The organism is Arhodomonas sp. KWT2 (genome assembly GCF_041949875.1).
GTDB lineage: Bacteria > Pseudomonadota > Gammaproteobacteria > Nitrococcales > Nitrococcaceae > Arhodomonas > Arhodomonas aquaeolei.
The window spans coordinates 57,672-115,342 of record NZ_JBHFPQ010000051.1; the positions used below are offsets into that span (position 1 = coordinate 57,672).

Annotated in this window: 46 protein-coding genes (2 of these 46 cut by a window edge); 18 read left to right on the plus strand and 28 right to left on the minus strand. The window is 70.7% G+C overall.

The window, feature by feature from the left end:
• Nucleotides 1–1,051 carry the 5' portion of a SulP family inorganic anion transporter gene (locus tag ACEZHJ_RS15690; RefSeq protein ID WP_163142536.1) on the minus strand. It extends 668 nt beyond the left edge of the window, so only the first 1,051 of its 1,719 coding nucleotides appear in the window; its start codon is at nt 1,049–1,051; its stop codon lies off the left edge, out of view.
• 52 nt (nt 1,052–1,103) lie between these two features.
• Entirely contained in the window at nt 1,104–1,937 is an 834-nt protein-coding gene (locus ACEZHJ_RS15695) for an aldo/keto reductase (RefSeq protein ID WP_259202133.1), read from the minus strand.
• A 154-nt stretch (nt 1,938–2,091) separates the two neighbouring features.
• Here ACEZHJ_RS15695 and purU point away from each other — a divergent pair, with 154 nt between their 5' ends.
• A complete protein-coding gene (gene purU, locus ACEZHJ_RS15700; protein ID WP_163142751.1) occupies nt 2,092–2,961 on the plus strand; it encodes a formyltetrahydrofolate deformylase in 870 nt (289 codons plus the stop codon).
• Here the strand turns inward: purU and ACEZHJ_RS15705 are convergent.
• Together ACEZHJ_RS15705 and ACEZHJ_RS15710 are read right to left on the minus strand one after the other, a co-directional pair.
• Nucleotides 2,958–3,770, minus strand: coding sequence for a M48 family metallopeptidase (locus ACEZHJ_RS15705; RefSeq protein ID WP_018716363.1), 813 nt, complete (start codon nt 3,768–3,770; stop codon nt 2,958–2,960). The two genes, purU and ACEZHJ_RS15705, sit on opposite strands and share 4 nt — an antisense overlap.
• A gap of 50 nt (nt 3,771–3,820) precedes the next feature.
• Nucleotides 3,821–6,007 carry a heavy metal translocating P-type ATPase gene (locus ACEZHJ_RS15710; protein WP_375036685.1) on the minus strand — a complete coding sequence of 729 codons (2,187 nt, stop codon included), beginning with the start codon at nt 6,005–6,007 and terminating at the stop codon, nt 3,821–3,823.
• A gap of 108 nt (nt 6,008–6,115) precedes the next feature.
• On the opposite strand from ACEZHJ_RS15710, the gene ACEZHJ_RS15715 reads away from it, so the two are divergent.
• Nucleotides 6,116–6,784, plus strand: a complete 669-nt coding sequence (locus ACEZHJ_RS15715) for an HAD family hydrolase (protein WP_375036686.1) — start codon at nt 6,116–6,118, stop codon at nt 6,782–6,784.
• Nucleotides 6,785–6,787: 3 nt separating this feature from the next.
• On the opposite strand, the gene ACEZHJ_RS15720 is transcribed toward ACEZHJ_RS15715, so the two are convergent.
• The gene (locus ACEZHJ_RS15720) at nt 6,788–9,910 is read right to left on the minus strand and encodes an efflux RND transporter permease subunit (protein ID WP_018716366.1); all 3,123 of its coding nucleotides are present in this window, start codon (nt 9,908–9,910) and stop codon (nt 6,788–6,790) included.
• A gap of 3 nt (nt 9,911–9,913) precedes the next feature.
• A complete protein-coding gene (locus ACEZHJ_RS15725; protein WP_375036687.1) occupies nt 9,914–11,050 on the minus strand; it encodes an efflux RND transporter periplasmic adaptor subunit in 1,137 nt (378 codons plus the stop codon).
• Between the two features lie 153 nt (nt 11,051–11,203).
• On the opposite strand from ACEZHJ_RS15725, the gene ACEZHJ_RS15730 reads away from it, so the two are divergent.
• Nucleotides 11,204–11,977, plus strand: a complete 774-nt coding sequence (locus ACEZHJ_RS15730; protein WP_163140843.1) for an MBL fold metallo-hydrolase — start codon at nt 11,204–11,206, stop codon at nt 11,975–11,977.
• A 63-nt stretch (nt 11,978–12,040) separates the two neighbouring features.
• Here ACEZHJ_RS15730 and ribA read toward each other — a convergent pair whose 3' ends face one another.
• From ribA to wrbA, 3 genes are read right to left on the minus strand one after another with little or no spacing between them, the layout of a single operon-like run.
• Complete coding sequence (gene ribA / locus ACEZHJ_RS15735; RefSeq protein WP_163140846.1) at nt 12,041–12,658, minus strand: GTP cyclohydrolase II; 618 nt, start codon at nt 12,656–12,658, stop codon at nt 12,041–12,043.
• Between the two features lie 35 nt (nt 12,659–12,693).
• The gene (locus ACEZHJ_RS15740; RefSeq protein WP_259202130.1) at nt 12,694–13,650 is read right to left on the minus strand and encodes a glutathione S-transferase family protein; all 957 of its coding nucleotides are present in this window, start codon (nt 13,648–13,650) and stop codon (nt 12,694–12,696) included.
• Nucleotides 13,651–13,705: 55 nt separating this feature from the next.
• Nucleotides 13,706–14,308 (minus strand): NAD(P)H:quinone oxidoreductase, encoded by a 603-nt coding sequence (gene wrbA / locus ACEZHJ_RS15745; protein ID WP_163140852.1) that lies wholly within the window; start codon nt 14,306–14,308, stop codon nt 13,706–13,708.
• Between the two features lie 129 nt (nt 14,309–14,437).
• Here wrbA and ACEZHJ_RS15750 point away from each other — a divergent pair, with 129 nt between their 5' ends.
• Complete coding sequence (locus tag ACEZHJ_RS15750) at nt 14,438–15,382, plus strand: LysR family transcriptional regulator (protein ID WP_163140855.1); 945 nt, start codon at nt 14,438–14,440, stop codon at nt 15,380–15,382.
• On the opposite strand, the gene ACEZHJ_RS15755 is transcribed toward ACEZHJ_RS15750, so the two are convergent.
• Nucleotides 15,313–19,014: an EAL domain-containing protein gene (locus ACEZHJ_RS15755; protein ID WP_375036688.1), complete on the minus strand. Its 3,702-nt coding sequence runs from the start codon at nt 19,012–19,014 to the stop codon at nt 15,313–15,315. The genes ACEZHJ_RS15750 and ACEZHJ_RS15755 overlap by 70 nt on opposite strands.
• 208 nt (nt 19,015–19,222) lie before the next feature.
• Here ACEZHJ_RS15755 and clpB point away from each other — a divergent pair, with 208 nt between their 5' ends.
• The 6 genes from clpB to ACEZHJ_RS15785 all read left to right on the plus strand — a co-directional run bounded on the left by clpB (nt 19,223) and on the right by ACEZHJ_RS15785 (nt 29,087).
• Nucleotides 19,223–21,811 (plus strand): ATP-dependent chaperone ClpB, encoded by a 2,589-nt coding sequence (gene clpB / locus ACEZHJ_RS15760; RefSeq protein WP_375036736.1) that lies wholly within the window; start codon nt 19,223–19,225, stop codon nt 21,809–21,811.
• A 101-nt stretch (nt 21,812–21,912) separates the two neighbouring features.
• Nucleotides 21,913–22,359, plus strand: coding sequence for a copper chaperone PCu(A)C (locus tag ACEZHJ_RS15765; protein WP_163143891.1), 447 nt, complete (start codon nt 21,913–21,915; stop codon nt 22,357–22,359).
• 132 nt (nt 22,360–22,491) lie between these two features.
• Nucleotides 22,492–23,460 carry a TRAP transporter substrate-binding protein gene (locus tag ACEZHJ_RS15770; RefSeq protein WP_375036689.1) on the plus strand — a complete coding sequence of 323 codons (969 nt, stop codon included), beginning with the start codon at nt 22,492–22,494 and terminating at the stop codon, nt 23,458–23,460.
• A 32-nt stretch (nt 23,461–23,492) separates the two neighbouring features.
• Nucleotides 23,493–23,987, plus strand: a complete 495-nt coding sequence (locus tag ACEZHJ_RS15775) for a TRAP transporter small permease (protein WP_163142946.1) — start codon at nt 23,493–23,495, stop codon at nt 23,985–23,987.
• Entirely contained in the window at nt 23,988–25,289 is a 1,302-nt protein-coding gene (locus tag ACEZHJ_RS15780) for a TRAP transporter large permease (RefSeq protein ID WP_375036690.1), read from the plus strand. It abuts the gene before it with no gap.
• 171 nt (nt 25,290–25,460) lie between these two features.
• Entirely contained in the window at nt 25,461–29,087 is a 3,627-nt protein-coding gene (locus ACEZHJ_RS15785; protein WP_375036691.1) for a hydantoinase B/oxoprolinase family protein, read from the plus strand.
• 13 nt (nt 29,088–29,100) lie between these two features.
• On the opposite strand, the gene ACEZHJ_RS15790 is transcribed toward ACEZHJ_RS15785, so the two are convergent.
• Nucleotides 29,101–29,511 carry a hypothetical protein gene (locus tag ACEZHJ_RS15790; RefSeq protein ID WP_163143479.1) on the minus strand — a complete coding sequence of 137 codons (411 nt, stop codon included), beginning with the start codon at nt 29,509–29,511 and terminating at the stop codon, nt 29,101–29,103.
• A 464-nt stretch (nt 29,512–29,975) separates the two neighbouring features.
• On the opposite strand from ACEZHJ_RS15790, the gene ACEZHJ_RS15795 reads away from it, so the two are divergent.
• Both ACEZHJ_RS15795 and ACEZHJ_RS15800 read left to right on the plus strand, forming a co-directional pair.
• A complete protein-coding gene (locus tag ACEZHJ_RS15795) occupies nt 29,976–30,593 on the plus strand; it encodes a DUF924 family protein (protein WP_163139819.1) in 618 nt (205 codons plus the stop codon).
• Entirely contained in the window at nt 30,590–33,418 is a 2,829-nt protein-coding gene (locus tag ACEZHJ_RS15800) for an EAL domain-containing protein (RefSeq protein WP_375036692.1), read from the plus strand. The genes ACEZHJ_RS15795 and ACEZHJ_RS15800 overlap by 4 nt, the downstream gene beginning before the upstream one ends.
• A gap of 44 nt (nt 33,419–33,462) precedes the next feature.
• Here ACEZHJ_RS15800 and ACEZHJ_RS15805 read toward each other — a convergent pair whose 3' ends face one another.
• Entirely contained in the window at nt 33,463–34,356 is an 894-nt protein-coding gene (locus ACEZHJ_RS15805) for an NAD-dependent protein deacetylase (RefSeq protein ID WP_018716383.1), read from the minus strand.
• 200 nt (nt 34,357–34,556) lie between these two features.
• Here ACEZHJ_RS15805 and ACEZHJ_RS15810 point away from each other — a divergent pair, with 200 nt between their 5' ends.
• Complete coding sequence (locus ACEZHJ_RS15810; protein ID WP_018716384.1) at nt 34,557–35,801, plus strand: Bcr/CflA family multidrug efflux MFS transporter; 1,245 nt, start codon at nt 34,557–34,559, stop codon at nt 35,799–35,801.
• A 118-nt stretch (nt 35,802–35,919) separates the two neighbouring features.
• Nucleotides 35,920–36,576 (plus strand): phospholipid-binding protein MlaC, encoded by a 657-nt coding sequence (locus tag ACEZHJ_RS15815; protein WP_018716385.1) that lies wholly within the window; start codon nt 35,920–35,922, stop codon nt 36,574–36,576.
• Nucleotides 36,577–36,588: 12 nt separating this feature from the next.
• On the opposite strand, the gene ACEZHJ_RS15820 is transcribed toward ACEZHJ_RS15815, so the two are convergent.
• The 10 genes from ACEZHJ_RS15820 to ACEZHJ_RS15865 form a co-directional block, all read right to left on the minus strand.
• The gene (locus tag ACEZHJ_RS15820) at nt 36,589–37,668 is read right to left on the minus strand and encodes a nitrilase-related carbon-nitrogen hydrolase (RefSeq protein ID WP_018716386.1); all 1,080 of its coding nucleotides are present in this window, start codon (nt 37,666–37,668) and stop codon (nt 36,589–36,591) included.
• A 76-nt stretch (nt 37,669–37,744) separates the two neighbouring features.
• Nucleotides 37,745–38,884, minus strand: a complete 1,140-nt coding sequence (locus ACEZHJ_RS15825) for a lipocalin-like domain-containing protein (protein ID WP_375036693.1) — start codon at nt 38,882–38,884, stop codon at nt 37,745–37,747.
• Between the two features lie 100 nt (nt 38,885–38,984).
• Nucleotides 38,985–41,030, minus strand: coding sequence for an FUSC family protein (locus tag ACEZHJ_RS15830; RefSeq protein WP_375036694.1), 2,046 nt, complete (start codon nt 41,028–41,030; stop codon nt 38,985–38,987).
• Nucleotides 41,031–41,036: 6 nt separating this feature from the next.
• Complete coding sequence (locus ACEZHJ_RS15835) at nt 41,037–41,900, minus strand: efflux RND transporter periplasmic adaptor subunit (RefSeq protein WP_375036695.1); 864 nt, start codon at nt 41,898–41,900, stop codon at nt 41,037–41,039.
• 1 nt (nt 41,901) lies between these two features.
• Nucleotides 41,902–42,120, minus strand: a complete 219-nt coding sequence (locus ACEZHJ_RS15840) for a DUF1656 domain-containing protein (protein ID WP_163139812.1) — start codon at nt 42,118–42,120, stop codon at nt 41,902–41,904.
• A 98-nt stretch (nt 42,121–42,218) separates the two neighbouring features.
• Nucleotides 42,219–44,675: an FtsX-like permease family protein gene (locus ACEZHJ_RS15845; RefSeq protein WP_375036696.1), complete on the minus strand. Its 2,457-nt coding sequence runs from the start codon at nt 44,673–44,675 to the stop codon at nt 42,219–42,221.
• Nucleotides 44,676–44,677: 2 nt separating this feature from the next.
• The gene (locus tag ACEZHJ_RS15850; protein WP_018716392.1) at nt 44,678–45,346 is read right to left on the minus strand and encodes an ABC transporter ATP-binding protein; all 669 of its coding nucleotides are present in this window, start codon (nt 45,344–45,346) and stop codon (nt 44,678–44,680) included.
• Between the two features lie 38 nt (nt 45,347–45,384).
• Entirely contained in the window at nt 45,385–46,521 is a 1,137-nt protein-coding gene (locus ACEZHJ_RS15855; RefSeq protein WP_018716393.1) for a diguanylate cyclase, read from the minus strand.
• On the minus strand, nt 46,518–47,033 hold the full coding sequence (locus tag ACEZHJ_RS15860; RefSeq protein WP_018716394.1) for a molybdopterin-dependent oxidoreductase: 516 nt from the start codon (nt 47,031–47,033) through the stop codon (nt 46,518–46,520). The genes ACEZHJ_RS15855 and ACEZHJ_RS15860 overlap by 4 nt, the downstream gene beginning before the upstream one ends.
• An 83-nt stretch (nt 47,034–47,116) precedes the next feature.
• Complete coding sequence (locus ACEZHJ_RS15865; protein WP_375036697.1) at nt 47,117–48,637, minus strand: fumarate hydratase; 1,521 nt, start codon at nt 48,635–48,637, stop codon at nt 47,117–47,119.
• Nucleotides 48,638–48,854: 217 nt separating this feature from the next.
• Between ACEZHJ_RS15865 and ACEZHJ_RS15870 the strand changes: the two genes are divergently transcribed.
• The 4 genes from ACEZHJ_RS15870 to msrA all read left to right on the plus strand — a co-directional run bounded on the left by ACEZHJ_RS15870 (nt 48,855) and on the right by msrA (nt 51,338).
• Nucleotides 48,855–49,532 (plus strand): OmpW family protein, encoded by a 678-nt coding sequence (locus ACEZHJ_RS15870; protein ID WP_259202119.1) that lies wholly within the window; start codon nt 48,855–48,857, stop codon nt 49,530–49,532.
• 81 nt (nt 49,533–49,613) lie between these two features.
• Nucleotides 49,614–50,177, plus strand: a complete 564-nt coding sequence (locus tag ACEZHJ_RS15875) for an NUDIX hydrolase (protein ID WP_259202118.1) — start codon at nt 49,614–49,616, stop codon at nt 50,175–50,177.
• A 148-nt stretch (nt 50,178–50,325) separates the two neighbouring features.
• Nucleotides 50,326–50,766 carry a PAS sensor domain-containing protein gene (locus ACEZHJ_RS15880; RefSeq protein ID WP_018716398.1) on the plus strand — a complete coding sequence of 147 codons (441 nt, stop codon included), beginning with the start codon at nt 50,326–50,328 and terminating at the stop codon, nt 50,764–50,766.
• 23 nt (nt 50,767–50,789) lie between these two features.
• The gene (gene msrA / locus ACEZHJ_RS15885; RefSeq protein ID WP_018716399.1) at nt 50,790–51,338 is read left to right on the plus strand and encodes a peptide-methionine (S)-S-oxide reductase MsrA; all 549 of its coding nucleotides are present in this window, start codon (nt 50,790–50,792) and stop codon (nt 51,336–51,338) included.
• Here msrA and ACEZHJ_RS15890 read toward each other — a convergent pair.
• The 6 genes from ACEZHJ_RS15890 to ACEZHJ_RS15915 all read right to left on the minus strand — a co-directional run.
• Nucleotides 51,316–52,458, minus strand: coding sequence for an MFS transporter (locus ACEZHJ_RS15890; RefSeq protein ID WP_259202117.1), 1,143 nt, complete (start codon nt 52,456–52,458; stop codon nt 51,316–51,318). The two genes, msrA and ACEZHJ_RS15890, sit on opposite strands and share 23 nt — an antisense overlap.
• Before the next feature lie 182 nt (nt 52,459–52,640).
• The gene (locus ACEZHJ_RS15895; RefSeq protein WP_018716401.1) at nt 52,641–52,955 is read right to left on the minus strand and encodes a DUF2288 domain-containing protein; all 315 of its coding nucleotides are present in this window, start codon (nt 52,953–52,955) and stop codon (nt 52,641–52,643) included.
• 35 nt (nt 52,956–52,990) lie between these two features.
• Nucleotides 52,991–53,437, minus strand: coding sequence for a universal stress protein (locus ACEZHJ_RS15900; RefSeq protein WP_163142122.1), 447 nt, complete (start codon nt 53,435–53,437; stop codon nt 52,991–52,993).
• A gap of 39 nt (nt 53,438–53,476) precedes the next feature.
• Complete coding sequence (locus ACEZHJ_RS15905; RefSeq protein ID WP_375036698.1) at nt 53,477–56,119, minus strand: TRAP transporter permease; 2,643 nt, start codon at nt 56,117–56,119, stop codon at nt 53,477–53,479.
• A gap of 61 nt (nt 56,120–56,180) precedes the next feature.
• Nucleotides 56,181–57,158 carry a TAXI family TRAP transporter solute-binding subunit gene (locus ACEZHJ_RS15910; protein WP_026320838.1) on the minus strand — a complete coding sequence of 326 codons (978 nt, stop codon included), beginning with the start codon at nt 57,156–57,158 and terminating at the stop codon, nt 56,181–56,183.
• Between the two features lie 123 nt (nt 57,159–57,281).
• Nucleotides 57,282–57,671, minus strand: partial view of a MurR/RpiR family transcriptional regulator gene (locus ACEZHJ_RS15915; RefSeq protein ID WP_375036699.1) — the end only. Its footprint extends 528 nt past the window's final position; 390 of the gene's 918 nt are visible here — the last part of the coding sequence; its start codon lies off the right edge, out of view — the gene reads right to left on this strand; the stop codon is at nt 57,282–57,284.

Below are 57,671 nucleotides of genomic sequence, written 5' to 3' on the forward strand. Positions count from 1 at the left end.
CGGGCACGTCCACCAGGCGGACCGCCACCACCAGGATCACCCCGGCCATCGCCGGCAGCGGCAGCCACTGCCCCAGGCCGGGCCAGGCCAGGGCCACCGCGGCCACGGTCACCGCCGAGACCAGTGCGGCGACGCTCGTGCGTGCGCCAGCCTCCTGATTGGCCGCCGAGCGCGTGAACGAGCCAGTCCCGGGCAGGCAGCCCAGGAACGAGCCGACCAGGTTGGACACCCCCTGCCCGGTGCACTCGCGATCGGCGTCGATGCGCTGGCCGCTGCGCCGGCCCAGGGCTCGGGCGATGGCAGCGGCCTCCAGCAGGCCCAGCAGCGCAATCGCCGCGGCCCCCGGCACCAGCTGCGGCAGCCGGCCCGGCGAGATCACCGGATGGATCGCGGGCAGCGAGGCGAGGCTGAGCGTGCCCACGCGGGCGACATCGCCGCCCCCGGCCAGCGCCACGCCGGCACTGCCGGCCACCAGGCCGCCGAGCAGCGCGCCCCCGCGCAGGCCGAGACGGCGCAGTACCAGGATCGCCAGGATCACCCCCGCACCGGTGGCGACAGAGGGCCAGGAGGCCTGCTGGAGCATCGCCCCGGGACTGTTCGTCGAGCCGGCACCGAGCAACTCCGGCACCTGACTCCAGGCAATGAGCACGGCGGCGCCGGCGGTGAAGCCGACGATCACCGTGTGCGAGACGAAGTTCACCAGCCGCCCCAGACGCAACAGGCCCACGGCGAGCTGCATCACGCCGGCCAGGGCCATCACCGTGACCACCAGCATCAGGTAGTCGCCGCTGCCGGGCTCGGCAAGAGGCGAGACCACGGCGAAGGTCAGCAGCGACAGCGCCGCCGCGGGGCCGGTGATCATCTCCCGGGAGCTGCCGGCAAGCGCGGCCACCGCCGTCACCACGACGGCGCTGCGCAGCCCCCACTCGGCGGGGACACCGGCGATCAGGGCGTAGGCGATGACCTGGGGTAGCGCGAGCAGCCCACCGATGCCGCCGGCGACGGCATCGGCTCGCAGGGCCGCGAGAGTGAATCGGGGCCGTCGGGCCACGCTGGCAGAGCTCCTTTATTAATCGGGCGCCGCCGGCGCGGGGCGACGCGGTTCAGCCGGCGTTATCCCACTCCGGGGCCAGGCCGGCAGGGTTGACGACACGACCGTCCGCCCGGGCGAGCCCGCTGATGCGGCGCATCTCCTCGTCGGACAGCGAGAAACCGAGGATATCGAAGTTGGCGCGCACATGCTCGGCCCGACGGCTGCGCGGGATCGCCACCACGCCCGGCTGCTGGTAATGCCAGCGCAGGATCACCTGGGCCGGTGTGCGGTCGTGATCGCGGGCGATCGCGGCGATGGTGCCGTCGTTCAGCACACCGCCCTGCCCCAGGGGGCAGTAGGCCGTCAGCGCCATGCCGCGCTCGCGCAGCGCCTCGAGCAGCGGCGCCTGGGAGAGGTAGGGGTGATACTCCACCTGGTCGGTGACCAGCGGCGCGCGGCTGAGCCCCTCGGCCTCGCGCACCAGCGCCACAGGGAAGTTGCTCACCCCGATATGGCGGGCCAACCCCTGCTCGCGGACATCGTTGAGCGCGCCGATGGTCTCCCCGAGCGGGACATCCCGGTTCGGCCAGTGGAGCAGCAGCAGATCGACGCTGTCCACGCCGAGACGCCCCAGGCTCTCGCGCACGGAGCGCTGCAGGTCGCCGTCGCGGAAACGGTCCACCCAGACCTTGGTGGTCAACCAGATGTCCTCCCGGGGCACGCCGGCATCGGCGATACCCCGGCCGACACCGGCCTCGTTGCCGTACATCTGCGCCGTGTCGATGTGGCGGTAGCCCGCCTCCAGGGCGGTACGGACCATCTCGCGGGCGTTGTCGTCATCGAGCTGGAAGGTGCCGAAGCCCAGCTTCGGGATGCGGGCACCGGCGGATTCAACGTACTCCATTGCCATGAGTCCCCCTTACGGAATCACCTCTGAGAGGATCGATATAGATAGCCTGCGAACGTTAAAGGGGATGACGACTCATCACGTCCCTTTCAACCCCGGCGCTGCGGTACACTACGCGATCCCGTGCATCAGCCAGTGAAGGCAACCCCCCATGAGCACCGGCCCGCAGCGCACCGCGATCCTCCTCGCCCACTGCCCGGACCAGCGCGGCCTGGTCGCGGCGGTGGGCGATTTCGTCGCCCGCCACGGCGGCAACATCGTCTACTTCGACCAGCACGTCGACGACAGCCAGGGCGTGTTCTTCATGCGCGTCGAGTGGGCGCTGGACGGATTCAGCATCGCCCCGGAGGCCATCGGCGGGACCTTCGCCGACGAGATCGCCGGGCACTACGGGATGACGTGGCGGCTGCACTTCTCCGACGAGCGCCCGAGGCTGGCACTGTTCGTCTCCCGGCTGCCGCACTGCCTCTACGACCTGCTCTCGCGCTGGCAGGGGGGCGAGTGGGCGGTGGACATTCCGCTGATCGTCTCCAATCACGAGGACCTGCGCCCGGTCGCGGAGCGCTTCGGCATCGACTATCACTGCCTGCCGATCACCCCGGAGAACAAGGCGGCGCAGGAGGCACGCGAGCTCGAGCTACTACGCGCCCACGAGATCGATCTGGTGGTGCTGGCGCGCTACATGCAGATCGTCGGCCCCGCGCTGATCGGGGCCTATCGCGAGCGGCTGATCAATATCCACCACTCGTTCCTGCCGGCCTTCGCCGGCGCACGGCCGTACCACGCGGCCCATGCCCGCGGCGTGAAGATCATCGGCGCGACCAGCCATTACGTCACCGAGGAACTCGACGCCGGGCCCATCATCGCCCAGGACGTCACCCCGGTGACCCACCGGGACGACGTCGACGAGCTGGTGCGCAAGGGACGCGACCTGGAGCGGCTGGTGCTCGCGCAGGCGGTGCACGCCCACCTGCAGCGCAAGATCCTCTCCTACGGCAACCGCACCGTGATCTTCGACTAGGGCGTGACCCGCTTGCAGCCCGGCCTGCGCCCGGACTCCTGCGCCTGGCGGTACAGGGACATGGCACGGGGCATGTCCGACTGGAGGCCGTCGATACGCGAGCCATGGGAGGGGTGGGTGGAGAGGAACTCCGGCGGCTGAGCGCCCTTGGACTCCGCCTCCATGTTCTCCCACAACGCGACGCTCTCGCGTGGGTCGAAGCCGGCCCGGGCCATCAGCTCCAGGCCGATGGTGTCGGCCTCGCTCTCGTGGAGACGGCTGAACGGCAGCAGCACACCCACCTCGGCACCGAGGCCGAGCAGGGCCAGGGCCTGCTGGCGGTCACCGTCGCCGTTGCCGGCGATGATGCCGGCGACGGCCAGCCCCGTTCCCACGGCAAACTGCTGGGACATGCGCTCGTTGCTGTGGTCGGCCATGACGTGTCCGACCTCGTGGCCGATGACCGCAGCGAGCTGATCCGGCGACTTCGCCACTTCCAGCAACCCGCGATGGACGCCGATCTTGCCGCCCGGAAGGGCGAATGCGTTGGCGCTGTCGAGGTCGAACACACGCACCTCCCAGTCGCCGTCGGGCTGGTAGCGCTGGGGCACAACGGCGGTGATGGCGTCGGCCACGCAGCGCACGTAGCCGGTCACCGCCTTGTTGTCGAGCACCGGCTTCTCGTCCTTCATCTCCTTGAAGGCAGCCACGCCCATGGCCTGCATCTGGCCGGCGGGGAAGAGCTGGAGCTGGCGCCGCCCCGTCGGCGAGGTCGCACAGGCGACGACGAGCAGGGCCACCACCGTGGCGATCGCGAGTTGCCGCAGCATGGGGTCTCCTCCCGGGCATCGACCATTCGCTCCGGCGGCACGCCGCCGGCTCATTCCGGCCCGCCGCCGGCAACCTCCTGGTAGCGCAGCCGCGCGGCGTTGGCCAGCACTGTGAGCACCGATAGTACCACCAGCACCGCCAGTACGCCCGGGGTCACCAGCCACCCGAAAACCGGCCATGCGAGCCCCGCGGCAACGGGTGCCAGCGCCAGCGCGTACACCAGTGCGCCAAAGGCCCCCTCGCGCATGTTGCGCACGGTGAGACGGCCAACGAGGACGGCGTCCGCCACCGCGTGGAGGGAATCGCGCACCAGGGTCACGTCGGCGCTGTCGACTGCGACCTCGCTGCCCCGGGCCACCGCGATGCCGACGTCCGCGCCCGCCAGCGCGAGGGTGTCGTTGACGCCGTCGCCGACCATGCCGACCCGCTCCCCCGACTGCTGGAGGTAACGGATATGGCGGGCCTTGTCCTCGGCACGCACGCCCGCGCGCACCTCGCCGATGGCCGCGCTATCCGCGACCGCCCGGGCCGCGCGGGGCTCATCGCCGGTGAGCATCACCACCCGCAGGCCCAGCCGGCGCAGCCGGGTCACCGAGTCCCGGGCCTCGGGACGCAGCGGTGCCGCCAGCGCCAGCGCACCGGCCAGGACCCCGTCGGCGGCGACGAACAGCGGCGTGCTGCCCTCGTCCAGGAGCTCCAGACCGCGTTTGCTGAGCGGGTTGTCTATTCGCGCCGCGGCCAGCGCCCGGTGTGTCCCGACGACCACGTCGCGGCCGTCGATGCGGCCACGCAGCGCACCGCCGGGCAGGCGCTCGACGTCCTCGGCCACCCCGGCCCGGATGCTGCGCTCCTCTGCGGCCCGGCTCACCGGCCCGGGACGTTCACCGGCCTCCACCGCCGCCGCCCAGCGGAAGATGTCGCGGATGGCGACCCCGTCGACGGGCTCGACGGCGACCACCTCGGCGGCCGCGGCCGTGAGCGTGCCGGTCTTGTCCAGGGCGATCACCGAAAGTCCCGCGAGGGCGTCCAGGACGTCCGGCTGGCGGGCGATCACGCCGAACTCCACCAGGCGTATGAGCCCGGCATTCAGGGCGAGGGGCACGGCCAGGGGCACCGCGGGCGACGCCGCGAGCACCAGCAGCACGCACGCCGACAGCAGGGCCTGCCCGGGGGTCCCGTCGAGCAGCCACCAGCCGGCCAGTGACAGCACCGCCGCCGTCAGGGCACCGGTGAGCAGCCAGCCGAGGAGACGGTCCAGGCCGTGGCAGGGACGGCGGCTCGGGCCACCGGGACGGTGAACCCCCGCAATCATACCGGCAAGCTCCCCCTCGCCGGGTGGCCGCGTCACCACCATGGTGAAGCCGCCGTCCCGGCACAGGGTGCCCGCGAGGACCCGGTCACCGGGCTCGCGGCTGACCACGCCTTCCGTTCCGGTAAACGCGGACTCGTCCAGACTCGCCCGTCCCGTCTCGATGCGGCCGTCGGCGGGCACACGTTCGCCGTCGTCGACATGGACCCGCGCCCCCTCGGTGAGCCGCGACGACGGCACCCGCCGCCAGCCGCGGGCGGTATGCTCGGCGGCCGTGGCCGGCAGCAGCGCCCTCAGGCTGTCCGCCGGGCGGGCGACCGGCCCCGCGCCCCGGCCCATCAACGCGACCCCGGCCTGGTAGACCGCGAGGGCGAACAGCGGGAACGCCAGGTACCCGCCCTGCCCCTCCGGCACGAGCAGTGCAGGGGCGGCAAGCACGAGCAGCGCATGTCCGATACCCGCAGCCACACCGCCGCATACCAGCCCGACTGCGGGGACGCACCGCGGCCGCTCCCGGGGCGTCCCGCGGGCCAGCGCCGCGGGCAGGATCCGGACCATCACCAGCACGACCACCGCCACACCGCCCGCGCGCCACGCGGGCCCCGCCCCCAGTGCCTGCGCATAGGTGTCGATGATGAGGAGCACGGCCCCGGCAAACGCCGCGGCCAGGGCCGAGCGTCCGGTCCGCGGGTCCGCCTCGCGGGAGGGACCGGCGGCGGCCACCGTGTAGCCGAGCGTGGCCAGCACGGTAACGAGGTCCGTCTCGCTGACCTCGCCGCGCACGACCAGCCTTCGCTGCCCGGGCCTCAGCCAGACACCGCTGACACCGCCAAGACGGGCGACCGCCGCCTCGACGGCGGTCCGCGCGGCGGCCGGCACCGGCTCACGGATCTCGAAGGCGCGGCAGTGGACCGCACTCCAGCACATGCTTTCCCCCGTTTCGACACCAGCGGCATCCCCTGCGGACCGGGTCCCGCTGCTATGCTGAACACCGGACGTCACGGTTATCGAGGGTCCGGACCACGGGAGCGAAGGATGCCGCAGACGATTGTATTCGATGTGAACGAGACACTGCTCGATCTGGGCGCGCTGGACCCGGTCTTCGAACGGCTGTTCGGCGACGCCGGCGCCCGCCGGGAGTGGTTCGCCCAGGTCCTGCAGAGCGCGATGACCGTCACGCTGACCGGCCGTTACGAGGACTTCAGCGCCGTCGGGGCGGCGGCGCTGAGCATGGTCGCGCAACGCCGCGGTGTCACCCTGGAGCGCGCCGGCCGTCAGGATATCGCCGCCGGCATGCGCCGGCTCCCGCCCCACCCGGAGGTTGCGGACGCCCTCGCCCGCCTGCGGGATGCCGGCTTCCCGCTGGTGGCCCTGACCAACTCCGCCCCGGAGGTGATGCGCGACCAGCTCGCCCATGCGGGGCTCAGCCCGCTGCTGGACGCGATGCACTCGGTGGACGCCGCGCGCGCGCTCAAGCCGGCACGCGCCGTCTACGACACCGCCGCCCGGCTGATCGGCGAGCGCCCGGCCGCACTGACGATGGTGGCCGCCCACGGCTGGGACATCGCCGGTGCCATGAGCGCCGGCTGGCAGGGCGCCTTCATCGCGCGCCCCGGCCAGGTCCCGGAGGCGCTGTTCCCGGCGCCGACGATCATCGCCGCCGACCTGGCGGAGGCGGCGGATGCCCTCATCGCCCGTGGCTGAGCCCTAGGCGCGCCGCCGCCTCAAGGCCTCGGCGACGTTGGCCCCCAGCATCAGCAGGCACGGCGTGAGCACCAGCGTGAGCGCCGTCGCGAAGGTGAGACCGCCGGCGATGGCGCTGGAGAGCTGGGCCCACCACTGGGTGGACGGGGCGTTGTACTGCACCTCCCGCCCGATGATGTCGACGTTGAGCTTCAGCACCATCGGCATCAGCCCGAGCACGGTGGTCACGGAGGTGAGCAGCACCGGCCGCAGCCGCTGGGCGGCGGTCCTCAGCACCGCCTCCCGCGCCGCCATGCCTTCCCGGCGGAGGACGTTGTAGGTGTCGATGAGCACGATATTGTTGTTCACCACGATGCCGGCCAGCGCAATCATCCCCACCCCGCCCATGACGATGCCGAACGGCCGCTGGGTCGCCAGCAGGCCGAGCAGCACGCCGGCGGTGGAGAAGAGGATGGCGGAGAGCACCAGCACCGCCTGGTAGAGGCTGTTGAACTGGGTAACCAGGATCAGCGCCATGAACAGCACCGCCACGATGAACGCGTTCGAGAGAAAGGTCTGGGCCTCGCGCTGATCCTCGTCCTGGCCGGCGAATGCGATCTCGACGGACGGCGGCATGTCCGCCTCGCCGATGGCATCGCGCAGGCGCTGGACCTGGGTGTCCGCCAGCACGCCGGGGGCGACCTCGGAGGCGACAGTAAACGTCCGCCGCCCGTCGACGCGCTCGATGGTGCCGGTGCTCGGCCCCGGCCGCTGGGTCACGAAGTTGGCGATGGGCACCTGGCCCTGGTCGGTGGGCACACGCAGCAGACCCAGTGTCTCCAGGCTGCGGTCCTCCGGCGGGAACCGCACACGGATATCCACCTCCTCGTCCGCGTCGTCCGGGCGATAGTCATCGAGCAGCACCCCGTTGGTGACCAGCTGCACCGCATTGCCCACGAGCTGTACGTCCGCGCCATAGCGGGCGGCACGTTCGCGGTCCACCTCCAGCCGCCACTCGACCCCGGGCACCGGGCGGTTATCCTCGGTGTCGCTGAACCCACCGAGCTCGTCCATCAGCGTGCGCACCCGCTCGACCCCGGTGTTCAGCGCCTCCGGCCGGTCCGCGCTCACCCGCACCTGGATCGGCTTGCCCTGGGAGGGCCCCGACTCGGCCTTGCGGACCTCGACGCGAATGCCGGGCAACGGCGCGGTGACATCGCGGATCCGCTGCATGATCTCCGCCGCCGGTGCACGCTGGTCCCAGTCGCGGAACTCGAGCTGGATGACGCCCACGGTATCCGGCGAGACGTTCTGCATGCGCTCCGGGTCGCTTATGGTGCGGGCGTAGACGTGCTCGATGGACCCGAATCCGAGCAGACGCTCCTCCACCGCCCGGACCAGGGCATCGCGCTCCCATACCGACAGATCGCCGCGGGCATGGACCTGGACCTGGGCGAAGTCCGGCTCCACCTCGGGGAAGAACTCCACGCCGCGGCCGAACAGGCCGTAGGCGGCATAGGTCACCACCACCGTGGCGACCATGCCGGCCAGGACCAGACCCGGCCGGTCCAGGGCCCGCGAGAGCATGCGCACGTAGCCGCCGACAAAGCCGCGCAGGCTCGCGAGATCGCCGCGTTCCGCCGCCTCCAGCGCGGCGGCGTTGGCCGCGCTCGCCGGGTCGCGGCGTGCGATCAGCCCGCCGAGCACGGGAACGAACACCAGCGCCATGGCCAGCGAGGCGGACAGGGTCAGGAGCACGGTAATGGGGAGGTATTTCATGAACTCCCCGACCACGCCGGGCCAGACCGTGAGCGGCAGGAACACCGCCAGGGTGGTGGCGGTCGAGGAGATCACCGGCCAGGCCATGCGGGTAGCCCCGTGCAGGTAGGCGTCACGCCGCGGCCAGCCCTCGGAGAGCCGGCGTTCGGCGAGCTCCACCACCACGATGGCCCCGTCCACCAGCATCCCCACCACGAGGATGAGGCTGAACAGGACCACGATGTTCATGGTGTAGCCGATCAGGTACACGGCCAGGATGCCGGCGAGAAAAGACCCCGGAATGGCCATGCCCACCAGCAGCGCGGGCCGCCAGCCCAGCGCCGCAATGATCACCACCATCACCAGGATCACGCCGGCGAGGACGTTGTTCTGCAAGTCCCGCAGCATGGTGCGGATGTCTTCGGAGCGGTCCTGGAGGTAGGCCACCTGCAGGCTGTCGGGCCACTCCCCCCGGGCCTGCTCGACCACCTCCCGTGCCGCGGCGACGGTCTCAATGATGTTGGCCCCGACGCGCTTGGAGATCTCCAGGGTCAGGGCGGGCTGACCGTCGACCCGGGCGAACTCGTCGGGATCCTTGTAGGTGCGGCGGATACTGGCGACGTCGCCGAAGGTCACGACCCGGTCACCGCTGGTCTTCACCGGCAGGGTCATGACGTCGTCCAGGTCCTCGACCAGTCCGGGGACCTTCACCGCGAGGCGCCCCGCCCCGGTGTCCAGGGCTCCCGCGGCGACCAGGAGGTTATTGCCGCTCAGCACCGAGAAAAGCCGCGCATAGGAGACGCCGTAGGTCTCCATCACCCGGCGGTCCACGATGATCTCCATGACCTCCTCGCGGTCGCCACCGACATCCGCCTCGAGGATGCCGGGCAGGGCCTCGAGGCGGTCCTGCAACCGCGTGGCGACGTCCACCAGGGTGCGCTCCGGCACCGGCCCGGACAGCGCCACGGTGAGCACCGGGAACAGTGCGACGTTGACCTCCTGGACCGCCGGCTCCTCGGCCCCCGGCGGCAGGTCCGACTTGGCGATGTCCACCTGCTCGCGCACGTCGGCGAGGGCCCGGTCGGCGTCGAAGCCCGCCTCGAACTCCAGCACGATCGCGGTATAGCCCTGGGCCGCGGTGGTGCGCATCTCCTTGAGGCCCTCGATGGACTGGAGCTCCTTCTCCAGGGGCCGGGCCAGCAGCCGCTCGCCGTCCTCCGGGGAAATGCCCTCGTAGGCGACGGAGACATAGATGATGGGGATGGCGACGTCGGGCTCGGCCTCCTTCGGGATATCCCGGTACGCCTGCCAGCCCATCACGGTAATGATGAGCAGGAACAGCAGCACCGTGCGGCTGCGCCCGAACGCCGCGGCGATCAGCCGGCCCACGGCTCAGCCCGTCTCCGGCAACGGGGCGGCGGGCGCGGGGACACGCCCGTCGAGCTTCAGGGGCGAGTCCGCGGCGTCCACCGGGGTCACCGGCTCTCCGGCGCGCACGAACCCCTGACCCACCGTGATCACCCGCGCACGCTCCGGCAGGCCGCTGATCCAGACCCCGTCGCGCTCGGCGCGGACCACCGAGACCGGGTGGAAGGCCACCCGGCCCTCATCATCGACGGTCTTCGCCCCCAGGGCGCCGTCGTCGCCCAGGGTCAGCACCGCAGGGGAGACGAAGTGAGCACTGACCCGGTCGGCGGGCAGCCGGACCGTCGCGCTGACCCCGGCAGGGACGTCGCCCCCGCCATTGGGCACCGCCACCTCCACACGGAAGGTGCGGGTCTCCTCGTCCGCGGTGGCGGCGACGTAGTCCACCTGCCCCTCGCGCTCGACGCCGGTGGCAAAGCGCACCCGCGCCGCGGTGCCCACGGTCACGCGGGCGATGTCCTGCTGGGCGACGAACACCGTTACCCGCAGGGGGTCGAGATCGACGACCTCCGCCACCTCGCCGCCGGCGGTGAGGTAATCGCCCTCCTCCACAGTGACGGACTCGAGGATGCCGTCGAAGGGGGCGCGCACGTCGGTGTTGGCGATCTCCTCGCGTATCGACGCCAGCTCGGCACGGGCGGCCTCGAGCGCGGCCTCCGCCGCCTGGCGCTGGGTGGTGGACTGGTAGCCACTGTCGGCGAGACGCCGGGCGGCGGCCGCCTCGGCCTCGCGCTGGCTCACCAGCGCACGGGCCTCGGCCAGGCGCGCCTGACGGTCGTTCATGGCGATGCGGGCGATGCTCGCCCCTGCGGCTACCGGACGGCCCTTGGTGAGCGGCGGCTCGGCAACCCGTCCGCCGGTCTCCGCACGCACGCTCACGCGGCGGTCGGGCCGGGACTGCCCCTGGAGGACGAGCCAGCGCGTGATGGTCCGGGCCTGCTGCTCGCTGACCTGCACGCGCATCGCCGCCGGTGCGTTCTCCGCCGGCGACGACGCCGCGGCCGGTTCGGCCCCGCCACGGGCCAGATAGCCGCTGGCAATCCAGCCCGCCAGTGCCACGAGCACCAGGACGGCGATCAGCCAGGGGCGCATGTGCCGTGTCACTCCTCGCCTCCTCAACACGGGGGGTTCGTGGGGGAATCGACCGGATTGACCTGTGTCAAAAGCCCTCCGGCCGTATGCGATAGCCTCTGCGATGGGGGTTACGGCCCGACACCATACCTCGCCGAAGCCTCATCAGGAGGATCCGGACCGACGATGGCAATCGAACTCTACAACGACGGCCACCATGCCTGCTATACGTTCGACTCGCTGGTTTCCGGCGAGCACGGCATCCAGTCCAACCAGTTCCTCATACTGGACGGGGACGCCGCAGCCTTGGTGGACCCCGGCGGCGATCTCACCTACACACCGCTGTCGGTGACCCTGGGCCGCCAGATCCGTCTCAAGGAAATGGACTACGTGTTCGCGTCCCACCAGGATCCCGACATCATCGCCTCGCTGGACCGCTGGCTGATGTACACGGACTGCAAGGTGGTGTGCTCGAAGCTGTGGACGCGCTTTCTGCCGCACCTGGTGCCCGGCTACCAGAGCGCACGCATCGTCGACCGCATCGTCGGCCTGGAGGACGAGGGCGGCAGGATCCCGCTGGGCGATTCCGTGATCAAGGCCGTGCCCGCGCACTTCCTGCACTCGGTGGGCAACTTCCAGTTCTACGACACCACCGCGCGGATCCTGTTCTCCGGCGACATGGGCGCCTCGCTGGTCGAGGACCACCCCGGCGAACCGGTCGAGGACTTCGAGGCGCACATCCCCACGATGAAGGGCTTCCACCAGCGCTACATGGTGGCTAACCGCGCCTGCCGGCTGTGGGCGCGCATGGTCCGGCAGATGGACATCGACTGGCTGGTGCCCCAGCACGGCCGGCCGTTCAAGGGCCGCGAGATGATCCACCGCTTCCTGGACTGGATCGAGAACCTCCCCTGCGGAATCGACCTGCTCGACGAGAGCAGCTACCGCGTGCCCCGCTAGGCGGCAACGCCGGCCACCCACGCCGGGCGCCACCCGTCCGGCGCGCCGCGGACGCCGCGCGGGTCAGTCGTCGAAGAGGTGGCCGAACTTGGCGGCCTTGGTTTCCAGGTAGCCGTGATTGTGGGGATTGCGGCCGGCCTGCAGGGCGATGCGCTCGGCCACGTGGACGCCCGCCCCCTCGAGCCCGTTCACCTTGCTGGGATTGTTGGTGAGCAGCCGCACCGACGTCACCCCGAGATAGCGGAGCATGTCCGCGGCGACGGTGTAGTCGCGGGCGTCGGCGGCGAAGCCCAGGGCCTCGTTGGCCTCCACCGTGTCCGCGCCCTCACGGTCCTGGACGGCGTACGCCCGGATCTTGTTCAGCAGCCCGATGCCCCGGCCCTCCTGGCGGAGGTAGACCAGCACGCCGCGGCCCTCGCGGCCGATGCGCCGCAGGGCCTCCTCGAGCTGCGGGCCACAGTCGCAGCGCTGGCTGAACAGGGCATCGCCGGTGAGACACTCCGAGTGCACGCGCACCAGCGCCGACTCCGCGCCGTCGACCTCGCCCATGACCAGGGCCACGTGCTCACGCCCGCCCCCCGGCTCCTCGAAGCCGTGGATGATGAACTCCCCCCACCGGGTCGGAAGCCGGGCCGCACTGACGTGCACGGCACCGGGGCTGCTGGCTGCCTGTTCGCTCATGGTCCCGTCAATCGTGGATTGAACCCGTCACGATATCACGCCCCCCGCCCGTGCGGGGCCTCGAGGTCGATCTCCGGGCCCACGGGGATGATGCCGGTGGGATTGATCGTCGGGTGCGAGGTGTAATAGTGGCGCTTGATGTGATCGAGGCTCACGGTCGGCGCCACCCCCGGCACCTGGTAGATCTCGCGGGTGTAGGCCCACAGGTTCGGATAATCCACCAGTCGGCGGATATTGCACTTGAAGTGGCCGACGTAAACCGGGTCGAAACGCACCAGGGTGGTGAATAGCCGCACGTCCGCCTCGGTCAGGCGGTCGCCGGCGAGGTAGGGCTGGCGGGCCAGCCGTGCCTCGAGCTCGTCGAGGGCCTCGAACAGCGCCGTGACCGCCTCCTCGTAGGCCGCCTGCGCGGTGGCGAAGCCGGCCTTGTAGACACCGTTATTGACCCGGTCGTAGACGAACGGGTTGATGGCGTCGATGGCCTCGCGATGGTCAGCCGGATACAGATCGACGTCGTCCCGGCCCCAGCGGTCGAACGCGGTGTTGAGCATCCGCACCAGGTCGGCGGACTCGTTGTTGACGATGGTGCCCTCGCGGGTGTCCCACAGGGTCGGCACCGTGACCCGCCCGGTGTAGTCCGGCCGCGCCCGGGTATAGAGCTGGTACAGGTGATCGAGGCCGTGCAGACGATCCCCGGTGGCGCCCGGGTAGTCGCCGAACGACCAGCCCTGATCCCCCATGTACGGATGGACCACCGACACCCCGATGACGTCCTCCAGGCCCTTGAGGCGCCGCGTGATCAGCACGCGGTGGGCCCACGGGCAGGCCAGCGAGACGTAGAGGTGATAGCGCCCGGGCTCCGCGGCGAAGCGCGCCGAGGGCTCCGGCGAGACCCAGTCGCGGAACACCGTCTCCGGCCGCTCGAAGCGCCCGCCGGTGCTGTCGGTGTCATACCAGCGATCGTGCCAGACACCGTCGATGAGCAGACCCATGTTCGCCTCCTCTGGCAGTCCGCGCCCCGCGGCGGTGCCGCGGGGACCAGTGGCCTTAGGCCGCGAGCTTCGCCGCGATCTCGGTAACGTGGCGCCCCTGGGCGCGGGCGAGCGAGCGCTCCTTGTCCGTCGGCTGACGCGAGCCGTCACCGCCGGCCATGGTGCCCGCACCGTAGGGCGAGCCGCCGCGGGGCTCGCTGATGTCGAACAGCTCCGGGGCCTTCGCGTACGGCAGCCCGACCAGCACCATGCCGTGATGGGCCATAGTGAACCACGCACTCACGATGGTGGTCTCGTTGCCGGCGCCGGTACCCGTGGAGGTGAACACGCTGCCCACCTTGCCGGCCAGTGCACCGCTGGCCCACAGCCCGCCGGTCTGGTCGAGGAAATTGCGCATCTGCCCGGCCATGTTGCCGAACCGGGTCGGCGTACCGAGGATCACCGCGTCATAGTCGGCGAGCTCGCCGGGGGAAGCCACCGGGGCCGCCTGATCGAGCTTGGCGCCGGCATTGCGCGCCGCCTCCTCGGGCATGGTCTCGGGTACCCGCTTGACCACGACCTCGGCGCCGGGCACCTCGCGCGCCCCTGCCGCGACGGCATCCGCCATCTGCTCGATGTGACCATACATGCTGTAGTAGAGGACCAGTACGCGTGTCATATCGGAATCTCCTTCGCCATGCTATTGAGTACGGTCTCAGGCTAACTGAAAACCCTGAGGCGACAATCTTCTTGATTCCGAAAAAACTGTTTCCTATAAGTAAACGATAACCTTTGCCGGAGCCCTGCCATGGACCGATTCGCCGCCCTCGAGGCCTTCGTCGGCGTTGCCGAGGAGGGCAGCTTCACCGCCGCCGCGGAGCGCATGGACGTCTCCAAGTCGGTGATCAGCAAGCAGGTCAAGGCACTCGAGCAGCATCTGGGCGTACGGCTGTTCAACCGCACGACCCGACGGCTGCACCTCACCGAGCCCGGGGCGCAGTTCCGCGACCGGGCCCTGCGCATCCTCGAGGAGCTGGGGGAGGCGGAACGCGCGGTGGGCGACCTCCAGGCCCGGCCCCGCGGCCTGCTGCGGGTCAATGTACCCGTCTCCTTCGCCCTGCAGCACCTCTCCGCCGTACTGCCCGCCTTCCTGGACCGTTACCCGGAGCTGTCGGTGGACGTGGTCCTCAACGATCGCTTCGTCGACCTGGTCAACGAGGGCTTCGACGTGGCGATACGGATCACCGAGCTCCAGGACTCCAGCCACATCGCCCGCCGCATCGCCCCCTGTGAGGGCTGGATCTGCGCGTCACCGGACTACCTGGCCCGCCACGGCCGGCCGCAGACGCCGGAGGCACTGGCCGGGCACGCCTGCCTGGTCTATGCCTACGCCCGCAACACCCGGGAATGGCGGCTGACCGGAGCGGACGGGCGTACCCACCGGGTCCCCGTACGCGGGCGCTTCCAGGCCAACAACGGCGAGATCCTGATAGACGCGGCCTGCGCCGGCACCGGGCTGGTGCTCACCCCGGATTTCATCGCCAACCGGGCAGTGGCCGAGGGCCGGCTCGAGCGGGTGCTCTGCGATTACCGGGCCCCGGGGATGGCCATCCACGCCATCTACCCCTACACGCACAACGTCTCGGCCAAGGTGCGCGTGTTCATCGATTTCCTGCGCGAGTGCTACGGCGACGGACCGCCGCCCTGGGCATGGGAACGGCTCAACGGGCGATCGGAGCGCGCGGGCAGCTGATCCCCCAGGCACGCGAGCAACCGGTCGCCCAGCACCTTCAGGCGGGACAGCCCCTGCCGGGCGCGGCTGCTGTCGCCGCGCTCGTGAACGGTGAGCATCGCACGGGCGAAGCGGTGCACCCGGCGGTGCCGACGGTCGAGCTCGTCCAGCGCCCCGGCCTCCGCGCCGCGGCGCACCCGCTCCCGGTCCAGCCACTGGCCGAAACGGCACTCGCGGTGATCCATTGCCGGCGGCACCGCCCGGCAGCCGTCGAGGAAGCCCTCCAGGGCCTGCATCCACAAACGGTGCTCGATGCCGGCGAGGTGCAGGGGCAGCATCTCCTGGGGGACCGTCTCCTGACCGCTCCAGCGGGGATACGGGCGCCACCGGCGGCGCCAGGCCGGAAGCGCCTCCGGCGGCATCGGCCGGGCGATGGCGAACCCCTGGGCCAGCTCGCAGCCGAGCTTGAGCAACAGCTCGCCCTGGGCCTCGTTCTCCACACCCTCGGCAACCACGTCGTGGCCGAATGCCCGCGCCAGCCCCATCACGCCCTCGACGATGGCGAAGTCCTCCGCGTCCTCCAGGCTGTCGGCGACGAAGCTCCGGTCGATCTTGAGCTCGACCACAGGCAATCGCTTGAGGTAGGTCAGCGAGGCGTAGCCAGTGCCGAAGTCGTCCAGCGAGAAGTACACCCCGAGGCGGGCACACTCGCGCATTACCCGGGTGACGTGGGCCATATCCTCGAGCGCGCTGGTCTCCAGGACCTCCAGCCTCAGCAGCCCGGGGTCCACGCCCGGATGCCCGGCGAGGATGTGATGCAGCCGTTCGGGGAAGTCGGGCTGCTGGAGTTGCAGCGCCCCGATGTTCACACTCAGCGGCAGGGTCAGCCCCTCCGCCTGCCAGGCCGCGAGCTGGGCGAGCGCCCGGTGCAGGACACGCTCGCCGATCTCCAGCGAGACCGGGTGACCCTCGATCGCCGGCAGGAACCGGGCGGGTCCGAGCAGGCCTTGCTCCGGGTGGTGCCAGCGCACCAACGCCTCCGCGCCGACCAGCTCGCCGGTACGCATGTTCACCTTGGGCTGGTAGAACACCGTGAGCTCGTCGTCCGCCAACGCCTGGCGCATGCGCGCCACATCCTCGTGGAACCCGCGCAGGTCCCGATCCCGGGCGACGTCGAAGACATGGACCCGATTGCGGCCCGCGAGCTTGGCCTGGTACATGGCCTGATCGGCCTGGCGCAGGAGCTGCTCGGCATCCACCGACTCCGCCTGGGGGTAGCCGGTCACACCGAGACTTGCGGTGAGGCTGATCGAGCGCCCGTCGATCTCCACCGCTCGCGAGGCCACGTCCGCGAGCCGGGCGAGCATGCCCTCGTCGTCCGTCGTCGGGTCGATGTCCGCGAGCACGGCCACGAACTCGTCGCCGCCGATGCGCGCCAGTGTGTCCGTGGCCCGCAGCGCACGGCCGAGACGGCCTGCGATGGTGGTGATCACGGCGTCGCCGACCTCGTGGCCGTGGCTCTCGTTGACGCGCTTGAAACCATCCAGGTCCAGGTACACCAGGGACAGGGAGTGGCCGTCACGGTCGGCACGCGCCATTGCCTGGGCGAGCCGGTCGCCGAGCAGCACCCGGTTGGGCAGGTCGGTCAGGGCATCGTAGTGGGCGATGTGTTCGAGCTGGCGCTGGCGGCGCTTCTCCTCGGTGATGTCGGAGAACAGCGCCACGTGATTGCACACCCGGCCGTGCTCGTCGCGCACCACGCTGATGGTGAGCATCTCGGCGTAGATCGCACCGTCACGGCGCCGGTTCCAGATCTCGCCACTCCAGTGACCGGACTCGTTGAGGCTCCGCCACATCGTGCGATAGAAGGCATCCGGCTGCCGCCCCGACTTGAGGAGGGCCGGGGTGTTGCCAAGGGCCTCCTCGCGGGAGTAGCCGGTAATCCGGGTGAAGGCATCGTTGACGTCGACTATCCGGTTGTCGGCGTCGGTGATGGCGATGCCCTCGCGGGCGTGCGTGAAAACGCTCGCGTCCAGTGCCAGCCGTTCCTCGGCCCGCCGCCGCTCGGTGACATCGTGGACGATGGTGAACAGCAGCTCCCGATCGTCCTCGCGCACGGGCGTCGAGTACACCTCGACGTCCCGCTCCTCGCCGTCGGCGAGGCGGTGCCGGAACTCGAAGTGATTGCGGCTCTGCCCCACCGCCCGGGCCATCTGGCGTTTCAGCTCGGCCGGCGGCAGTGTGTTGATGGCGCCGATGGGCATCCCGACGAGCTCGCCCGGGGAATAGCCATAGAACGCGCACGCTGCCTGGTTCGCGGCAATGATACCGCCGCCCGCGGGGTCGATGATGAGCATCACCGAGGCGTTGCGCTCGAAGAACAGCCGGAAGCGCTCCGCCTCCGCCGAGGCCCGGGCCTCGGCCTCATGGAGGCCGGACATGTCCTGGATGGTGCCGATAACCTGGCCGTCGCGGCCACACGAGCCCCCGGCCCGGTGCCAGCGCTGCTGGACGTGGCGGAGCCGTCCATCCGGCAGCACCAGCCGGTAGCTCAGCATCCCCTCGTCCGGCGCCTCGCCGCCACCCGCGGGGGTCGCCGCCACCCGTTCGCGGTCATCCGGATGGACCCGCGAGAGCAGCGCCCGCGGCGATGCCGGGGTCTCCTCCGGGTCCAGGGCGAGGAGCCGGAAGACCTGCGACGACCACCAGTATCCGCGGCTGGGCTCCCCGCGGGACCAGCTGCCGATTTCCGCGATGCGCTGGGTCTCGGCCAGCAGCGCCTCGCTGCGATGCAGTTCGTGCTCCGCCTGCAGCTCGGCGCGTAACGCGCCCACCTCCGCCTCGCGGCTGGACAGGATATCCAGGAGGTCGTCGATGTGCCGGCCGTAGAGCTCGCGCACGATGTCGTGACGTGTCACCAGACCGGAGATGACGCCGTCGGCGCCGGTCACCACCAGCCGCCGGACGCCCGCCTCATCCATGCGCGCGACGGCCACGGCCACGCTCGCCCCGGCAGCGACGGTGTGTACCGGCATGCTGGCGAAGCGCACCAGGGGCTCATCCTCCACCGCCCCGGCGGCGTCGGCCTCGATGCGCACCAGGTCCCGCTCGGTGAAGATACCGACGGGCCGGGCGCCGCGCTCGAGCACCACGCAGGACACCTGGTGGTGAACCATCAGCGCCACGGCGTCGGCCACCGTCGCGGTCTCGCCCAGGGAATGCACGCGGTGGGTCATGATGCCGGCGACGGCGGACAGGCCGGCAGACAACTCGCCGGCGAGCAGCTGCATGAACTCGCCGTCGCCGACCAGGCCGGCAAGCCGGCCATCCGTGTCGACCACCACGAGGTGACGGAGCTGGCGGTCCGCCACCAGGCGATAGGCCTCGCGGTAGTCCATGGACACCGGCGCCGTCACCGGATGGCGCGTCATCACGCCGGCAACGCTCACACCCGCGGTACGCCAGCCGCGATAGGCCAGCCGCACCGCATCGCGCTCGGTGAGTATGCCCACCGGCCGGCCGTCCTCGATCACGACGACGGCGTCCGTCGACTCGCGCCGCATGCGGGCCAGCGTCCCGGGCAGCCCTGCATCCGGCGCGACGGTCAACGCCCCGCCACGCGATACCATGTCGCCCAGCGTTCTCACCGCCACGACGGCACCACCCCCAATGTCGACGACCCGGGCTACGCGGCTCCGGCTGCCGTTTGGAATCGTATCGTTATTGCCGGCGACGATAGCACAGCAACGGGGTCGGCGGTCGGCCGCTGGATACGCCGGAACGTTGCAATCCGGCGCGCCCTGCCCCATCTATGGCCTCAGACGATGAATCGAGACTTCCAGAGGTGTCGCCCATATGCAGATGGACAGACTGACCACCAAATTCCAGACGGCCCTGGCGGAGGCACAGTCCCGCGCGGTGGGCCGCGACCACCAGTTCATCGAGCCCGAACACGTGCTCATCGCCATGCTGGACCAGGAGGGCGGCGGCATGCGCCAGCTCCTCCAGCAGGCCGGGGTAAACGTCAACTACCTGCGCTCCCGGCTCGGTGAGGCGCTCGACCGCATGCCGCAGGTGGAAGGCACCGCCGGCGACGTACAGCTCTCCAAGGACCTGGGGCGGCTGCTCAACGTCACCGACAAGCTCGCGCAGAAGCGCAAGGACGCCTACATCTCCAGCGAGCTGTTCGTGCTCGCCCTGGTCGAGGACCAGCGCGCCAACGCCGGCGAGATCCTGCGCCGCGCCGGGGCCGAGAGCTCGGCGATCGAGCGCGCCATCGAGGCGGTGCGCGGCGGCGAGAATGTCTCCGACCCCAACGCCGAGGACCAGCGCCAGGCGCTGGACAAGTACACCATCGACCTCACCGAGCGCGCCGAGCAGGGCAAGGTCGACCCGGTGATCGGCCGCGACGACGAGATCCGGCGCACCGTGCAGGTGCTCCAGCGCCGGACCAAGAACAACCCGGTGCTGATCGGCGAGCCCGGCGTGGGCAAGACCGCGATCGTCGAGGGCCTCGCCCAGCGGATCATCAACGGCGAGGTGCCGGACGCGCTCCGCGACAAGCGGCTGCTGTCGCTGGACATGGGCGCGCTGGTGGCCGGCGCGAAGTACCGCGGCGAGTTCGAGGAGCGGCTCAAGGCCGTGCTCAAGGATCTCGCCAAGCAGGAAGGCCAGGTCATCCTGTTCATCGACGAGATCCACACCATCGTGGGCGCCGGCAAGGCGGAAGGCTCCATGGACGCGGGCAACATGCTCAAGCCCGCGCTGGCCCGCGGCGAGCTGCACTGCATCGGTGCCACCACGCTGGACGAGTACCGCCAGAACATCGAGAAGGACGCCGCGCTCGAGCGCCGCTTCCAGAAGGTGCTGGTGGACGAGCCCAGCGTCGAGGACACCATCGCCATCCTCCGTGGCCTCAAGGAGCGCTACGAGGTCCACCACGGCGTGGAGATCACCGACCCGGCGATCGTCGCCGCGGCCACGCTCTCACAGCGCTACATCACCGACCGCCACCTCCCGGACAAGGCCATCGACCTGGTCGACGAGGCCGCGAGCCGCATCCGCATCGAGATCGACTCCAAGCCCGAGGAGATGGACCGCCTCGACCGCCGACGCATCCAGCTCAAGATCGAGCGCGAGGCGCTGAACAAGGAGTCCGACGAGGCGTCGCGCAAGCGACTGGCCGCGCTGGACGAGGAGCTCGGGGAGGTCGAGCGCCGCTACGCCGAGCTCGAGGAGGTCTGGAACTCCGAGAAGGCCGCCGTGGAGGGCACCCAGAGCATCAAGGAGGCCCTGGAGCAGGCGCGCCTGGACCTGGAGACGGCGCGCCGCGCCGGCGACCTCGGGCGCATGTCCGAGCTGCAGTACGGGCGCATCCCGGAGCTCGAGCGCCAGCTCGACATGGCCTCGCAGGTGGAGATGCAGGAGATGCGGCTGCTACGCACCCAGGTCACCGACGAGGAGATCGCCGAGGTGGTCTCGAAGTGGACCGGCATCCCCGTGGCCAAGATGCTCGAGGGCGAGAAGGACAAGCTCCTGCGCATGGAGGAAGCCCTCGGCGAGCGGGTGATCGGCCAGCAGGAGGCGGTCAGCGCCGTGTCCAACGCGATACGCCGCTCCCGTGCCGGCCTCGCCGACCCGAACCGGCCCAACGGCTCGTTCCTCTTCCTCGGCCCCACCGGCGTGGGCAAGACCGAGCTGTGCAAGGCGCTGGCGTCGTTCCTCTTCGACACCGAGGAGGCCATGATCCGCATCGACATGTCGGAGTTCATGGAGAAGCACGCCGTCGCGCGGCTGATCGGCGCACCGCCGGGCTACGTCGGCTACGAAGAGGGCGGCTACCTCACCGAGCACGTGCGCCGCAAACCCTACTCCGTGATCCTCCTCGACGAGGTGGAGAAGGCGCACCCGGACGTGTTCAACATCCTCCTGCAGGTGCTCGACGACGGCCGCCTCACCGACAGTCACGGGCGCACAGTGGATTTCCGCAACACCGTGATCGTGATGACCTCCAACCTCGGCTCGCACCTGATCCAGGAGAAGGCCGCCGAGGACTACGAGGGCATGAAGTCGGCGGTCATGGAAGTGGTCGCCCAGCAGTTCCGCCCGGAGTTCATCAACCGGATCGACGACGTGGTGGTCTTCCACCCGCTCGACCGGCGCCAGATCCGGCGGATCACCGAGGTCCAGACCGCCTACCTGGACAAGCGCCTCAAGGACCGGGAGATGGCCCTCGTCATCTCCGACGCCGCCCTGGACCGCCTCGGCGAGGCCGGTTTCGACCCGGTCTACGGGGCCCGGCCGCTCAAGCGGGTCATCCAGCAGCGCCTGGAGAACCCGTTGGCCCAGCGCATCCTCGCCGGCGAGTACGGCCCCGGCGACGTGATCCGGGTGGACGTCGAGGGCGACGAGCTCACCTTCGAGCGGGCCCGGGAGACAGCCCAGGCCTGACCGGCGCCTCGCGCGGCCGCGGGGAGCATCACGCCCCGCGGCCGTCCGCCTTGGTATAGTCGCGCAAACCACTGAGCCCCGACGGGCAAGGAGCCCCGACGATGACCGCACGCCTGATCGCCCTCTGCGCCACCCTCCTCCTCGCCGTGACCGCCGCCCACGCGGCGGCCCCGGGCGGTGTCACCGTCTCCGGGGCATGGGCCCGCGCGACCCCGCCCGGCGCGCCGGCCGGCGCCGCCTACTTCGAGGCGACGGCGGCGTCCGGGACGGACCGGCTGGTCGGCGTGGCCAGCCCCGTCGCCAAGAAGGCCATGCTGCACCGGACGGTGACGGAGAACGGCAACCGCACCATGAAGCATGTCGACGGCGTCGACGTGGGCCCGGACAGCCCGCTGGCGTTCGCCCCGGGCGGCTATCACGTCATGCTCATGGGCCTCGACCAGCCCCTGAAGGCCGGCGACCACTTCCCCATGACGCTGACCTTCGAGAAGGCCGGGGACATTCAGGTCGACGTCGAGGTGCGCCCGATCACCGCGGGCGCGGACTGACGGTCGAAGGCGAGCGTCTATACTCCCCGCGTGGGCTGGCGGCGCCCTCCGCCGGCCCACGTCTGCTATCGTGTCGTACGATTACCCGTCCGCACGCGGGTGCGGACCGATAACACACAAGGGGAGCCACCGATGCGCATCGTCACAGGCCTCATGGCCGGACTGGCCCTGACCCTCGGCGCCGGCACCGCGGGTGCGGCCCAGTGGAACATGGCCACGCCCTATCCGGACGCGACCTTCCATACCCAGAACATCCGGCAGTTCGCCGAGGACGTGCGTGAGGCCACGGACGGCGACCTGACCATCACCGTCCACTCCGCCGGCTCGCTGATCAAGCACCCGCAGATCAAGCGTGCGGTGCAGACCATGCAGGTCCAGGCCGGCGAGGTCTTCATCTCGCTGCTCGCCAACGAGGACCCGATCTTCGCGGTGGATTCCATCCCGTTCCTCGCCACCAGCTACGATGACGCCGAGCAGCTGTGGGACGCCTCCCGGGACGCGATCGAGTCCCGCCTCGCGGACGACGGCATCCAGCTGCTCTACGCCGTACCCTGGCCCGCGCAGGGGCTGTACACGTCCCGCGAGGTGAACGGCGTCGACGACCTCGAGGGCCTGAAGTTCCGGGCGTACAACGCGACCACCTCGCGACTGGCGGAGCTCACCGGCATGGTGCCGACCCAGGTCGAAGTGCCGGACATCCCCCAGGCCTTCGCCACCGGCATCGTCGAGGCCATGATCACCTCGCCGTCCACCGGCGCCAACTCCAAGGCCTGGGACTTCGTCGACCGCTTCTACGACATCCAGGCGTGGCTGCCCAAGAACATGGTCATCGTCAACCGGCGCGCCTTCGACGCCCTCGACGAGGAGACCCGCCAGGCCGTGCTCGACGCCGCCGCCGAGGCCGAGAAACGCGGCTGGGAGATGAGCCGCAAGGAGGCCGCGGCCAAGAAGGCGGTCCTCGAGGACAACGGCATGCAGGTGCTCGACCCCTCCCAGGCCCTCATGGACGGGCTCACCGACGTCGGCCGGACCATGACCGACGAGTGGCTCGAGAAGACCGGCGAGGACGGCCAGGCCATCATCGAGGCCTACCGGCAGTGACGGCGGCGTCCGCAACGGCCGCCGCCTGAGCGATGCGGCGGCTGCTCGACGCCCTCTACCTGGTGAGCGGCGTGGCCGGGGCGGTGTGCCTCGCCGCCATCGGCGTGCTCGTGCTCGCCCAGACGGCGGGCCGGCTCGTTGGCGTGGTCGTGCCCTCGGCCAACGAGCTCGCCGGCTTCTGCGTCGCCGCCTCGGCGTTCCTCGCCCTGGCCCACACCCTCAACCACGGCGGCCACATCCGGGTGCGCGTGGTGCTCGAACACCTCGGCGGACGCGCGGGCCGGGCGGTCGAGGCCGCCGCCCTGGTGGTGGCGCTGGCAATGAGCGCCTACGCGAGCTGGTGGGCCGTGGACCTGGTGCTTGGCTCCATCCGCTACGGCGACGTCTCCCCCGGGCTGCTCGCCGTGCCGCTGTGGATCCCGCAGACCGGCATGGCCGCCGGCCTGGTGGTGTTCACCATCGCGCTCGCGGACAACCTCCTGCGGGTACTCCGCGGGCGGCCGCCGCTCTACGCCGTGGAGGACTGAGTGGGCACGCTGGAGGTCGGTCTCGCCCTGATGGCGCTGCTGTTCGTCCTGCTCGCCGGCGGCGTGTGGGTGGCGGTCAGCCTTACCGTGGTGGCCTTTGCCGGGCTCGCGCTGTTCTCCTCCGCCCCCGCCGGGCTGGTGCTCGGCTCCAGCCTCTGGGGCGCGGTATCGAGCTGGTCGCTGGCGCCGCTGCCGCTGTTCGTTTGGATGGGCGAGATCCTGTTCCGCTCGCGGCTGTCCGAGGACATGTACGCCGGGCTCGCACCGTGGCTGCGGCGTCTGCCCGGGCGGCTGCTGCACGTCAACGTGCTCGGCTGCGGCATCTTCGCCGCGGTGTCCGGCTCGTCGGCGGCCACCGCCGCGACCATCGGCCGCATGTCCATCCCCGAGCTGCGCCGCCGGGGCTACGACGAGCGCATGATCATCGGCACCCTCGCCGGCTCGGGCACCCTCGGCCTGCTCATCCCGCCGTCGATCATCCTCATCGTCTACGGCGTCAGTGCCCAGCTCTCCATCGCCCGGCTGTTCATGGCCGGGGTGCTCCCCGGCATTCTGCTGGTGGTGCTGTTCATGGGCTATATCGTCACCTGGTCGCTGCTCCACCCCGGGCGCAATCCGCCGGCGGACCCGGCCCTGCCCCTCGGCGAGCGGCTGCGCGCCTCCGCCCGGCTGGCACCGGTGATCGCGTTGATCGCCGGCGTTATCGGTTCGATCTACGCCGGTATCGCCACGCCCACCGAGGCCGCGGCCATCGGCGTGGCGGGCGCGCTGGTGCTCTCCGCGATGACCGGCGGGCTGTCACTGGCGAGCTTCCGGGACGGGCTGATGGGCGCGACCCGGACCTCGTGCATGATCGTGTTCATCCTCGCCGGCGCCGCCTTCCTCACCACCGCCATGGGCTACACCGGCATCCCCCGGGCGCTGGCGGAGTGGATCGCGGCACTCGGGCTCTCGCCGGTGGCGCTGATCGCCGCGCTTACCGTATTCTTCGTGGTGCTGGGCTGTTTCCTCGACGGTATCTCGGTGGTGGTGCTCACCACGTCGGTGATCCTGCCCATGGTGAACGCCGCCGGCATCGACCCGCTGTGGTTCGGCATCTTCCTGGTGGTCGTGGTGGAGATGTCGCAGATCACCCCGCCGGTGGGGTTCAACCTGTTCGTGCTCCAGGGGCTGACAGGGCGCAACATCTTCCGCATCGCCGGCGCCTCACTGCCGTTCTTCCTGGTGCTCCTGAGCGCCGTCGTCATCCTGGTGCTATTCCCGGAGCTGGCGACCTGGCTGCCCCGGCAGATGGCCCGCTAGGGCCTGCGGACGCTCACCCGCGACGGAACGCCTTTCGATACACCCGTGCGCTGCGCCGTCACCGCAGCGGACGCCGTACGTACCACGACGGTCCCCACCGGCGGCGCGGCGCACCGCCACCGCCGGCCCGGTGACCGGATTCGACACACGCATGCGAGCCGAGCACAGCCAATGAACGACAACACCGCACCTCACGGCAACGGCCAGTGGCAGTTCTGGATCGACCGCGGCGGCACCTTCACCGACGTCATCGGTCGTCGCCCGGACGGGACCGTGCTCACCCGCAAGGTCCTCTCGGAGAACCCGGAGCGCTATCGCGACGCCGCCCTGCAGGGCATCCGCGAGCTGCTCGGTCTCGCCGACGGCGCACCGATCCCTGCGGATCAGCTCGAACACGTGAAGATGGGCACCACCGTGGCCACCAACGCGCTGCTCGAGCGCGACGGCGAGCGCACCCTGCTCGCCGTCACCCGCGGCTTCCACGACGCACTGCGCATCGGCTACCAATCGCGCCCGGACATCTTCGCCCAGCACATCGAGCTGCCGGAGCTGCTCTACGAGCGCGTGGTGGAGATCGACGAGCGCCTGGGTGCGGACGGCGAGGTGATCGAGCCCCTGGACGAGGCCGCGGCGCGGCAGGCGCTGCAGGCGGCCTACGACGACGGCATCCGCGCGATCGCGATCTGCCTGGTCCACGGCTACCGCTACACCGACCACGAGGCGCGGCTCGCCGCGATCGCCGGGGAGATCGGCTTCACCCAGGTGTCGGTCTCCCACCGCGTGAGCCCGCTGATGCGCCTGGTCGGGCGTGGCGACACCACGGTGGTCGACGCCTACCTCTCGCCGATCCTGCGCCGCTACGCCGACCAGGTCGCCGGCGAGCTCGGCGACACCCGGCTGATGTTCATGAAATCCGATGGCGGGCTCACCGAGCACCGCTACTTCGAGGGCAAGGACGCCATCCTCTCCGGCCCCGCCGGGGGCATCGTCGGCTGTGTGCGCACCGCGGCGATGGCGGGTTACGAGCGCGTCATCGGCTTCGACATGGGCGGCACCTCCACGGACGTCTCCCACTACGCCGGCGAGTACGAGCGCAGCTTCGAGACCGTGATCGCCGGCATCCGCATGCGCGTGCCGATGCTCCAGATCCACACCGTCGCCGCCGGCGGCGGCTCCATCTGCCACTTCGACGGCAGCCGCTACCGGGTGGGGCCGGACTCCGCCGGCGCCGACCCGGGCCCGGCGTGCTACCGCCGGGGCGGGCCGCTCACGGTCACCGACTGCAACGTCATGCTCGGCAAGCTCCAGCCCGAGTTCTTCCCGCGGGTCTTCGGCCCCGAGGCGGACCGGCCCCTGGACGCCGCCGTCGTCCACGAGCGCTTCGCCGAACTGGCCGCGGCGATCCGCGAGGCCACCGGCGACGAGCGCAGCCCGGCGGCGGTGGCCGAGGGCTTCCTGCGCATCGCCGTGGAGAACATGGCCAACGCCATCAAGGAGATCTCGGTGCAGCGCGGCCACGACGTGACCGGCTACACCCTCAACTGCTTCGGCGGTGCCGGTGGCCAGCACGCCTGCCTGGTCGCCGACGCCCTGGGCATGACCCGGGTGCTGATCCACCCCCACGCCGGCGTGCTCTCCGCCTACGGAATGGGGCTCGCCGACCTCACCACCGTGCGCGAGATGCCCGTGGACGCCCCCCTGGACGATGCACTCGCGGCCCGCGTGGCCGCCGAGCTGGACCGCCTCGCCGAGGACGGGCTGGCGGAGCTCGCCGATCAGGGCTGCCCGCGGGAGCGGGTGAGCATGCGCCGGCGCCTGCACGCCAAGTACGAGGGCACCGACACCACCCTGGAGGTGGACCTGGACGACGCGGAGCGCAGCCGCGCCGCCTTCGAGGCGGAACACCGCCAGCAGTTCGGCTTCGTCATGCCCCACAAGCGGCTGGTGGTGGCCGCCGCGACCGTGGACCTCACCGGCGAGAGCGGCGCCCTGGACGACGAGACCCCGGTGGCCGGACGCGGCTCCGGCGCCCCCGAGGCCCTGGCCACGGTGACCACCCACATGGCCGGCGAGGACCACGAGACCCCGGTCCACGACCGCGAGGCCCTGCTGCCGGGGGACCGCATCGCCGGTCCCGCGGTCATCCGCGACCCGGTCTCCACCATCGTGGTCGAGCCGGGCTGGGCGATCACCGTCTCGCCGCGCAACCACGTGGTCATGGAACGCGTGGAGGCCCGGCCGCAGCGGGTGGCCGTGGGCACCGACGTGGACCCGGTGATGCTCGAGGTCTTCAACAACCTGTTCATGTCCGTCGCCGAGCAGATGGGCGTGACCCTGCGCAAGACCGCCTACTCCGCCAACATCAAGGAGCGGCTGGACTTCTCCTGCGCGGTCTTCGACCCGGAGGCGAACCTGGTCGCCAACGCCCCCCACGTGCCCGTGCACCTGGGCTCCATGGGCGAGAGCGTGCGCGCCATCGTCGATCGCCGCCGCGAGAGCATGCGCCCCGGCGACGTGTTCATGCTGAACGATCCCTACCACGGCGGCACCCACCTGCCCGACATCACCGTGGTCACCCCGGTATTCGACGACGCCGGCGCGCGGGTGCTGTTCTACATCGCCTCCCGTGCCCATCACGCCGACGTCGGCGGCATCACCCCCGGGTCCATGCCGCCGGACAGCCGTCGCATCGACGAGGAGGGGGTGCTCATCGACAACTTCCACCTCGTCGACGCCGGCAGCTTCCGTGAGGCGGCCGTGCGCGAGCTGCTCACCGGCGGCGACCATCCGGTCCGCGACGTCGAGCAGAACCTCAACGACCTGCGCGCGCAGATCGCCGCCAACGAGAAGGGCGCCCGGGAGCTGCGGGGCATGATCGCGCAGTTCGGCCTGGAGGTCGTGCACGCCTACATGCACCACGTCCAGGACAACGCCGAGGAGCAGGTGCGCCGGGTGATCGACGTGCTCGAGGACTGCCGCTACGAGCTACCCATGGACAACGGCACTGCCGTGCGCGTGGCGGTGACCGTCGACCGCACCGCTCGTACCGCGCGGGTGGACTTCACCGGCACCGACGACGCCCAGGCGAGCAACTTCAACGCCCCGGTGGCGGTGACGCGGGCCGCCGTGCTCTACGTCCTGCGCACCCTGGTCGCCGACGACATCCCGCTCAACGACGGCTGCCTCAAGCCCGTGGAGCTGGTCATCCCGGAGGGCAGCCTGCTCAATCCGCGCTTCCCCGCCGCAGTGGTCGCCGGCAACGTCGAGGTCAGCCAGGTGGTGACCAACGCCCTCTACCTGGCACTGGGCCGCCAGGCCGCCGCCCAGGGCACCATGAACAACCTGACCTTCGGCAACGACCGCTACCAGCACTACGAAACCCTGTGCGGCGGTACCGGCGCGGGCCCGGGATTCGACGGTGCGAGCGCGGTGCAGTCGCACATGACGAACAGCCGCCTCACCGACCCCGAGGTCCTGGAATGGCGCTTCCCGGTGCTGCTGGAGGGCTTCTCCATCCGCGCGGGCTCCGGGGGCGCCGGCCATCATCGCGGCGGTGACGGCGCGGTGCGGCGGATCCGCTTCCGCGAGCCCATGACCGTGGCGATCCTGTCCAACTCCCGGCGGGTGGCGCCGCCCGGGCTGGCGGGCGGCGAGCCCGGGGCGCTGGGCGAGCAGTGGGTGGAGCGTGCCGACGGGCGGCGCGAGGCGCTGGCGGGCACCGACCGGACCGAAGTGGCCGACGGCGACACGGTGGTGGTCGCCACCCCCGGCGGCGGGGGCTACGGCCGGCCGGAATAACGCCGCCTGCGCATCACGGGCGCCGCCAGCGGGCGGCGCCCGTCTCGATGCCCTCGAACAGCCGGCCCAGGGGCGTGCGCACGATGACCAGTCCGAGGGCCACCCCGACACCGTTGGCCGCGGCGTCCGCCAGCGACATCGTGCGCTCGCCGCCCAGTCCCTGCAGTCCCTCGAGGACCAGCCCGATCACGAACAGCAGCAGCGCCACGGAGGGCACCCGCCGCCGCCACGCCTGTGCGAACCACCAGGCGAGGACCGCGTAGGCGAGCGCGTGCTGGGCCTTGTCCCAGGACAGCCCCACCGGCGGGCTCGGCGGCGCCGGCGTCAGCGACAGCCACACCACCAGCGCGAGCACCGCGAACGCGCCCGCGCGCCAGAGCCACGGATGACGCAGCCGCCCTGTCCTGAACCCGGAACCCTGCATATCGTCCCCGCAATCCTTAGAGCCTATTTCAGTAGGCCGCATGCATCGTGTTGCGTCTGAGCGTCCGCCACGCAAGGCGCGTGCGACGCGGTGTGGTCATTTCACATAAGGAGCGCGCAACGCCGCATGGTGGGCGCTCAGACGCAACCCTGTGGGGCGCTCACCTGTGGCCCCGGGGCGGTGTCAGGGTCTCCTTATGTACCGCCGGGTACACCGCGTCGGCCCTTCCTGGCCCCAAACCACAGGCAAGCGCCGCGGCGTATGCGGCCTACTGAAATAGGCTCTTAATGACCGACACACTCGTATACCACACGAGGGCCAGCGCGTGGACACTGTAACCGGAGGGTGACGGCATGCCCGGAGCCGATGCCGCGACGGGCGTCGATGTCGACCGGGTCGACCGGCGCTGGCACTGCGACGGGCACGACGGCACAATGCCCGGACCATTCGTTGCGGAAAGGCCGATGAGCGAGCGACACGAGGCGATCCTGAGCTACTGGTTCGGCGGCGACGCCGCCGATCGGGACGACGGTGCCATCGCCGGGGAGCGCATGGACCTGTGGTTCCGCGCCGACGACACAGTGGACGCCGAGATCGAGGCCGAATTCGGCGCCCTGCTCCAGCTCGCCCGCCGCGGCGAGTGCGATACCTGGGGCGAGAGCCCGCGCGGACGGCTGGCGCTGATCGTGCTGCTGGACCAGTTCTCCCGCAACATATTCCGTGACACCCCGGACGCCTTCGCCAGCGACCGCCTCGCCCTGGCGCATTCCCTGGAGGGCCAGACGCAGGACCAGGACCTTGCCCTGCGCCCGGTGGAGCGGCTGTTCTTCTACATGCCGATGATGCACGCCGAATCACTGCCGGTGCAGGACCGCGCCGTGCAGCGTTTCGAGGAACTGGTCGCCGCCGTACCCGAGCCCGAACGCCCCCCCTTCGAGCGCTCGCTCAAGGCGGCGCGGGAGCACCGGGACACCATCCTGCGCTTCGATCGTTTCCCGCACCGCAACCGCATCCTCAACCGCGAGAGCACCCCGGCGGAGACGGATTTCCTGGAACGCGGACATCCATCCGACGCCCCATGACCGGTCTCCGCGGCCCGGGCATCACCGCGGACACCCAGCTCCGGGACCTGCTCACCCTGCTTGCCGGCCCCGGCAGCCGCGCCTGGGCGATTCGCGCCACGGCCACCGGCCACCTGTGTGTGGACGACACCGGAACCAGCCGTGTCCTCGCCCCCTCGCCGGGGCTGCGGACATGCCTGCGGGATTCGCTCCGGCGCCCCTGTCTCCTCCCCGCCCCGCTGCTCGCCGAGCTGCCCGGTGCGGCCGCGATCGTAGGGGACGGCTGGATCGCGGCGTGCACGAACCCCGGGGGCGACGACGAATGGCTGGTCGTCGCCGGCACATCCGCCGGCGATGGCACCCGCATCGCCGCCGCCGCCCGACGGCGGCGCCAGCACCGGCGCCTGGCCACCGCCGTGGACGAGGCCCAGACCGTCCTGGACGCCCTGCCCTTCCCGGTCTTCTACAAGGACGAGTCGTCCCGCTACCGCGGGTGCAACCGGCCGTTCGCCGAGGTGGTCTCCGGCGCCGGCCCCGCCGGTCTCGTCGGCTACCACCCGGACCGTTTCCTGAGCCAGGAGCACCTCGCCACCCACCACGAAATCGACCAGGCGCTGTGGCGCGGTGAGCACGAGGAACTGCCCTACGAGCTGACCTTCGATGACGGCACCGGCACGCTGCGCGAGGTACGCTGCCACAAGCGCCTGACACGGACCGGACACGGCGAGCGACTGATCGTCGGCGCCCTGCTGGACGTCAGCGACCACCGGCGCACCGAGCGCGCGCTGCAGGCGAGCGAGGCACGGCTCTACCGGTTCATCGAGGAGTCGCCGGACGCCTACTTCCTGCTGGACGAGACCGGCGTCATCCTGCGCGCCAACCGCGGCGCCAGCCGCCTGACCGGCGCGGACGACGGGATGCTGGTCGGCGCGCCGCTATGGCCCTGGCTGGGTGCGACGGACCCCCGCGCCGAGCCCCCGGGCCCGGGCCTGCTGGACGCCGCCGGGGGACCGCAGTGCCTGGAGGCGGTGCTGCGGCACGCCGACGGAGAGGCGATCCCGGTGGAGCTGCGCATCAGCGAGATCGCCGACGACGGCGCCACCCAGCGCCTGTGCGTGGCCACAGACATCCGCGAACGGCATCGTGCGCAGGCCCGCATGCGCCGCCACGAGCGGATGTTCCGGGACGTCTTCGAGGCCTCGGAAGACGCCATTCTGATTCTCGACGGCGACCGTTTCGTGGAGTGCAACCAGGCGACACTGGACGTGCTCGGCGCGCGCCACCTGGAACGGGAGGCAGTGCTGCCGTTCACGCCCTGGGACGTCTCCCCGCCGACCCAGCCGGACGGCACCGACTCCCGGATCAAGGCGCAGCAGATGATCGCGCTCGCCCACTATCGTCACTTCCACCGCTTCGAGTGGCTGTGCCGCGGCTTCGACGGCCAGGACATCCCCATCGAGGCGACCATGACGACTATCGCCTACAACGGCCGCACCGCGCTCTACACGGTCTGCGTCGACATCAGCGAGCGCCGCCGCCACGAGGAGGAGGCCTTCAGCCTCGCCTACTACGACCCGCTCACCGGCCTGCCGAACCGCCGCCTGCTGCAACACCGTGCCGTGGACACGATCCGCGAGCACCAGGCCGGCGGGCGCAGCCTCGGCGTGCTCTACCTGGACCTGGACCGGTTCAAGGACATCAACGACACCCAGGGCCACAAGACCGGCGACGGCATCCTCGCGGCCATCGCCGACCGGCTCGCCGACAGGCTGCGCCCGGGCGACACCCTCGCCCGGCTCGGGGGCGACGAGTTCGCCGTGCTCTGCCCGGACTGCGACGCAGCCGTTCTGGACGAGGTCGTCGACGACCTGGGACGGGCGTTCGAGTCCCCGCTCCCCCTCGCCGGCGGCGAGGTGCGACTGGACTGCAGCATCGGCGGCGTCCTCTGCCCGCAGGACGGCACCAGCCTGGACGCCCTGCTCCAGCACGCCGACATCGCCATGTACGAGGCCAAGGCCGCCGGAAGGCGCTTCATGCGCTATGCGCCGCACCACGGCGCCGCCGTGCAGGAACGCGTTCAGCTCGAACAGGCCCTGGCCCGGGCGGTGGAGCAGGACGCCCTCACCCTCTGGTACCAGCCGCGGGTCTGCACCCGCAGCGGGCGCATCGAAAGCGTCGAGGCACTGGCCCGCTGGATCCCGGCCGACGGCGAGGCGATCTCGCCCGGGCGGTTCATCCCGCTGGCCGAGCAGACCGGACTGATCGTCGCCATCGGTGCACAGCTGCGCCGCCGCGCCGCACACCAGGCCAGAGCGTGGGCGGAACAGGGCTATCCGCTGCGCATGGCGGTCAACATCAGCCCGCTGGAGCTGGAGGCGCCGCGTTTCGCGGAAGAGATACTGGCGACCATCGACAGCGGCGGACTCGACCCGGCCCAGCTGGAACTGGAGATCACCGAAGGGACATTCATGCGCGACCCGGAGCGCAACGCGGCCACCCTCTCACGGCTGCGCAGCGCCGGCGTGCACATCACCATCGACGACTTCGGGATCGGCTACTCGTCGCTCTCCCACCTCAAGTGCCTGCCGGTGGACACCCTCAAGCTCGACCGCAGCCTGATCAACCAGGTGGACGAGGACGCCCACGAGGCGGCGATCGTGCAGGCGGTACTGGCGCTCGCCGACCGGCTCTCGCTCAACGTCATCGCCGAGGGCATGGAGACGGCGTCCCAGGCGGCGGCGCTGGACGCCCTCGGCTGCACCCTCCACCAGGGCTTCCACTACGCCCATCCCGTCCAGCCGGAGGCATTCCCCCTCGGGCGGATCTACCGCGACCCGGACCGCTGAACCCGCTGCCGTGACCGCTGGCGGCGCGGGACGACCGTACGGCCCTACCCCCGCCACGCCCCCACCCCGGCCGCCAGGGCGGGCAGGACCTCGGCGCAGTCGCCGGTCACGCGGAAGGCGAGCTCGCCCTCGGCGCGGGTGACGCCGCGGCCGACCGCCACCACGGGGATGCCGCGGTCGACGGCGGCGCGCACGAACCGGTAGCCGGACCAGACCATGAGCGAGGAGCCGGCGACCAGCAGCAGACCCGCCCGCTCCAGGGCCGCCATCGCCAGCGTCACGCGCTCGCCGGGCACCCCCTCACCGAAGAACACGACGCCGGGCTTGAGGACGCCGCCGCAACGCCGGCAGGCGGGCACGCGGAAGGCATCGTAGTCCACGTCATCGAGGTCGGCGTCGCCGTCCGGGGCATGGCTCGCGGCGATACCCGCCCAGTCCGGGTTGTCGTGGAGCAGGGTTTCCTGGAAGGCGTGACGGTCGATCACCGCACCACAATCCAGGCACTCCACCCGGTCGAGCCGGCCGTGAAGGTCGACCACACCGGTGGCGCCCGAGCGCTGGTGCAATCCGTCCACGTTCTGGGTCACCACGCCGCTCAGCCGGCCGGCGACGGCCAGCGCCGCCACCGCCCGGTGGGCGTCATTGGGCCGGGCCGCGGCGACCCGCGCCCAGCCCACCAGGCTGCGGGCCCAGTAACGCCGGCGGTTGGCCGCACTGCCCACGAAGGCCTGGTACTGCATCGGCGCCCGACCCTTCCAGCGCCCGCGGTCGTCGCGGTAATCGGGGATTCCCGAGCCGGTGCTGCAGCCCGCGCCGGTCAGTACCAGGGCACGTGCCTCCGCCAGGCGGGCCACGAGGTCGGCAACCGTCCCCTCCTCCGCCGGCGGCAGCGGACGGCTGTCGGGTGCACGGGTACGCAGGGGGAGAACGGCGCCCATGATCGGGGACCCTCGGTCGACGGGACGTCCCCGCATCATACCCACCTTACGGCAGCGATTGTCAGGCATTGGCCGGAGGCCGCGCACCGATCGTCGGGCTTGAAGGGCCCGGATCTCGCCACCATAAAAGGTTGCATGCTAATATTCCCCGTTCTAACGCCCCGGCGGAATTCACCCGCCGGCGGCCAGCGGAGCCATCCATGACGCGAGCGACGATCAACGGCGGGCTGGGCCTGATACTCATCCTTGGCCTGCTCACGGCCTTCGGCCCCATGTCCATCGACTTCTATCTGCCCGGGCTGCCCGCCCTGGCGGACGAGCTCGGCGTGTCCGCGGCATCCGCCCAGCAGAGCCTGAGCGTATTCTTCATCGGGCTCGCGGCGGGCCAGCTCATCTACGGCCCCTTTTCCGACCGTTTCGGCCGCCGGCCGGTGCTGGCCTTCAGTATCGTGCTCTACCTGGTGGCGAGCCTGGTGTGCGCCGCCGCGGACAGCCTGCCGATGCTGCTGGCGGCCCGGGGTCTGCAGGGGCTGGGCGCCGGTGCCGGCCCGGTGGTCTCGCGCGCCATCATCCGCGACACCTACCGCGGCAGCCAGGCCGCCCGGATCCTGTCGTTCGTCATCCTGGTGATGGCGGTGGCACCGCTGCTGGCGCCGCTGGTCGGCGGCCAGATCGTCGCCGGGCTCGGCTGGCGCGGCATCTTCTGGGTGCTGGCCGGTTTCGCCGCGGTCTGCCTGGTTACCGTGGGCACCGCCCTGGCGGAGACCAACGGCCGCGAGCACCGCGACGGTGCGCCGCTGGCCGCGCACTTCGCCGCCTACGGCGTGCTCCTGCGCGACCGCCGGTCGCTGGCGTTCCTGATCTGCGGCGGCATGGCCTTCGGTGCGCTGTTCGCCTACGTCTCCAGCAGCTCGTTCATCTACATCGACGTCTACGGGGTCAGCCCCCGGGCCTTCGGCTTCTATTTCGCCGCCAACGTGGTCGGGCTGGTACTCGCGAACCTGGTCAACAGCCAGCTCGTGGCACGCTTCGGCTACCACCGGCTGCTCGCGGTCGGCTCAACGGTGACCTTTGCCAGCAGCGTGGTTCTGCTCCTCGACAGTCTGACCGGCTTCGGCGGGCTCGCCGGGATCGCCCTGCCGCTGTTCTTCGCGGTGGGCATGGTCGGGCTGGTCGGCGCCAACACCGTGGCCGGCCTGCTCGACGCCTATCCGAACAACGCCGGCGCGGCATCGGCCCTGTTCGGCTTCTTCCAGTTCGGGCTCGGCGCCCTCGCCGGCGGGATGGTCGGCGCCGTGGGCCTCTCCCCCGCGGTGGACATGGCGGTGGTGATGGTGCTGTGCGCCGCGGTGAGCTTCACCGCCGGGCGGCGCCTGCTCGCCGGCGAGGCCCGGGAGCGCAGCCGTGGCGGGGAGACCGCCGCGCGCTGCAGCGAGGCCGCCTGAGCGGCCGGGGCCGCGACAAGCACGCCGCCGGCGCACACCGCATCCGGCGCGTGACAAGGCCTCCGGGAGGATGGATATGATCCCGGCTCAATCATGAGCCTGCCGGGGGAGGCCGGACATGCCGCGGCGATGGATACTGGCGGCCGCAGTCGCGGCCTGCCTGGTCACACTCACCACCCGGGCCGCCACCGGGACGGGCCCGGTGACACTGGTTCGGGAGGCCGTGGACGAAGGGCTCGTGTTCGTGCGCACCCACGCCGCCACCCTGGCCGACGAGCCCGCGTGCACGCGGGCGTTCATCGAGCGGCACTACCGCGAGCTCCTCGACCCCACGCTGGCGGCCCGGTTCGTGGCCGGACCGTACTGGGCCGACGCCCCTCCCGGGGCGCGGACGCGCTTCACCCGCGCCCTCACCGATCACCTCGTGGCGGTGTACGCCACCGCCGTCAGCGTGTTCGCACCACGCATCGTCGAGTTCGCGCGCACCGGCGACATCGGCTACCGGCTGATCCGGCAGGACGGGCGTCGTGCGGTGGTACGGGTTGCCCTGCGGCCGCAGGACCGGCGCGACGTCGACGTGGACATCCTGCTCCACCGCCCGGGGGAACGCTGGCTGGTGCACGATGCCCGCGTCGCCGGCATCAGCCTGCTCGCGATCTTCCGCCAGGCCTTCCGGCCCCGGCTCGCCCGAGAGGGGCTCGCCGGGGTCAGCGACGCGCTGGAACGTCACCGCCACGCGGGCGGGGGCCCGCCGGAGACGGCCCCCTGCCGCTGAGCGGTGCCGCAGTCACTCCCCGCCGCGGTACACCGAGTCCTTCCAGATGCCGCGTTCCTTCATCAGCCCGACCTGGTGGTCGATGACCTCGTGGCGGTACTCCGCATGGTCCATGGGCGCGCGGTCCATGTAGAGGTTGCTGGGGTAGACGTCGCTGTCGTATATCACCCGGGCGAGCTCGGAGCGCACGTCCTTGAGCCAGTTGGAGACCTGGGCCTTCTCGCGGTGGTGGCGCAGCTGCTCGATGTCGATCACGCCGGCCAGGTAGGTGGAGCCGGCGCCGTAATCCTGCCGGCCGACCACCGCGCCGCGGTGATTGACGATGTGCGAGCGCCCGCCGAACGTGTCGATGGGGAGATCCGAGTCGTCGAAGAGGTAGTACGTCCCCATGTTGGGGGCGACCACGTACATGTTGTTCTCCAGCGCCCGCGCCCGGGAGGAGATCTCGAAGAAATCGTTGCCGGTGTGCGGATGGGGAAAGGACGCCCGGTAGGCGACCTCGCAGCCGTTCATGGCGAGCCCGCGGCCGTTCTCCGGGTAGGAGGCCTCGTTGGCCATCATGATGCCGAGGCGCCCGATGTCGGTGTCCACCACCGGCCAGAAGGCCTGGAGGTTGCGCCCGTAGGTCTCCACCCACCAGTCGAAGATGTCCGAGGGCGTGAGCCCGTGTTCCACCGGGTAGAGGTTGGCGAGCTTGTAGTGGCGCAGGATGACCTCGCCGTCCGGGTCGATCACGAAGCCCACGTTGAAGAAGCGGTCCTTCCAGTCCGGGTGCCGGGCCTTGGCCTGGGCCATGACGTAGCAGTCGTACTCGCGGGCGAGCTCCCCCAGCGCCCGGGTCTCCGGGCCGGGGATGTCGATCGCGCACTCCCGGGCGAAGGCCACGTGATCCAGGTCGAGCACCTCGTCGTTGAACCCCTGCAGCGCGCCCTCGGGCAGCACCAGCAGCCGCACCGGGATGTCCAGGCTCGACAGCCAGGAGGCGGCCTTGGTGAGGTGCCGGATGTGCTCGATGTTGGTCATGATGTCGGCGCGCTTGCGTATCCCGCGTACCGTGGGCACGAGGCCGACGCAGTTATAGGGCTCGATCATTCCGGGGTCCTCCATCGTTTCGCTGTCAGGGCGGCTCGCCTGCGAGCCGGTTCGTGAATCGGTACGTGCGGCAGCCTCAGCGCACGGGGTGTTCGTCGCCCCCGCCATAGCCGGTCATCTCCAGGTAGCCGTGCCCGCCGACATCGTCGCCGGCCACCTCCACGGCGCCCTCCCAGTAACGGAAGGCGGTACGCATCTCCTGGTCGGCAACGACGGCGCGCACACCGACGTCGAGCCCCGCAGCCGGCACCCGCAGGCGCCAGCGCACGGGATAGCGCACCCCGGTTTCCGGACTGCGCCAGTAGGCCTGCGGCGTCAGCCGGAAACCGTCGGCATCGAGGCGGTGGCGCACGCCGTCCGGGCCGACCACCACGCCGGCGGAGTGGCGGTCGGTGGCGCCGTCGCGCCGGCGCAGCCGGTAGAGCATGACGTCGCGGCCGTCGTCGAGCTGTAGCGCGAACCAGTCCCATCCCGTCTGCTCCGGCCCCAGGGTGCTGGTACCCCATTCCCGGTCCAGCCACGCGAGGCCGTGCACGTCGTGACGCGCCCCGGCGACGCGTACGCTGCCCCGGGCCTCGATCCGGGTGTAGGAGTAGTAGCGCGAGGCGTTGCCGGGCGCGTCGCCCTTGACGCTGTAGCCCGCATCGCCCTGGAGGACGGGGCCGCGTGCGTTATCCAGCCGCAGCTCGACACGCATCTCCCCGGCCCCGGCGGTCAGGACCAGGGGGAAGAGCCGGCCGGATTGCTGCGAGCGCATCGACCAGTCGTCCAGCCAGACCTCGACGACAGGCTCGGTCCGTGCGCCGGCGAGCCCGAGGGCACCGCGCTGGAAGCGCTCGGCGAAGCGGTGCCCGCCGGCGGCCACGTCGGTGACCGCAAGATGGCCCATCCAGGCCTGGCGCGTGGCGAGGGCGGAGCGCCGCGGGGGCATCGACGGCGCAAGTGCGGTACGAAAGATCGTGAGCTGCACGCCGAACGCGCGGCCCGCGGCGTCGCGCAGGTTAGCGGTGACATACCACCACTCGCTGCGGTAATCGGGATGGGCACCGTGATCCCGCGGAAAGGACAGCGACCGGGGGCCGGTGACCCGCAAGAAACCGGACGCCTCGCCGCGCAGCGCGGCCATGGCCGTATCGCCGGCACCGGGCTCCGGCGCGCGGGCACCGGCGAACCAGACCCCGACGCCCACGCCGGCCGCCGCGATGACGCCCAGCAAGACAACGGCCCCCGGCACCCATGCTCGCCCCACGCGCACACCGAATCCTCCGATCACCGGTCATACGACCCCATACTGGCACAGTCCCACGGCACGGTGCTCACGCGGACACGGCCACGGGCGCGTCGCGACGATGATGCCCCATTTCCGACGCCTGGCGCGCCAGGGCCAGTTCGAGACGTTCGAGCAGCCCGCGCAGCGGGGCCCGTCCACGCTCGTCGAGGACATCGTGATCGACCAGCGCGGCGTCGAGGGTGCGCGCGGCCGCGGCCACGTCCGCCGGTGCGTGGCCCCGGGCGCTGGCGACGAAGGCGGCGGCCAGGGTGTCGAGCAATGCCACCAGGGCCGCGCGGACCGGCGGCGGCTCCCCATCCAGACGGTGACGCAGCCGCAGTCCGGCGATACCGACGTCCAGGCCGTTGAGCCCGATCATGAGCAGGTGGCGGTGCGCCTCGTCGAGAAGGTCGTCGTGGCGTGCCAGCCGCAGGAGCCGGTCCGCCATGCGGCCGCTGAAGCGTGCCTCCACCTCGTGCAGGGGCGGCTGGGCCAACCTGTGGAGGTCGACACCGATGGCGTGGATCAGCCGGCGCCGGCGCAGGGATGCCCCGAGCCCGGGGACCAGGCGGAAACCCACGGTCGCTACCGCGAGCCCGCCGGTGACCGCCAGGGCCCGGTTGGCAAAGTTGTCAAAGGACAGGTCCATGCCGTTGCCGGGCATGGTGAGCAGGATATTGAAGATGGTGAACGGCAGGCAGTACCCCACCAGCCGGCGATGCCCCGCCCCCAGCAGACCGATGAACAACGGTGTGAGCACCAGCATCGCCAGCATCGGGAAACCGCTGGCCCGCGCGAGCAGCACGTGTCCGAACAGGAAGGCGCTCGGCAGCGCTGCGAGCATGCCCTTGAAGAACATCGTGCAGATCGTCGCCGGGTTGTCCCGGTTGGCGAACAGCACGGACGGCAGGGTTGCCATCAGCACCGCGATGGGACCACCGCTCCAGTGCGTGGCGACCCAGAACGCTGCCGAGGCGGCGAACGCCGCGCCGGCCCGCAGGGCGTTCACCGCCGCCTCGCCGTGGTCGCGGTGCCAGGCGGGTACGCCGGAACGGAGCTGGTGGCGGCCGGGATGGGCGATCGCCTCGCGGGCGTCGAGCAGGACCATGGCGTGGCCGAGTATGGCGCGCAGCCCGGTGACCACCCGCCGCTGGAGCGGATCGAGATCGTCGTCCGGATACGTCCGGGCCCGTTCGCGCAGGGCCTGGAGGTGGCGCCGGGCGGTCGGGACACCGCGGGCGGACTCGGCTTCCCGGAAGCCCTCGGCCATCTCGCCGGCGAACATGCACAGCGGCGCGCCGATACGCCCGGGGTGGTCACGCAGGAGCTGCTGTATGCCGCCCAGGGCGGCAAACAGCCGCATCGCGCGCTGGGTGAGCACATGGGCGGCGCGGATGCGGGCACCACCCCCCGGCCCCTCGTAGCGGGCGGCCTGGCTGTCTGCCTCGAGCACGTTCAGCGGCCCCAGACTCGCGGTCAGCGAGCGCTGCACCGTGGCCAGCGGCATATCCGCATCCAGGCGCTGGCCCGCGTGGGTGAAAGCCGAGTTGATCGCCGCATCCGCCTGCTCGGCGAGATGGTCGGTCACCCGTACCGGCCAGACCAGCGCACTCACCAGGGTGGCGCTGATCTCGCCGAGGCCAAGCTCGGAGACGCGCGCGACGGCCACGTCGAACACGCGGTCCGGCTGGCTGAGCGACAGGAACACGACCAGCAGCGCTGTGATCGCGGCCATCACGCAGCCATAGGTGAAATTGCCCCGCATGAGCGAGCCCGCATAGGCGCAGGCCATCACCCACAGCGTGAGCGCATAGAGTGCCGGCGCCGCCGCCTGGGCCGAGAGCGCCATCACCGCGATCCCGGCCACGGCACCGATCAGGGTCCCCCCGATCTGGCACAGCCCCTTCTCGATGACCATACCGCTCATGGGGCGGATCTGCAGGAAGGCGGCCGCGATGAGGGCCCAGTACGGGCGCTCGAGATCGAACCACAGCGCCGCGTAGAGCGCGAGCAGCATCGCCAGCGTGGCCTTCAGCGCGAAGCGCAGGGCCTGGCGTGAGGGCGTGAGATACGCCTCCAGGAGCACCGGCACGGCGACTCAGTCCCGGTCGTCGATTATGCGGACCGTCGCCGTCATCCCCGCGCTCAGGCGGGTACCGGCGGGCACCTCATCCAGGGCGATGCGCACGGGGATGCGCTGGGCCAGGCGTACCCAGTTGAAGGTCGGCTGGACCTGCGGCAGCAGCTGGCCGTTGGGCGCGGTGTTGGTGTCGGCGATGCCGCGGCCGATGCCGGCGACGTGACCGCCGAGGCGCGTATCGCCGCTCATCAGAATCACCTCGGCGGCGTCGCCGGCATGGATGCGTGGCATCTTCGTCTCCTCGAAATAGCCGGTGACGTAGTAGGAGCCCGACTTCACCAGCGCCATCACCGCGGTGCCGGCGCTGGCGTAGTCGCCCTCGGCGAGCTGGAGATTGAGGACGTGCCCCGACGCCGGCGCGGTAACCGTGGTGCGCTCAAGCTCCAGCCGGGCCTTCTCGAGGTCGGCCTTCGCGCTCGCCAGCGCCGCCTCGGCGACCCGGGTATCGATACGTGCGGCCTCGCGGTCCTCCGTGCTGATCGCCTCGCGGGTCAGCCGGGAGCGGCGCTCGGCGACGTGGCGCTTGCGCTCGAGGCGGGCCCGGGCACTGGCCACCGCGGCCTTCGCCTCGTCGACGGCGACCCGGTAACGCGCACGGTCGATGCGGAAGAGCTCGTCGCCGCGCTCGACACCCTGGTTGTCGGCGACGCTCAGCGTGCGCACCCAGCCCGAGACATCCGGCGCCACGGTGATCACGTCGGCGCGCACCCGCGCGTCCCGGGTCCATGGCGAGTAGAGATAGTAGTGCCAGAGCCAGGCACCGGCGGCGACGGCCAGCGCGACGACGACGAGCGTGGCGAGGATGCGCAGCGCGGTGCCCATATCAGCCGCCCCCCGGCGCCGGCGCGCCCAGGTAGGCGACCGCGGCGGTCGCGATCACGAACAGTGCGGCGTCGAACCACGCCTCCTGCCAGGGCGCGCCGTGGCCGGCGAGCCGGTGCAGGAGCAGGCGCAGACACACCGTGACGATGACTCCCAGGAGTAGATAGACGAGCAGCGGACTGATGAATATGCCGCCGATGGCGATTTCACGAAGGCCCATGCGGTTGCGTTGCGTCCCCGGTCAGATATTAGTTGATATTGCGTATATTAGCACACGAACAAAATACCCGCACCGGTACGGCATCCCGTTACTTGAGACTAATCGCCCCGCAGACCGGCCGCCGGAATCTGCCTGGCCAGTCGCCATGCGGGCCACGCCGCAGCGAGCACGGCGGCGGCCACCGCCAGCGCCACGCCCTGGGCCAGCGCGGCCGGCTGCAGCTCGAGGACAAGCCCCCAGCCGAATGCGCGGCGGTTGATAACCGCCACCAGAAGCCACGCCAGCACCAGCCCCAGGGGCACGGCCCATATCCCCGCCGCGACCCCGAGGAAGCCGCTCTGTGCCAGGACCTGGCCGGCGAGTCCGCGCCGGGTCAGCCCGAGGGCACGGAGCACGGCAAACTCCCGGACACGCTCGAGCTGGAGCGCCATGAGCGCGCCCAGCACGCCAACGAAGGCCACCACGGCCGCCAGTAGCTGGAGCACCCGGGTCACCCGGAAGGTCTGGTCGAATACGGCGAGCGAGCGCCGGCGCACGGTAGCGTTATCCACCAGCGTGGCCCCGGCCGGCAGACGGGCGCGTACCCGGGCGGCGAGGGCGTCGACGTCCGTGCCCGGCGCGGCAACCACGCCGATCCCGTCGAGCCGGGCCACGCCCCAGAAGCGGCGGAACAGACCCAGCCGCATGAGCACCGTCCCGCGCACATTCGCGTAATCGCGGTACACGCCGGCCACCTTTACCGTCTCCGGGCCGTCCAGCGAGGGCAGGGTCAGAGCGTCACCGGGACCGCGCCCCAGGCGGGCCGCGAGGGGCTCGCTGAGCAGCACCGCCCGGCCCTCGCTGAACGCCCGCCAGGTATCCGGGCCGCCGCGCACCACCGGATAGGCACGGCGGTCCGCCGCCGTGACGCTCACCCCGCGGACGGTGATCTCGCCGTCCGCCACCGCGAGCCGTCGCCGCGCCCCCCGCGTGACCCGGGCGACCCCGGGCATGACCTTGACACGCTCCGCGAACCTCGCCGGCACACCGGCGTCGGCATCGATGTAGAGGTCCGAGCGCAGGCTGGCGTCCAGCCAGTCGACCACGCTGGTGCGGAAGCTGCCGATCATGGTGGCCACGCCGATGACCGTGGCCACGGCCACGGACAGCGCCGCCACCGCCACACCGGTACGGCTTAACGACGCGGACGCACCGCGCACGGCGAGTCGCCAGCCGAGCGGCCCTGCAACACCCCCGACGCGGGCCGCCAGACGGACCCACGCCGGCGCCAGCAGCGCCGATCCCAGGATCACCGCGAACAGACCGGCGAAGCCGCCGATCAGTCCGGACGTCCGCAGGATCACCACCGTCCCGGCCACCCCGGCGAGGACACCGGCCGCCGCCATACGGCTCGCGCTGCGCCAGGCCCGCGCCTCCAGGTGGGCCCGGGCCAGCCCTGCCCGCGGTGTGACGCCGGCGGCCTCCAGCGCGGCGGGGAGCGCCGCGGCGAGCGGACCGGCGAGCCCGAGCAGGGCGCCGGCAACCAGCGCCGTCGGCTGCCAGGGATCCACCGTGGGGATGCTGAGATAGAGCCGGTCCACGGTGGTGGCGACGAGGCCGCTGAGCCCCACCCCCAGGCCCGCACCGAGGGGCAGGCCCAGCAGCGTGCCCGCCGCGGCCAGGCGCGCGGCGTCCGCCAGCACCTGGACCACGACCTGGCCCCGCGTGGCTCCCACCGCGCGCAGTGTCGCCAGCATCCCGCGCCGGCGCACGACCAGGAAACTCATGGTGTTGAGCACCAGGAACAGCCCGACCGCCAGGGCGAGCAGCGACATGGCCCGGAGATTGACGTGAAAGGCGCGGGTCATTCCGGCCAGACCGGCCCGGCGCTGCCCTGCCGGGAACAGCCGGACGCCGGGCGGCAGCGCCCCGCGAACCCGTGCCGCGGTCGCCGCGTCGGCGATGAGATCGATGCGTGACAGACGTCCCACCCGGTCCAGCAGCTCCTGGGCGGCGGCGATGTCCGTGAGGATGACGCCGTCCAGGCGCCCTCCCACCGTGGCCAGCACTCGTTCGACGCGTACCCGGTGCCTGCCCCCCGCCGCGTCCAGCCACAGCACGTCCCCCCGGGCCACACCGAGCGCCCGTGCCGTGGCCGTGGTCACGGCAATCCGGTCACCGTGGACAAGCATGGGGGCCAGCGGCGCGCCCGCCTCCGCGCCGACGCCGGTCCGGAACGGCCCGGCCACCAGGGGGTCGATGCCGAGCAGGCGGTAGCGCCGCCCGGCCACGGTGACATCACCGCTCACGACCGGCATCGCCCGCGCCACGCCCACGCGGACCCGCAGCCGCCGGTACACGGACTCCGGCAGGTCGTCCCCCGCCGGGACGACCTGGTGGGTCGCCGCGCCGGCGACCCGGGTGACCGCGTCGTCCAGGGCGTAACGGGCGGCGCGGTTGGCCACGTCCACGGCGACCACCACGGCGACGCCGAGGGCGATCCCCGCCACCGCGATGAGCAGCTGCAAGGGCTCACGCAGCAGTGCCCGGCGCCCGGCGAGGAGCAGCCAGCGCATGCTCAGTCCGCCACCGGCACCAGGCGGCCACCGCGAATGGTCAGCAACCGGTCCGCGAGCCCGGCGACCTCACGGCTGTGGGTGACCATCACCAGCGTCCGCCCCGCCTCCCGGCAGAGCCCGTCCAGCAGCGCGACCACGGCACGGGCGTTGTCGATATCGAGGTTGCCGGTGGGCTCGTCGGCGAGGATGAGCTCCGGCTCGTGGATGAGCGCGCGGGCCACGGCAAGGCGCTGCTGCTCGCCGCCCGAGAGCTGCTCCGGCCAGGCGGTCCCGCGGTCCTCGAGGCCGACGCGGGCCAGCCACGACGCGACGCGGCCGTTGTCCGCCAGGCGGTTGAGCGCCAGCGGCAGGCGCAGGTTCTCTGCGGCGGTCAGGGTGGGGATGAGGTTGAACGACTGGAAGACCACGCCCATGCGTGCCCGGCGCAGGCGGGTCAGCGCCGCGTCGGGCAGCGTGAACAGCGCCCGCCCGTCGAAACGCACCGATCCTGCCGAGGGACGATCCAGCCCTCCGAGGATATTGAGCAGTGTGGACTTCCCCGAGCCGCTTCGCCCCAGGACGACCACGAACTCGCCCCGCGACACGCGAGCGCTCGCACCGGCGAGGACGACGCGCCCGGCGGCACCGCCGTAGCGCATGTGCAGGTCCTCGAACTCGATCAGCGCCACCGGCGCCTCCTCACGCTACCCCTCCCCGGCCGCCCGGATCAGGCGACGTCGCGCTCGTCGAGCACACGATCCCGGCCCGCCGCCTTGGCGGCATAGAGCGAGCGGTCGGCACGGGAATACAGGCTCGCGAAACTCTCTGCACCGTCTTCGGTACAGGCAAGCCCGATGCTGACGGTGCACCCCACGGGATCCGTCTCGCCCGCCTCGTAGCGCAGCCGCGCGACCGCCGCACGCAGACGCTCGCACAGCTCGCGGGCACCGTCGAGGCGCGTATCCGGCATGAGGATGCAGAACTCCTCACCACCGAGACGGGCCACGACGTCACTCTCGCGCACGAGTTGCGGCAACCGTGCACCGAGGGTGCGCAGCACCCTATCGCCGACGGGGTGGCCGTAACGGTCATTGATGAGCTTGAAGTGATCCAGGTCGATGATCGCCAGGCTGCACGGCAGACGGGAGCGGGCGGCCAGGGCCAGCACGTCGCGGGCCCGGTCCACCATCGCGCGGCGGTTGGCGAGGCCGGTGAGATAGTCCGTGACCGTGCGCTCGGTGAGCGCGCGCTTTTGCTCGCGCAGGAATCGTATCGCGACGATCAGGCCGATGATGAAGGCCAGTACCAGCCCCGCCAGCACCAGCAGTCCGACCTCCAGCCGGTCCATGAAACGCCGTTGGGCGGCGGAGCCCTGGAGCACACGGTCCAGCATCTGGCTGTAAACGTAGGCGATACCGTCCTGAACCGCGTACGCCCGGTCACGCACCACATCGGCGAGCGGGCCGCGCGCCGGATGATCGCCACGCACGACGGCCTCCAGCCGCTCCAGGGCCTGATCGAGATCCGTCATTGGTTCGCGCATACGCTCGATAAACGCCTCACCGAACGACAGCGCCGCCAGCGCGTGACGGGCGGTCTCCTGACGGTTGCGGATAATGGCGATGCGATCGAGCAGGGCCTGACGGTTGGTGGCATCCGGGCGATCCAGGAAATGCGTCACCGCGTGCCCCAGACGCGACTCCTCCTGCTGGGCACGCACGACCTCCGCGGCGAACGCGGTGTAGTCGGCGCCGCTGTCGCGCGAGGCGTTGGAGAAGAATACCGCGGTGAGGCCGACGACCGGCACCGCCGCCGCAAGGAAGAGCGCGATCTCGACCAGCCAGAGCCGGCGGATCGGGCTCATCGAGCGTGGATCTCGACGATGGACCAGATCCAGTCGGCCTGGGAGCGCTCGCCCTCGCGCACGGCGCGAGCCTGCGCCGGCACGAGAAGGCGCAACGGCCCCTTGTCCGAGATGTCCATGGGCGCGCCGTTGAAGCGCGTCGCCAACAGGTACGCGCCGTCATGGATCTCCGACGGGGTGAGGAACACCGTGTAGTCATCCGCCGCAATGAAGCGGATCCGTTGCGCGTCGTCGAGCCCGAAGGCCCGCATGAACGCCGCCAGCTTAACGCCGGTGAACCGGCCGGACATGCCCTCTGCGGTCGTCAGGGTCGTGTCATACAGCGACAGCCGCCCCTCGATATCCGCCAGGGACAGTTCGTGACGGCCATCCGGCGCGATCAGGGTCAGTACCGGCTCGTCATCGCGGGACGGTGTGACACCGCTGGGTTGCACGGTGGCCGCGGCGGCTGCCGTCGACACCATGACGAGCAGCACCGCAACCACAACCGGCAGGCAGCTCCGCACGGACATGCCCTCACCCTCCTCTGGCTCACCACCCCGAAGCACCAGGGCCCAAGCGTAGACAACGCGCCCCGGGGCGGCAATACGGGCGTCTACTCCACGGCCACCGGGATACCGCGGATACGCGCCTGCCACTCCTGCGGACCGCTGCGGTGGACGGACTCCCCGTCCGCGCTCACCGCCACGGTCACCGGCATGTCCTCGACCTCGAACTCGTGGATCGCCTCCATGCCGAGGTCCTCGAAGGCCACCACCCGGGCGCTGCGAATCGCGCGGGAGACGAGGTAGGCGGCACCGCCGACGGCGATGAGATACACCGCACCGTGCCTGTGGATCGCCTCCACCGCCTCGGGCCCGCGCTCCGCCTTGCCGATCATCCCGGCCAGGCCGGTCTCGCCGAGCATCATCTCGGTGAACTTGTCCATGCGCGTCGCCGTGGTCGGACCGGCGGGGCCCACGACCTCGTCGCCCACCGGGTCCACCGGGCCGACGTAGTAGATGAAACGACCACGGAAATCCACCGGCAGCTCCTCGCCGCGGGCGAGCATGTCCTGGATCCGCTTGTGGGCGGCGTCACGGCCGGTGAGCACGGTGCCCGAGACCAGCAGGGTCTCACCGGGCTTCCAGCTCCGGGTCTCCTCCGGCGTGACCGTATCCAGGTTGACCCGGCGGACGTCACCGGAGTCGCCCCAGGTCACCTCCGGCCAGTCCTCGAGCTTCGGCACCGGCAGCGCCGCGACCCCGGAGCCGTCCAGATCGAAGTGCACGTGCCGGGTCGCCGCGCAGTTGGGAATGATCGCCACCGGCTTGTTCGCGGCGTGGGTCGGATAGTCGCGGATCTTGACGTCGAGCACGGTGGTCAGCCCGCCCAGCCCCTGGGCGCCGATACCGAGCTCGTTGACCTTCTCGAAGAGCTCGAGACGCAGCGCCTCGGCGGTATTCTGCGCGCCCCGGGCCTGGAGCTCGTGGATGTCGATGGACTCCATGCAGGCCTCCTTGGCCAGGCGCATGGCCTTGTCCGCGGTGCCGCCGATACCGATGCCGAGGATCCCCGGCGGGCACCAGCCGGCTCCCATCTTCGGCACCTGCTCCAGCACCCAGTCGACGATGCTGTCTGACGGGTTGAGCATGGCGAACTTCGATTTCGCCTCGGAGCCGCCGCCCTTGGCGGCCACCTCCACCTCGACGCGGTCGCCGGGCACCAGGTCCGTGTAGATCACCGCCGGGGTATTGTCCCGGGTGTTGGTACGCTTGCCGGCCGGGTCGGCGAGAATGGAGGCGCGCAGCTTGTTGTCGGGATGATTGTAGGCCCGGCGCACACCCTCGTTGACCATGTCCTCGACGCTCATCTGCGCCTCCCAGCGCACGTCCATGCCGATCCTGAGGAAGACGGTGACGATACCGGTGTCCTGGCAGATCGGGCGATGCCCCTGGGCGCACATGCGCGAGTTGACGAGGATCTGCGCCATGGCGTCCCGCGCGGCCGGGTTCTCCTCGCGCTGGTACGCCTCGTGAACGGCGTCGATGAAGTCCTTCGGATGGTAGTAGGAGATGTACTGGAGCGCGTCGGCCACGCTCTGGATGAGGTCGTCCTGCTTGATGGTGGTAGTCATCGGCTACGCTCTCCGGCGTTGCGGGTGCGGGGTCCAAGCGGCCGCGGCGGCGGCCCGGGATTCGGCGCCTTGTTATACCACACCGCACCCGCCCGCCGCCCGTACCGGGCGCGACGGGAATCCGCCCCACTCTTGATTCAGATCACGATCCGATGACAGCACGCTCGGCAGACTTGACGCCACGTTCATGCCATTAATCACCAACAAGGAGCGTGTCATGGAGCGTGCCCAGAAAATCACCGCCCTCGCCGCCGCCGCACTGGCCGCGGGCATGGTCACGACCAGCGCGAGTGCCGCCAGCGCCGGCGACTGGATCGTGCGCGCGGGGCCGACCCTCGTCGCCCCGAACGACGACAGCAGCGATCCCTCCGGTCCGCTGGAGGGCCTCGACGGCGCGGTGAGCGTGGACAACGACACCCAGCTCGGCCTGACCGTCGGCTACTTCGTCACCAACAACATCGCCGTCGAGCTCCTCGCCGCCACCCCGTTCTCCCACGACATCTCGGGCGAGGACGGCATCGACGGGCTGGACGTCGGCTCCACCAAGCACCTGCCGCCGACCCTGAGCGTGCAGTACCATTTCGACACCGGCACCGCGTTCCGCCCCTACGCGGGCGTCGGCCTGAACTACACCATGTTCTTCGACGAGGACGTGGACAGCGACACCACCGCGGCCACCGGCTACGACGATCTGTCGCTGGACGACTCGTTCGGGCTGGCCGGCCAGGTGGGCTTCGACTACGAGCTCGGCAACAACTGGCTGCTGAACGCGGACATCCGCTACATCGACATCGACACCGAGGCGACCCTCTCCGGCGGCCCCAACCCGAAGAGCACCATCGACGTCGACATCGATCCCTGGGTCTACACCATCGCGGTGGGCTACCGATTCTAGGCGGCAGCGACCCGGCGGGCGTGGCGATGCCGCGCCCGTCACGCTATCCTCGCCGTGGGTTTCTCCCGCGGCGAGGATTTCATGTCCACTCCCTCCTCACCCGACAGCGGCCCGCGTGTCGAGCGCACCCCGAGCGGTGACGACCGTCCCCGCCTGACCTGCCCGGACTGCGGCTACATCGCCTACGAGAACCCGCGCATCGTCGTTGGCAGCGTGCCCCGACTCGGCGCGCGTTTCCTGCTCTGCCGCCGTGCCATCCCGCCGCGTGTCGGCTACTGGACACTGCCCGCCGGCTACCTGGAGCTGCACGAGAGCACCGAGGACGGCGCCCGCCGCGAGGCCATGGAGGAGGCGAACGCCGCGCTGGCACTCGACGGGCTGCTCGCGGTCTACAACCTTATCCATATCAACCAGGTCCAGTTGATCTACCGCGCACGACTGCTGGACCCCGCCGTCGCCGCCGGCCCCGAGTCCCAGGCCGTCGGCCTGTTCACCTGGGGTGAGATCCCGTGGGACGAGCTGGCCTTCCCGTCGGTGCGCTGGGCGCTCGAGCACGAGCGTGCCGCCGCCCGGACCCCGGTATGGCTACCCGCCGGCAATCCGGAACCGCCGGGCGGGCACGGCGGACCGCACGACGCCGGCTGAGCCGGTAGGCCGGCACACACCCGGGCAGCACGGACCGTTCAGGTCCGGGACGCTGCCGGGCGCGGCATGGCGCGCCTGCCGCAGGGTGGCGTTACCTGTAACCGGCTTAGTAAGCTAAGCGGCAGATGACTTGGTACAGGGCAATGGAATGGCGGACGTGGACAGCCTCGACCCGGTGCTCCTCCAGCGACTGCTGGACGCCTCGAACGACGGCATTGTCGTTGCCGAGCAGGAGGGGGACGATCACATCCTCATCTACGTGAACGAGGCATTCGAGCGGCTGACAGGCTATCACCGCGACGAGATCCTGTTCCGGGACTGCCGCTTCCTCCAGAACGAGGACCGGGACCAGCCCGGACTGGCGACACTGCGCACCGCAATGGCGGCGGACAGGCCCTGCCGCGTCGTGCTGCGCAACTACCGCAAGGACGGCTCGCTGTTCTACAACGAGCTCTCCATCACTCCGGTGTTCAACGACGAAGACCGGCTTACCTACTTCATCGGCATCCAGAAGGACGTCACGGCACAGGTCGAGGCCGAGCGCGAGGTCGAGCGCCTGCGCCGCGAGCTCGAGCGGCGGGCGTCCTGACCCGGCGGATACGGAGCAGCCCCATGAGCGAGATGGACGACACGGCCCTGGCAACCCTTGGCGGCGGCTGTTTCTGGTGCCTGGAGGCCGTGTTCCAGGAGCTGCCCGGGGTCCGGTCGGTAACCCCCGGCTACGCCGGCGGCCACGCCGAAGCCCCCACCTACGAGGCGGTGTGCCGGGGCGACACCGGCCACGCGGAAGTGGTTCAGATCGCCTACGACCCCTCGGCGGTGGGCTATCGGGAGCTGCTGGGCGTGTTCTTCTCCGTCCACGACCCGACCACGCCCAATCGCCAGGGCCACGATGTCGGCCCGCAGTACCGCTCCGTCATCCTCTACCACGACGACGAGCAGAAGGCCGATGCCGGGGCCGCGATCGCCGAGCTGGAACGCGAGGGGGTATTCGCCGACCCGGTCGTTACCGAGGTGGTGCCACTGTCCCGCTTCCACCCGGCGGAGGACTACCACCAGAACTACTTCCGCAACCATCCGGAGCAGGGCTACTGCCAGGTGGTCATCGCCCCCAAGCTGGCGGCGTTCCGCCGGCGCTTCAGCGAACGCCTCGGGCGCTGACGCTGGCGTAGCGCTGGCTCAGCACCAGCCCGGCAAGCGCGACCACGGCGATCACCGCGACGGTCGGGGTCCAGCCCCAGCGTTCATAAACCAGGCCGGGCAGATACGAGCCCAGCACGCCGCCGAGGTAATACGAGGAGACGTAGAGCCCGTTGATCATGCCCCGGTGCGGGCTCTGCGAGCGGTTGACCTCGGCGGAGGCGATGGAGTGGACCAGGAACATCCCGCCGCAGAAGACGAACACCACCGCGAAGACGGCCCACAGGTTCGGGATCAGCGTACCGGCCAGGGCGACGCAGTAAATCACGTAACCCAGCACGACCGCCCGCGCCCGCCCACCCAGGCGGCGGATGACCCGGGGCGCACCCAGCGCCGAGACGATCCCCATGAGATAGCCCGCATACAGCAGGCTGATCTGCAGCTCCGTGGCCGCCGGCGCCAGTGCCTTCACCCGGAACGGCAGGTAGTTGAGCAGGCCGACGAACACGAAGAACAGGCAGAAGATCGCGGTGAAGAGATAGCCGTTGCCGCCCTCGCGCCAGAGCGACCGAACCCCCGCCCAGCTCGGCGCCGGGCGCGGCTCCATGGCCCGCTGCGGTGCCCGGGACCACCAAACAGCGCTGGTGATCAACCCGAGCCCGAGGGCGAGGAAGAATACGTGCCAGTCCCACCACGTCGCGGCCGAACCGGCCAGCAGCCGTCCCCCGAAGCCCCCCACAATGGTCACGGCCACGTACACCGACATGACCCGCTGCAGCCGCTCCGGGGTCGCCCGGCCGGCGATCGCCGTCATCAGCGCCGTCATGACCGCGGGTAATAGCAGCCCCTGGGCGAGGCGGGCGGCGAGCATGACCGGGTACCGGGGCACCGCCATGAACACCAACGCCGCCACGCCCAGCCCGGCCGTGCCGACACAGAGCACCCGGGTGGTCTGCCAGCGCCCGAGCAGTGCCCCGTAGGCGAGTGGCGCAACGCCCAGCGGCAACAGGGTCGCCGTCATCAGCAGGGCGATCTGGGACTCGCTCACGGCAAGGCTGTCGGCCAGCCGTGGCAGCAGGGGCTGGGGGGCATAGAGGGAGAAATAGGCCAGCAGGGCGGTGATCACGGCCCGAACGGACAACTTGCGCCTCCGTGCAGCAACGGCGGCGCGCCGGCGCCACCACGAGGGGTTAGCGGACTACCGGGAGACGCCGCGGCGGAGCATACAGGCGGCCACGTCCCGGCCCCGCGGCAGGCATGCCGCGAATCATTCGCATGGTAACAAATGTTGCGCCGCAGCGGAGGCCGCGGCGCCGGGTGGGCTCAGTGCTCGTTGCCGGGGGGCTGGTCCTCCTGGACCAGGACCCACGGCGGCACCACCACCGCCCAGAGCTCGGCGTCGACCGCCGCCCAGGCGCGCGCCTCGTCGTCACTGGTGCGCGCGACGCGGCCCTCTTCCAGCCACGCGGAGACATGGGCGGTATCGTCCTCGACGAACCGCCGGGCCACCTCGACCAGGTCCAGGTCACGGGCCACGGTCACGGTGGCGCCGCGGGCGAAATGGCGTTCGAGCTCCGACCAGCGGATGCGGGCCGTCTCGGCGTTCAGACGCTCATGCAGCGAGGGTTCGGCGGTCATGGTGCGCTCCTTCTCCAGCGGGGCCGGACATGTTACTAGCCCCGCCGCGGGTGGCGCACGACCAGCACGGAGCAGTGCGCCCGTTCCACCACCCGCGCGGCCACGGACCCCAGGAACACCCGCTCGGCGCCGGTCTCGTCGTGGCTCGGCATAACGACGAGATCGGCACCGACATGCCTGATCTCGTCGAGGATGCAGCGGTGCGGCGACCCCTCGGCGATATCCACCGTGCACGGGATCTCCGCTGGGATATGATCGCCCGCCCAGTCCGTGAGACGCCGGCGCAGGTCGTCACGGGCACGCTGAAGGCTGTCCGCCGGGAAGTAGGTGGACACCCAGGGCAGGCCGACCCCCGGGAAGACGCTGAGCACGTGGATCGCCGCACCATGGGCACGGGCGAGCCCGACAGCCAGCTCGGCCGCCTCGTCCCCCGAGCCCGTGTCGTCCTGGAGATCCACCGGCAGCAGCAGTTTTTTGAACACGTCAGTGCCCTCCGCAATGAGGCGTTACGGTGCACCGGCTCACGCCGGCTGTTCCCCGGTGGAACCGGCGGGTTCGGGTTCGAGCGGCCGGCGCCGTCGCTGCAGCCAGGCGACGAGCCCGAGCAGCGCGAGTGCGGGGATATACATGAGCTCCTTGGGCGGGCGCTCATTGTCCACCTGCACCGACACGATCCGGTAGCCGAAGTCGAGGCCCGCCTTCTTCGCCGCGCTGCCGAAGCGCACGCGCTGGACCTGGAGTGCGCCATCGCCGGCCGCCTGCAGGGTCAGCCCCGCCTCGCGCAGCCGGGCGTCGCCGCTGTCGGCCTTGTCCCCGAGGGGCAGGAGGATGGTCTTGTCCACCTGCTTGCCCTCGATGGTCATGCCCCGCACCCGGATCGGGACCTGGCCGCCGGCGGGCTGGCGCGCGGCGACGGCCTCGAGCTGGGTGGGCTCCGCCTGACGATAGGGCGGATAGACCTCGTCCCACCAGAAACCGGGACGGAAGAGCGTGAACGCGATCAGCAGCAGCGCCACCGTCTCGTACCAGCGGCTGCGCACCAGCCAGAAGCCCTGGGTGGCCGCGGCGAACAGTAGCATGGCCCCCACCGCGGAAGTGATGGTCACGATCAGGTCGAACGGCCCGGTCAGCCCCATCAGCAACAGCTGGGTGTTGAAGATGAACATGAACGGCAGGATCGCCGTGCGGATATCGTAGGTAAAGCCCTGAACGCCGGTGCGTATCGGGTCTGCACCGGATATCGCCGAGGCGGCGAAGGCGGCCAGCCCCACCGGCGGCGTGTCATCGGCGAGGATGCCGAAGTAGAACACGAACAGGTGCACCGCGATCAGCGGCACCACCAGCCCCTGCTGCGCCGCCAGCTCCACCACCACCGGCGCCATCAGCGTGGAGACGACGATGTAATTGGCCGTGGTCGGCAGGCCCATACCGAGGAGCAGGCTGATGATGGCGGTGAACAGCAGCATCAGGATCAGGCTGCCGCCGGAGATGAACTCCACGAACTCGGTCATCACCAGGCCGATGCCGGTGAGCGTGACCGTGCCCACGACGATACCGGCGGTGGCCGTGGCCACGCCGATGCCGATCATGTTGCGCGCGCCCTCGACCATGCCGTAGACGAGCTCACGGCCACCGCGCACCACCTCGCCGCCGATCGCGCCGCGGCCCCGGAACGCGGAAAGCAGCGGCCGGTGGGTCACCGCGATGATGATCAGGAACATCACCGCCCAGAACGCCGAGAGTCCCGGCGAGAAGCGCTCCACCATCAGACACCAGACCAGCACCACCACCGGCAGCAGGAAGTACAGTCCGGCGCGCACCGTCGGCCCGGCCTCGGGGACTCGGATGTTGCCGGTCTCCGGGTCCATCTCGAACTCGGAGGTGAGCTCGGGCTGACGTGCCGCGAGCCACACCAGCGCCACGTACACCAGGGCGACGAGCACGGCGATGATCTCGAGAGACGCCCCCGGGAAGACGGTCTTGATCCAGCCCACACCGTAGTAGACACCGAGGCTCAGCGCGCAGATCACGAACAGGATCCCCGCCGTGGTCGCCAGACGCATGTACAGCGGCCCGCGGTTGCGCGTATGCATCGGCTTCATGCCGGCCTTCACCGCCTCCAGGTGGACCATGTAGATCAACCCGATATAGCTGATCAGCGCCGGCAGGATCGCGTGCTTGACCACCTCGATGTAGGGAATACCGACGTACTCCACCATAAGGAAGGCCGCCGCGCCCATCACCGGCGGCGTGAGCTGGCCGTTGGTGGAGGCGGCCACCTCCACCGCACCGGCCTTGGTGCCGGGGAAACCGACCTTCTTCATCAGCGGGATGGTGAAGGTACCGGTGGTCACCACGTTGGCGATCGAGGAGCCCGAAATCACGCCCGAGAGCCCGGAGGCGACCACGGCGGCCTTGGCCGGTCCGCCGCGCATGTGGCCGAGCAGCGCGAACGCGACCTTGATGAAGTACGCGCCGGCGCCGGCCTGCTCCAGCAGTGCACCGAAGAGCACGAACAGGAACACGAAGCTCGTCGACACCCCGAGCGCGACGCCGAACACGCCCTCGGTGGTGAGCCAGTACTGGCCCATCGCCCGCTGCAGGCTCGCCCCGTCGTGGCTGATCACGTCGGGCATATAGGGGCCGGCGAACGTGTAGGTGAGGAAGATCAGCGCGACCACCATCAACGGCGGTCCGAGCGAGCGCCGGGTGGCCTCGAGCAGCAGCACCATGCCGGTGACCGCCACGGCCACGTCATACCAGGTATACAGACCCGGGCGCTGGGAAAGCTGCTGGTAGAAGAGGAACAGATAGGCCGCGGTGAAGGCCGCGACCACCGCCAGTATCCAGTCCATTGCGGGGATCCGGTCCCGCGGCGAGCCCTTCAGGGCGGGAAAGGCCAGGAAGGCCAGGAACATCGCGAAGGCCAGGTGGATCGCCCGCGCCTCCGTGGAATTGAACACCGCGAAGTCGAGCATGAACGGCAGCGGCGAGGCGTACCAGATCTGGAACAGCGACCAGAGCAGCGGCACGGCGAAAAGCAGCTTCGCCGGGAACCCGCCGGGATGCCGCCCGCCGGTCTCCGTGGCGAGCACGTCCTCGGTGCCGACCCCGGCGCTGCCGCTGTTTTCCGTCTGCCCCGTCTCACGCGTATCCGCTGTCATCGACCTGCTCCCCCCGGCGGTGGAGCCGCGGGGCGCAGGGCCCCGCGGCCGGCGGTCCCGATCACTCGATCAGGCCGGCCTCCTTGTAGTACTTCTCCGCACCGGCGTGCAGCGGCGCGCTCAGAGAGGCGTTCGCCATCTCCTTCTTCTTGAGCACCTGGAACGCCGGATGCAGCGAGGTGAACTGGTCGAAGTTCTCGAACACGGACTTCACCAGGGTGTAGACCGCCTTCTCCGAGGTGTCCGTGGTGGTGACGAACGTCGCACGCACGCCGAAGGTGGTCACGTCGTCCGGATTACCGCGGTACATCCCGCCCGGGATGGTGGCGAAGGAGTAGTAAGGACGCTCGTCCACGAGCTTCTCGATGGCCGGGTTCTTGACGTTCACCAGACGCGCATCACACGCGGTGGTCGCCTCCTCGATGGAGCCGGAGGGATGGCCCACGACGTAGACGAACGCGTCGATGTTGTTGTCACACAGCGCCGAGGCCATCTCGGAGGCCTTCAGCTCGGAGGCCAGCGAGAAGTCGTCCATGCTCCAGCCCATCGCGTCCATGGCGATCTCCATGGTCGCACGCTGGCCGGAACCGGGGTTGCCGACGTTCACGCGCTTGCCCTTGAGGTCCTCGAAGTTGGTGATGCCGGAATCCGCCCGGGCCACCACCGTGAAGGGCTCCGGATGGAGCGAGAACACGGCGCGGAGCTTCTTGAACGGCCCCTGGTCGGAGAACTTGCTGGTGCCGTTATAGGCGTGATACTGCCAGTCGGACTGGACCACGCCGAAGTCCAGCTCGCCGCTACGCAGGGCGTTGAGGTTGTAGACCGACCCGCCGGTGCTCTCCACCGAGCAGCGGATACCGTGCTCCGAGCGGCCCTTGTTGACCAGCCGGCAGATCGCCCCGCCCGCCGGGTAGTACACACCGGTGACGCCGCCGGTGCCGATGGTAACGAACTCCTCCTGCGCACTCGCACCCAGAGAGACGCCCATGGCCAGGGCTCCGGCCACGACGCCTGTCAGCAGCTTCCTTTTGTGCAACATCGTTTTTTCCTCCGTTGGTTGCTCATGCCGGCAGCCTGTTGGGCCGCCGTGCGTGGTGCCCTGTTGTCACTGTCACGCCCCGGGAGTATGGGCGCCGCCAGGCCACCTCTCCACCACCCCCGACTACAGCTCCACATCGAGCGCCCCGATCAGGCGCTCGCGTGCCTGGAGCGCGGTGAGCGCGTCGTCCCCGAGCGCGCGTGCGACCAGCGCCAGAAGCCCCTCGATGAGGATCAGCGCCGCCCCCATGCTGTTGCTGAAGAAAAGCCCCGTCGCCGGCGCCACGAACGTGTGCCGTGCCTGTGCGGCGAGCGGCGAGGCATAGCTGTCCGTGATCGCGATTACGCCCGTGCCGCCCTGACGCGCAAGCCCCGCCGCGGTGACCGTCGCGCGGGTATAGGGCGCGAAGCCGATCGCCACGAGCACGTCCTGGTCGCGCATCTGCGCGAGACCGTGGGCGAGCCCGTGCTCCGGGTTGAGCGTGGTGACGTCGGATTTGAGCATGCCCAGCCC

Bases quoted from the DNA above. Each gene is read 5' to 3' on its own strand.
- ACEZHJ_RS15695 (WP_259202133.1), bottom strand. From the start codon at position 1,937: ATGGAGTACGTTGAATCCGCCGGTGCCCGCATCCCGAAGCTGGGCTTC.
- purU (WP_163142751.1), top strand. From the start codon at position 2,092: ATGAGCACCGGCCCGCAGCGCACCGCGATCCTCCTCGCCCACTGCCCG.
- ACEZHJ_RS15705 (WP_018716363.1), bottom strand. From the start codon at position 3,770: ATGCTGCGGCAACTCGCGATCGCCACGGTGGTGGCCCTGCTCGTCGTC.
- ACEZHJ_RS15710 (WP_375036685.1), bottom strand. From the start codon at position 6,007: ATGTGCTGGAGTGCGGTCCACTGCCGCGCCTTCGAGATCCGTGAGCCG.
- ACEZHJ_RS15715 (WP_375036686.1), top strand. From the start codon at position 6,116: ATGCCGCAGACGATTGTATTCGATGTGAACGAGACACTGCTCGATCTG.
- ACEZHJ_RS15730 (WP_163140843.1), top strand. From the start codon at position 11,204: ATGGCAATCGAACTCTACAACGACGGCCACCATGCCTGCTATACGTTC.
- ribA (WP_163140846.1), bottom strand. From the start codon at position 12,658: ATGAGCGAACAGGCAGCCAGCAGCCCCGGTGCCGTGCACGTCAGTGCG.
- ACEZHJ_RS15740 (WP_259202130.1), bottom strand. From the start codon at position 13,650: ATGGGTCTGCTCATCGACGGTGTCTGGCACGATCGCTGGTATGACACC.
- wrbA (WP_163140852.1), bottom strand. From the start codon at position 14,308: ATGACACGCGTACTGGTCCTCTACTACAGCATGTATGGTCACATCGAG.
- ACEZHJ_RS15750 (WP_163140855.1), top strand. From the start codon at position 14,438: ATGGACCGATTCGCCGCCCTCGAGGCCTTCGTCGGCGTTGCCGAGGAG.
- clpB (WP_375036736.1), top strand. From the start codon at position 19,223: ATGGACAGACTGACCACCAAATTCCAGACGGCCCTGGCGGAGGCACAG.
- ACEZHJ_RS15765 (WP_163143891.1), top strand. From the start codon at position 21,913: ATGACCGCACGCCTGATCGCCCTCTGCGCCACCCTCCTCCTCGCCGTG.
- ACEZHJ_RS15770 (WP_375036689.1), top strand. From the start codon at position 22,492: ATGCGCATCGTCACAGGCCTCATGGCCGGACTGGCCCTGACCCTCGGC.
- ACEZHJ_RS15775 (WP_163142946.1), top strand. From the start codon at position 23,493: ATGCGGCGGCTGCTCGACGCCCTCTACCTGGTGAGCGGCGTGGCCGGG.
- ACEZHJ_RS15785 (WP_375036691.1), top strand. From the start codon at position 25,461: ATGAACGACAACACCGCACCTCACGGCAACGGCCAGTGGCAGTTCTGG.
- ACEZHJ_RS15790 (WP_163143479.1), bottom strand. From the start codon at position 29,511: ATGCAGGGTTCCGGGTTCAGGACAGGGCGGCTGCGTCATCCGTGGCTC.
- ACEZHJ_RS15795 (WP_163139819.1), top strand. From the start codon at position 29,976: ATGAGCGAGCGACACGAGGCGATCCTGAGCTACTGGTTCGGCGGCGAC.
- ACEZHJ_RS15800 (WP_375036692.1), top strand. From the start codon at position 30,590: ATGACCGGTCTCCGCGGCCCGGGCATCACCGCGGACACCCAGCTCCGG.
- ACEZHJ_RS15805 (WP_018716383.1), bottom strand. From the start codon at position 34,356: ATGGGCGCCGTTCTCCCCCTGCGTACCCGTGCACCCGACAGCCGTCCG.
- ACEZHJ_RS15810 (WP_018716384.1), top strand. From the start codon at position 34,557: ATGACGCGAGCGACGATCAACGGCGGGCTGGGCCTGATACTCATCCTT.
- ACEZHJ_RS15815 (WP_018716385.1), top strand. From the start codon at position 35,920: ATGCCGCGGCGATGGATACTGGCGGCCGCAGTCGCGGCCTGCCTGGTC.
- ACEZHJ_RS15820 (WP_018716386.1), bottom strand. From the start codon at position 37,668: ATGATCGAGCCCTATAACTGCGTCGGCCTCGTGCCCACGGTACGCGGG.
- ACEZHJ_RS15835 (WP_375036695.1), bottom strand. From the start codon at position 41,900: ATGGGCACCGCGCTGCGCATCCTCGCCACGCTCGTCGTCGTCGCGCTG.
- ACEZHJ_RS15840 (WP_163139812.1), bottom strand. From the start codon at position 42,120: ATGGGCCTTCGTGAAATCGCCATCGGCGGCATATTCATCAGTCCGCTG.
- ACEZHJ_RS15845 (WP_375036696.1), bottom strand. From the start codon at position 44,675: ATGCGCTGGCTGCTCCTCGCCGGGCGCCGGGCACTGCTGCGTGAGCCC.
- ACEZHJ_RS15855 (WP_018716393.1), bottom strand. From the start codon at position 46,521: ATGAGCCCGATCCGCCGGCTCTGGCTGGTCGAGATCGCGCTCTTCCTT.
- ACEZHJ_RS15860 (WP_018716394.1), bottom strand. From the start codon at position 47,033: ATGTCCGTGCGGAGCTGCCTGCCGGTTGTGGTTGCGGTGCTGCTCGTC.
- ACEZHJ_RS15865 (WP_375036697.1), bottom strand. From the start codon at position 48,637: ATGACTACCACCATCAAGCAGGACGACCTCATCCAGAGCGTGGCCGAC.
- ACEZHJ_RS15870 (WP_259202119.1), top strand. From the start codon at position 48,855: ATGGAGCGTGCCCAGAAAATCACCGCCCTCGCCGCCGCCGCACTGGCC.
- ACEZHJ_RS15875 (WP_259202118.1), top strand. From the start codon at position 49,614: ATGTCCACTCCCTCCTCACCCGACAGCGGCCCGCGTGTCGAGCGCACC.
- ACEZHJ_RS15880 (WP_018716398.1), top strand. From the start codon at position 50,326: ATGGCGGACGTGGACAGCCTCGACCCGGTGCTCCTCCAGCGACTGCTG.
- msrA (WP_018716399.1), top strand. From the start codon at position 50,790: ATGAGCGAGATGGACGACACGGCCCTGGCAACCCTTGGCGGCGGCTGT.
- ACEZHJ_RS15895 (WP_018716401.1), bottom strand. From the start codon at position 52,955: ATGACCGCCGAACCCTCGCTGCATGAGCGTCTGAACGCCGAGACGGCC.
- ACEZHJ_RS15905 (WP_375036698.1), bottom strand. From the start codon at position 56,119: ATGACAGCGGATACGCGTGAGACGGGGCAGACGGAAAACAGCGGCAGC.
- ACEZHJ_RS15910 (WP_026320838.1), bottom strand. From the start codon at position 57,158: ATGTTGCACAAAAGGAAGCTGCTGACAGGCGTCGTGGCCGGAGCCCTG.